Source organism: Paenarthrobacter sp. JL.01a (assembly GCF_025452095.1).
Classification (GTDB): domain Bacteria; phylum Actinomycetota; class Actinomycetes; order Actinomycetales; family Micrococcaceae; genus Arthrobacter.
The window spans coordinates 282,782-338,047 of record NZ_CP104877.1 but is presented as its reverse complement, the minus strand read 5'-3'; the positions used below and the strand labels follow the sequence as shown (position 1 = coordinate 338,047).

General features: G+C 63.1%; 58 protein-coding genes (2 of these 58 only partly in view). 25 read left to right on the top strand and 33 right to left on the bottom strand.

Annotation, left to right across the window (positions count from 1 at the left end; translation table 11 throughout):
• The 4 genes from N5P29_RS01670 to N5P29_RS01655 form a co-directional block, all read right to left on the bottom strand.
• Positions 1–237 carry the beginning of a glycoside hydrolase family 65 protein gene (locus N5P29_RS01670; RefSeq protein WP_262276961.1) on the bottom strand. Its footprint begins 2,118 nt before the window's first position, so 237 of the gene's 2,355 nt are visible here — the first part of the coding sequence; its start codon is at positions 235–237; the stop codon falls past the left edge of the window.
• Positions 238–267: 30 nt separating this feature from the next.
• Positions 268–999, bottom strand: a complete 732-nt coding sequence (locus N5P29_RS01665) for an HAD family hydrolase (RefSeq protein WP_262276960.1) — start codon at positions 997–999, stop codon at positions 268–270.
• Positions 1,000–1,007: 8 nt separating this feature from the next.
• Positions 1,008–2,006 (bottom strand): LacI family DNA-binding transcriptional regulator, encoded by a 999-nt coding sequence (locus N5P29_RS01660; protein ID WP_262276959.1) that lies wholly within the window; start codon positions 2,004–2,006, stop codon positions 1,008–1,010.
• Positions 2,007–2,208: 202 nt separating this feature from the next.
• Positions 2,209–2,826: an alpha/beta hydrolase gene (locus N5P29_RS01655; RefSeq protein ID WP_262276958.1), complete on the bottom strand. Its 618-nt coding sequence runs from the start codon at positions 2,824–2,826 to the stop codon at positions 2,209–2,211.
• Positions 2,827–2,852: 26 nt separating this feature from the next.
• On the opposite strand from N5P29_RS01655, the gene N5P29_RS01650 reads away from it, so the two are divergent.
• The gene (locus N5P29_RS01650; RefSeq protein ID WP_262276957.1) at positions 2,853–3,302 is read left to right on the top strand and encodes a helix-turn-helix transcriptional regulator; all 450 of its coding nucleotides are present in this window, start codon (positions 2,853–2,855) and stop codon (positions 3,300–3,302) included.
• A 10-nt stretch (positions 3,303–3,312) separates the two neighbouring features.
• Entirely contained in the window at positions 3,313–3,714 is a 402-nt protein-coding gene (locus N5P29_RS01645; RefSeq protein ID WP_026267320.1) for a VOC family protein, read from the top strand.
• Between the two features lie 70 nt (positions 3,715–3,784).
• On the opposite strand, the gene N5P29_RS01640 is transcribed toward N5P29_RS01645, so the two are convergent.
• The 3 genes from N5P29_RS01640 to N5P29_RS01630 all read right to left on the bottom strand — a co-directional run bounded on the left by N5P29_RS01640 (position 3,785) and on the right by N5P29_RS01630 (position 6,401).
• A complete protein-coding gene (locus N5P29_RS01640; RefSeq protein WP_262276956.1) occupies positions 3,785–4,918 on the bottom strand; it encodes a glutamate--cysteine ligase 2 in 1,134 nt (377 codons plus the stop codon).
• A 38-nt stretch (positions 4,919–4,956) separates the two neighbouring features.
• A complete protein-coding gene (locus N5P29_RS01635) occupies positions 4,957–5,412 on the bottom strand; it encodes a hypothetical protein (RefSeq protein WP_262276955.1) in 456 nt (151 codons plus the stop codon).
• A gap of 215 nt (positions 5,413–5,627) precedes the next feature.
• Positions 5,628–6,401, bottom strand: a complete 774-nt coding sequence (locus N5P29_RS01630) for a GAF and ANTAR domain-containing protein (protein ID WP_262276954.1) — start codon at positions 6,399–6,401, stop codon at positions 5,628–5,630.
• 668 nt (positions 6,402–7,069) lie between these two features.
• Between N5P29_RS01630 and N5P29_RS01625 the strand changes: the two genes are divergently transcribed.
• From N5P29_RS01625 to N5P29_RS01605, 5 genes are all read left to right on the top strand, one after another.
• Complete coding sequence (locus N5P29_RS01625) at positions 7,070–7,282, top strand: hypothetical protein (protein ID WP_262276953.1); 213 nt, start codon at positions 7,070–7,072, stop codon at positions 7,280–7,282.
• A gap of 447 nt (positions 7,283–7,729) precedes the next feature.
• The gene (locus tag N5P29_RS01620; RefSeq protein ID WP_262276952.1) at positions 7,730–8,521 is read left to right on the top strand and encodes a DeoR/GlpR family DNA-binding transcription regulator; all 792 of its coding nucleotides are present in this window, start codon (positions 7,730–7,732) and stop codon (positions 8,519–8,521) included.
• On the top strand, positions 8,518–9,504 hold the full coding sequence (locus N5P29_RS01615) for a 1-phosphofructokinase family hexose kinase (protein WP_262276951.1): 987 nt from the start codon (positions 8,518–8,520) through the stop codon (positions 9,502–9,504). The genes N5P29_RS01620 and N5P29_RS01615 overlap by 4 nt, the downstream gene beginning before the upstream one ends.
• Before the next feature lie 2 nt (positions 9,505–9,506).
• On the top strand, positions 9,507–11,543 hold the full coding sequence (locus N5P29_RS01610) for a PTS fructose transporter subunit IIABC (RefSeq protein WP_262276950.1): 2,037 nt from the start codon (positions 9,507–9,509) through the stop codon (positions 11,541–11,543).
• Between the two features lie 40 nt (positions 11,544–11,583).
• Entirely contained in the window at positions 11,584–11,862 is a 279-nt protein-coding gene (locus N5P29_RS01605) for an HPr family phosphocarrier protein (protein WP_144661719.1), read from the top strand.
• Positions 11,863–11,941: 79 nt separating this feature from the next.
• Here N5P29_RS01605 and N5P29_RS01600 read toward each other — a convergent pair whose 3' ends face one another.
• The 4 genes from N5P29_RS01600 to N5P29_RS01585 form a co-directional block, all read right to left on the bottom strand.
• Positions 11,942–12,529, bottom strand: coding sequence for a TetR/AcrR family transcriptional regulator (locus N5P29_RS01600; protein WP_262276949.1), 588 nt, complete (start codon positions 12,527–12,529; stop codon positions 11,942–11,944).
• Positions 12,530–12,532: 3 nt separating this feature from the next.
• Positions 12,533–13,090 carry a hypothetical protein gene (locus N5P29_RS01595; protein ID WP_262276948.1) on the bottom strand — a complete coding sequence of 186 codons (558 nt, stop codon included), beginning with the start codon at positions 13,088–13,090 and terminating at the stop codon, positions 12,533–12,535.
• 87 nt (positions 13,091–13,177) lie between these two features.
• Entirely contained in the window at positions 13,178–14,131 is a 954-nt protein-coding gene (locus tag N5P29_RS01590) for a DNA topoisomerase IB (protein ID WP_262276947.1), read from the bottom strand.
• 40 nt (positions 14,132–14,171) lie between these two features.
• Positions 14,172–14,651: a Dps family protein gene (locus N5P29_RS01585; protein ID WP_262276946.1), complete on the bottom strand. Its 480-nt coding sequence runs from the start codon at positions 14,649–14,651 to the stop codon at positions 14,172–14,174.
• A gap of 311 nt (positions 14,652–14,962) precedes the next feature.
• On the opposite strand from N5P29_RS01585, the gene N5P29_RS01580 reads away from it, so the two are divergent.
• Entirely contained in the window at positions 14,963–15,133 is a 171-nt protein-coding gene (locus N5P29_RS01580; RefSeq protein ID WP_186313616.1) for a hypothetical protein, read from the top strand.
• Positions 15,134–15,218: 85 nt separating this feature from the next.
• Here N5P29_RS01580 and N5P29_RS01575 read toward each other — a convergent pair whose 3' ends face one another.
• A complete protein-coding gene (locus N5P29_RS01575; RefSeq protein ID WP_262276945.1) occupies positions 15,219–15,440 on the bottom strand; it encodes a hypothetical protein in 222 nt (73 codons plus the stop codon).
• Between the two features lie 111 nt (positions 15,441–15,551).
• On the opposite strand from N5P29_RS01575, the gene N5P29_RS01570 reads away from it, so the two are divergent.
• Together N5P29_RS01570 and N5P29_RS01565 are read left to right on the top strand one after the other, a co-directional pair.
• Positions 15,552–16,064 (top strand): DUF6328 family protein, encoded by a 513-nt coding sequence (locus N5P29_RS01570; protein WP_262276944.1) that lies wholly within the window; start codon positions 15,552–15,554, stop codon positions 16,062–16,064.
• Positions 16,065–16,106: 42 nt separating this feature from the next.
• Positions 16,107–16,262 carry a DUF6766 family protein gene (locus N5P29_RS01565; protein WP_262278635.1) on the top strand — a complete coding sequence of 52 codons (156 nt, stop codon included), beginning with the start codon at positions 16,107–16,109 and terminating at the stop codon, positions 16,260–16,262.
• A 15-nt stretch (positions 16,263–16,277) separates the two neighbouring features.
• On the opposite strand, the gene N5P29_RS01560 is transcribed toward N5P29_RS01565, so the two are convergent.
• Positions 16,278–16,964, bottom strand: a complete 687-nt coding sequence (locus N5P29_RS01560; protein ID WP_144661712.1) for a FadR/GntR family transcriptional regulator — start codon at positions 16,962–16,964, stop codon at positions 16,278–16,280.
• Between the two features lie 280 nt (positions 16,965–17,244).
• Between N5P29_RS01560 and N5P29_RS01555 the strand changes: the two genes are divergently transcribed.
• From N5P29_RS01555 to N5P29_RS01540, 4 genes are read left to right on the top strand one after another with little or no spacing between them, the layout of a single operon-like run.
• Positions 17,245–18,426: an aminotransferase class V-fold PLP-dependent enzyme gene (locus tag N5P29_RS01555; protein ID WP_262276943.1), complete on the top strand. Its 1,182-nt coding sequence runs from the start codon at positions 17,245–17,247 to the stop codon at positions 18,424–18,426.
• 60 nt (positions 18,427–18,486) lie between these two features.
• Positions 18,487–19,785: an ABC transporter substrate-binding protein gene (locus tag N5P29_RS01550; protein WP_262276942.1), complete on the top strand. Its 1,299-nt coding sequence runs from the start codon at positions 18,487–18,489 to the stop codon at positions 19,783–19,785.
• 6 nt (positions 19,786–19,791) lie between these two features.
• Positions 19,792–20,763: a carbohydrate ABC transporter permease gene (locus N5P29_RS01545; protein WP_262276941.1), complete on the top strand. Its 972-nt coding sequence runs from the start codon at positions 19,792–19,794 to the stop codon at positions 20,761–20,763.
• Positions 20,760–21,596, top strand: coding sequence for a carbohydrate ABC transporter permease (locus tag N5P29_RS01540; protein ID WP_262276940.1), 837 nt, complete (start codon positions 20,760–20,762; stop codon positions 21,594–21,596). The genes N5P29_RS01545 and N5P29_RS01540 overlap by 4 nt, the downstream gene beginning before the upstream one ends.
• Before the next feature lie 46 nt (positions 21,597–21,642).
• Here the strand turns inward: N5P29_RS01540 and N5P29_RS01535 are convergent, their stop codons facing one another.
• On the bottom strand, positions 21,643–22,458 hold the full coding sequence (locus N5P29_RS01535; protein ID WP_262276939.1) for a non-homologous end joining protein Ku: 816 nt from the start codon (positions 22,456–22,458) through the stop codon (positions 21,643–21,645).
• 89 nt (positions 22,459–22,547) lie between these two features.
• Here N5P29_RS01535 and N5P29_RS01530 point away from each other — a divergent pair, with 89 nt between their 5' ends.
• A complete protein-coding gene (locus tag N5P29_RS01530) occupies positions 22,548–25,085 on the top strand; it encodes an ATP-dependent DNA ligase (RefSeq protein ID WP_262276938.1) in 2,538 nt (845 codons plus the stop codon).
• Positions 25,086–25,174: 89 nt separating this feature from the next.
• On the opposite strand, the gene N5P29_RS01525 is transcribed toward N5P29_RS01530, so the two are convergent.
• Together N5P29_RS01525 and N5P29_RS01520 are read right to left on the bottom strand one after the other, a co-directional pair.
• Entirely contained in the window at positions 25,175–25,435 is a 261-nt protein-coding gene (locus N5P29_RS01525; RefSeq protein WP_262276937.1) for a hypothetical protein, read from the bottom strand.
• A 50-nt stretch (positions 25,436–25,485) separates the two neighbouring features.
• Positions 25,486–25,686 (bottom strand): hypothetical protein, encoded by a 201-nt coding sequence (locus N5P29_RS01520; RefSeq protein ID WP_262276936.1) that lies wholly within the window; start codon positions 25,684–25,686, stop codon positions 25,486–25,488.
• Positions 25,687–25,924: 238 nt separating this feature from the next.
• Between N5P29_RS01520 and N5P29_RS01515 the strand changes: the two genes are divergently transcribed.
• Together N5P29_RS01515 and N5P29_RS01510 are read left to right on the top strand one after the other, a co-directional pair.
• Positions 25,925–26,701 (top strand): putative protein N(5)-glutamine methyltransferase, encoded by a 777-nt coding sequence (locus tag N5P29_RS01515; RefSeq protein WP_262276935.1) that lies wholly within the window; start codon positions 25,925–25,927, stop codon positions 26,699–26,701.
• 291 nt (positions 26,702–26,992) lie between these two features.
• A complete protein-coding gene (locus N5P29_RS01510; protein ID WP_262276934.1) occupies positions 26,993–28,618 on the top strand; it encodes an MFS transporter in 1,626 nt (541 codons plus the stop codon).
• 127 nt (positions 28,619–28,745) lie between these two features.
• Here N5P29_RS01510 and N5P29_RS01505 read toward each other — a convergent pair whose 3' ends face one another.
• Positions 28,746–30,161 carry an aminotransferase-like domain-containing protein gene (locus N5P29_RS01505; protein ID WP_262276933.1) on the bottom strand — a complete coding sequence of 472 codons (1,416 nt, stop codon included), beginning with the start codon at positions 30,159–30,161 and terminating at the stop codon, positions 28,746–28,748.
• Here N5P29_RS01505 and N5P29_RS01500 point away from each other — a divergent pair.
• Genes N5P29_RS01500 through N5P29_RS01490 form a run of 3 tightly spaced genes read left to right on the top strand, consistent with a single transcriptional unit; the run spans position 30,160 to position 32,170 of the window.
• The gene (locus N5P29_RS01500; RefSeq protein WP_262276932.1) at positions 30,160–31,092 is read left to right on the top strand and encodes a DMT family transporter; all 933 of its coding nucleotides are present in this window, start codon (positions 30,160–30,162) and stop codon (positions 31,090–31,092) included. The genes N5P29_RS01505 and N5P29_RS01500 overlap by 2 nt on opposite strands.
• A gap of 25 nt (positions 31,093–31,117) precedes the next feature.
• Positions 31,118–31,741 carry an FMN-binding negative transcriptional regulator gene (locus tag N5P29_RS01495; RefSeq protein ID WP_262276931.1) on the top strand — a complete coding sequence of 208 codons (624 nt, stop codon included), beginning with the start codon at positions 31,118–31,120 and terminating at the stop codon, positions 31,739–31,741.
• Positions 31,742–31,750: 9 nt separating this feature from the next.
• Positions 31,751–32,170, top strand: a complete 420-nt coding sequence (locus N5P29_RS01490) for a VOC family protein (RefSeq protein ID WP_262276930.1) — start codon at positions 31,751–31,753, stop codon at positions 32,168–32,170.
• Positions 32,171–32,187: 17 nt separating this feature from the next.
• Here the strand turns inward: N5P29_RS01490 and N5P29_RS01485 are convergent, their stop codons facing one another.
• Complete coding sequence (locus tag N5P29_RS01485) at positions 32,188–32,703, bottom strand: GNAT family N-acetyltransferase (protein WP_262276929.1); 516 nt, start codon at positions 32,701–32,703, stop codon at positions 32,188–32,190.
• Positions 32,700–33,170, bottom strand: coding sequence for an SRPBCC family protein (locus N5P29_RS01480; protein ID WP_262276928.1), 471 nt, complete (start codon positions 33,168–33,170; stop codon positions 32,700–32,702). The genes N5P29_RS01485 and N5P29_RS01480 overlap by 4 nt, the downstream gene beginning before the upstream one ends.
• Before the next feature lie 135 nt (positions 33,171–33,305).
• Between N5P29_RS01480 and N5P29_RS01475 the strand changes: the two genes are divergently transcribed.
• Both N5P29_RS01475 and N5P29_RS01470 read left to right on the top strand, forming a co-directional pair.
• Positions 33,306–34,349 carry an FUSC family protein gene (locus N5P29_RS01475; RefSeq protein WP_262276927.1) on the top strand — a complete coding sequence of 348 codons (1,044 nt, stop codon included), beginning with the start codon at positions 33,306–33,308 and terminating at the stop codon, positions 34,347–34,349.
• Positions 34,350–34,386: 37 nt separating this feature from the next.
• Positions 34,387–34,941 carry a TOPRIM nucleotidyl transferase/hydrolase domain-containing protein gene (locus tag N5P29_RS01470; RefSeq protein WP_262276926.1) on the top strand — a complete coding sequence of 185 codons (555 nt, stop codon included), beginning with the start codon at positions 34,387–34,389 and terminating at the stop codon, positions 34,939–34,941.
• Here the strand turns inward: N5P29_RS01470 and N5P29_RS01465 are convergent.
• The 5 genes from N5P29_RS01465 to N5P29_RS01445 all read right to left on the bottom strand — a co-directional run bounded on the left by N5P29_RS01465 (position 34,938) and on the right by N5P29_RS01445 (position 41,097).
• The gene (locus N5P29_RS01465; protein ID WP_262276925.1) at positions 34,938–35,717 is read right to left on the bottom strand and encodes an SDR family NAD(P)-dependent oxidoreductase; all 780 of its coding nucleotides are present in this window, start codon (positions 35,715–35,717) and stop codon (positions 34,938–34,940) included. The genes N5P29_RS01470 and N5P29_RS01465 overlap by 4 nt on opposite strands.
• Before the next feature lie 64 nt (positions 35,718–35,781).
• Positions 35,782–37,620, bottom strand: a complete 1,839-nt coding sequence (locus N5P29_RS01460; protein WP_262276924.1) for an IucA/IucC family protein — start codon at positions 37,618–37,620, stop codon at positions 35,782–35,784.
• Positions 37,617–38,207, bottom strand: coding sequence for a GNAT family N-acetyltransferase (locus N5P29_RS01455; RefSeq protein WP_262276923.1), 591 nt, complete (start codon positions 38,205–38,207; stop codon positions 37,617–37,619). Before N5P29_RS01455 ends, N5P29_RS01460 begins: the two co-directional genes overlap by 4 nt.
• Positions 38,204–39,538, bottom strand: a complete 1,335-nt coding sequence (locus N5P29_RS01450; RefSeq protein ID WP_262276922.1) for a lysine N(6)-hydroxylase/L-ornithine N(5)-oxygenase family protein — start codon at positions 39,536–39,538, stop codon at positions 38,204–38,206. The genes N5P29_RS01455 and N5P29_RS01450 overlap by 4 nt, the downstream gene beginning before the upstream one ends.
• The gene (locus N5P29_RS01445) at positions 39,535–41,097 is read right to left on the bottom strand and encodes a pyridoxal phosphate-dependent decarboxylase family protein (protein ID WP_315973371.1); all 1,563 of its coding nucleotides are present in this window, start codon (positions 41,095–41,097) and stop codon (positions 39,535–39,537) included. The genes N5P29_RS01450 and N5P29_RS01445 overlap by 4 nt, the downstream gene beginning before the upstream one ends.
• A 276-nt stretch (positions 41,098–41,373) precedes the next feature.
• On the opposite strand from N5P29_RS01445, the gene N5P29_RS01440 reads away from it, so the two are divergent.
• Entirely contained in the window at positions 41,374–41,739 is a 366-nt protein-coding gene (locus N5P29_RS01440) for a hypothetical protein (protein ID WP_262276921.1), read from the top strand.
• Positions 41,740–41,794: 55 nt separating this feature from the next.
• Here the strand turns inward: N5P29_RS01440 and N5P29_RS01435 are convergent, their stop codons facing one another.
• From N5P29_RS01435 to N5P29_RS01420, 4 genes are all read right to left on the bottom strand, one after another.
• Positions 41,795–42,223: a hypothetical protein gene (locus N5P29_RS01435; RefSeq protein ID WP_262276920.1), complete on the bottom strand. Its 429-nt coding sequence runs from the start codon at positions 42,221–42,223 to the stop codon at positions 41,795–41,797.
• A 93-nt stretch (positions 42,224–42,316) separates the two neighbouring features.
• Positions 42,317–48,427 (bottom strand): beta strand repeat-containing protein, encoded by a 6,111-nt coding sequence (locus N5P29_RS01430; RefSeq protein WP_262276919.1) that lies wholly within the window; start codon positions 48,425–48,427, stop codon positions 42,317–42,319.
• Between the two features lie 280 nt (positions 48,428–48,707).
• Positions 48,708–50,297 (bottom strand): sigma-70 family RNA polymerase sigma factor, encoded by a 1,590-nt coding sequence (locus N5P29_RS01425; protein ID WP_262276918.1) that lies wholly within the window; start codon positions 50,295–50,297, stop codon positions 48,708–48,710.
• A 264-nt stretch (positions 50,298–50,561) separates the two neighbouring features.
• Positions 50,562–50,684, bottom strand: coding sequence for a hypothetical protein (locus tag N5P29_RS01420; protein ID WP_262276917.1), 123 nt, complete (start codon positions 50,682–50,684; stop codon positions 50,562–50,564).
• A gap of 52 nt (positions 50,685–50,736) precedes the next feature.
• Here N5P29_RS01420 and N5P29_RS01415 point away from each other — a divergent pair, with 52 nt between their 5' ends.
• Complete coding sequence (locus N5P29_RS01415) at positions 50,737–51,072, top strand: hypothetical protein (protein ID WP_262276916.1); 336 nt, start codon at positions 50,737–50,739, stop codon at positions 51,070–51,072.
• A 10-nt stretch (positions 51,073–51,082) separates the two neighbouring features.
• On the opposite strand, the gene N5P29_RS01410 is transcribed toward N5P29_RS01415, so the two are convergent.
• Positions 51,083–51,445: a GNAT family N-acetyltransferase gene (locus tag N5P29_RS01410; RefSeq protein ID WP_144661680.1), complete on the bottom strand. Its 363-nt coding sequence runs from the start codon at positions 51,443–51,445 to the stop codon at positions 51,083–51,085.
• Entirely contained in the window at positions 51,442–52,785 is a 1,344-nt protein-coding gene (locus N5P29_RS01405; protein WP_262276915.1) for an acyltransferase family protein, read from the bottom strand. The genes N5P29_RS01410 and N5P29_RS01405 overlap by 4 nt, the downstream gene beginning before the upstream one ends.
• Positions 52,786–52,965: 180 nt before the next feature.
• Here N5P29_RS01405 and N5P29_RS01400 point away from each other — a divergent pair, with 180 nt between their 5' ends.
• On the top strand, positions 52,966–53,385 hold the full coding sequence (locus tag N5P29_RS01400) for a VOC family protein (RefSeq protein ID WP_262276914.1): 420 nt from the start codon (positions 52,966–52,968) through the stop codon (positions 53,383–53,385).
• Between the two features lie 11 nt (positions 53,386–53,396).
• On the opposite strand, the gene N5P29_RS01395 is transcribed toward N5P29_RS01400, so the two are convergent.
• The 3 genes in view from N5P29_RS01395 to N5P29_RS01385 are tightly spaced (at most 38 nt apart) and all read right to left on the bottom strand, a layout consistent with a single transcriptional unit that may run on beyond the window.
• On the bottom strand, positions 53,397–53,783 hold the full coding sequence (locus N5P29_RS01395) for a DUF1304 domain-containing protein (protein ID WP_262276913.1): 387 nt from the start codon (positions 53,781–53,783) through the stop codon (positions 53,397–53,399).
• A gap of 38 nt (positions 53,784–53,821) precedes the next feature.
• Positions 53,822–54,697: a class II fructose-bisphosphate aldolase gene (locus tag N5P29_RS01390; protein WP_262276912.1), complete on the bottom strand. Its 876-nt coding sequence runs from the start codon at positions 54,695–54,697 to the stop codon at positions 53,822–53,824.
• Positions 54,697–55,266 carry the 3' end of a GntP family transporter gene (locus tag N5P29_RS01385; RefSeq protein WP_144661675.1) on the bottom strand. 897 nt of this gene lie beyond the right edge of the window, so the window shows 570 of its 1,467 coding nt (coding positions 898–1,467); its start codon lies off the right edge, out of view — the gene reads right to left on this strand; the stop codon is at positions 54,697–54,699. Before N5P29_RS01385 ends, N5P29_RS01390 begins: the two co-directional genes overlap by 1 nt.

Sequence of the window (55,266 nt, the reverse complement as noted above, 5' to 3'; positions counted from 1 at the left end):
AAAGCCGTAGGCGTTCTCGGCGTGCTTGATGTCCCAGATCTCATGGAAGCCATTGATGAACGTACCGGGAAGTTCCCCGTCACCGGCCGTGGAATGCGAACCACGGATGCCAAGATGGCCGTTGCCAAGCGCAAACAGCGTTTCCAGAGTCCCCTCGTCACCGGGAACGTGGATGTTTTCCACAAGCTTCCAGGGCTCGCAGGGGAAACGCAGCCGATCGGAGCTGATGAGTGCCATGGGCGGTTGAAATCCTTCGAAAAAGTAGGGTCAGAGAAGTTCGTAGAGGTCATCGACCACGAGCGTGGCGCCTGCGTCCAGCAGTGTTTGCCGACCTGCCCCGCGGTCAACGCCGATCACGGCATGAAACGGAGCCCCCGCGCCGGCCTGCACGCCGGACACGGCGTCTTCCACCACGATGCATTCCTCCACGGGCAGCTCCAGGAGACCTGCTGCGTACACATACGTTGCCGGGTCCGGTTTGCCGGGAAGTCCGACGGCGGCGGCCACCTGGCCGTCGACTACCACCTCGAAGTGGTGGTCAAGTCCCGCGGCTTTCAGCACAGCCGGGGCATTCCGGGAGGAGGAAACGACGGCCACTTTGAGTCCCCGTTCCAGGGCCGCGTTGATGAATTTGACTGATCCTTCATACGGCTCGACGCCGCGGGTGTCCACGATCTCGTTGAAGATGGCGTTCTTGCGGTTGCCGAGGCCTTGGACGGTCTGGTTGGTGGGGGCGTCGTCGGTTGGACCTTCGGGCAGCGTGATGCCACGGGAGGCCAGGAAGTCCCGGACCCCATCGAAGCGTGGCTTGCCATCGATGTGGTCGAAGTAGTCGCTTTCCTGATAGCCATCCTGGTTTCCGATTCCGGCCAGGTATCCGTCGAACAGTTCCTGCCACGCTCGCTCGTGCACCACTGCAGTGGGCGTCAGCACGCCGTCAAGGTCGAACAAAAGAGCCGAGGCGCCTGTCCAGGCATTACGAAGATCAGTCATGTGCATGGTTCCGTTCAGCGCTTGTGGCGCGTGGTTTTGCGTTCGATGAGCTTGGTATCGAGCAAGTGGTTTGAGGGTTGATGGGATGGTTCGCTATTCAGGAGTCGTTCACACAGCAGGTTCGCTGCGAAGGCGCCTTGATCAGCCACCGGTTGCGCCACGGTGCTGAGGCCGAGGAACCCGCTCATGGGGTGGTCGTCTATTCCGATCACGGACACATTTTTCGGCACGGACAGACCGTACTCGCGCAGCGCGGTCATGGCGCCGAATGCAGCCTCGTCGCAATGGGCGAACACCGCCGTTGGCCGGGCGCCACGCGTGATGAGCTCAGCCATGGCGCGTCGCCCGTCGTCGATGCTGGGATCACAGGAGACCACAAGGTCCGGGTGGACGGTGAGGTGGTGTTCATCCAGCGCACGGCAGAAGCCACGGTATCTGGGGATGTCACTCAGAACGGGTTCAGCACTCGAGAGAACCGCCAGATCCCAATGGCCCAGGTCCAGCAGGTGTTGGGTTGCCTGCCAGGCCGCGTGTTCGTCATCGATACCTACATTGTCCCACGGAACATTTTGCATGCCTACGCTGGCCACTGCCAGTCCGCAGGCTTCCAACGCTTCCAGCTCTTCGGGGTCGGGGTCAATATTGAGCAGCAACAGCCCGTCGACCCGGTGGGCGAGGCTTTCGAGGTTCTCAAAAAATTGCCTGCGAACAGTGGCTTTGTTCCGGAGGCTGATCAGGACTGTGTCGTAGCCGCTGTCACCGAGGACTTCCTCCGCCGCTTCGACAGCCTGCGCGAAGAACCACGACGTAGCGGTGGGGGCGACGATGGCAACGGACCCTGTATTTCCGCCGGCCAACCTGGAGGCAGCCGCCGAGGCCTTGTAACCGAGCTTGCTTGCGGCCTCAGCCACTCTCAACTGGGCCTTTTCGGAAACGTTGGGGAGTTTCCTGAGTGCCCGGGACACGGTGCAAATCGATAATCCGGACAGGACGGCCACGTCCTGGATCGTCACCCCGTCAGACCTAACCATGCAACACGGCCTCAACCCTTTCCATTCCCGCCTGACGCCTTGGCGCATGTCCCGGAGGGGACAACAGCCAAAAGTGTAAGCGCTTACAATTTTGTCATTCAATAGAGTGCGGTTGAATGCGAAAATGTGACGCGAATCTCACCACGGGTTTGATTGCGCGGCGGGAATGCCGTCTAATCCACGGCTAACCGAGCACGTAGAACTTGAGGAATGCACTGACATCGACCAGTTCGGCCGGCTCGATCCTGTGTCCCATCCCCGGGTAGGTCCGCGCCGTCAGGGCCGTATTCGCGTTCAACCACTCTTCCGTGTGGGCGATTGCGTCCTCATTGATGACAGGGTCCGCTTTGTCCCTCCCCCAGAAGAACGGGGGCGGACTGTCGAACGACTCACTCAGGGCCAGGAGATCGTTGTCCAGGACGAAACCGGACAGTCCCACGGTTGCCTTGAAGGCCTCGGGCCGTAACCGCAGCAACGTACTGGCCATGGCCATGCCCTGCGAATAGCCCAGCAAGCTGACGCTGCTGTGGTTGCCCTTAACGGAATTGATCCAGTCGAACACCGCGTTGGTGGACGTGATCACGTCCGCAAAGTCGTTGGTGAGGAAGTAGTCCAGCAGGAACCAGCCATAGTGGTCGCCAATGACTTTTGGTCCGCGCAACGCGGCGCATGTGAAGGCCGGAGGCAGATGGTCAAAGAGGTCAACCATGCGCTGCTCACTGGTGCCGTATCCGTGAAGCATCACCAGCAGCGGGGTGCCTTTCCGCTGGTTTTCGGGCTTTGACCAGACCACTGAATCCATGGGCACGAGCCTAGTAGACTGACGGCATGACTCCGCAGGAACTGGCCAACCTGGCCCATCTGCGGCGCGCCCGCGATTTCATAGACCGCGAGTACGCGCGTCCTTTGGATGTGCCCACCATGGCCGCCGGCGCCCTCATGTCCCCGGCGCACTTCTCCCGCCAGTTCAAGGCCGCCTATGGGGAATCACCCTACAACTATCTGATGACGCGGCGGATCGAGCGGGCCATGGCCCTCCTGCGCGCAGGAACCAGCGTTACCGACGCCTGCATGGAGGTCGGCTGTACGTCCCTGGGTTCCTTCAGCAGCCGCTTCACCGAAATCGTGGGAATCACGCCCAGCGAGTACCGATCCCGGGAGCACCAAGCGGTCAAGGCCATGCCGAACTGCATCGCCAAACAGCACACGCGCCCGGACAGAAAAGGCAGCAACAACCTGAGCAGGATCGAAGAAGCGGCCACGTCACAGCTGCAATAGCGTGTGATTCATGAACATTTCATTGAAGTACGCACACGTTACCGTCAACGACGTCGATGAGTCGCTTGCCTTCTATCGCGACGCCCTTGGCCTGGAGGTCCGCAACGACGTCGGCTCCGACGGCCAGCGCTGGGTGACCCTGGGCAGCGACGCCCAGCCGGACCTTGAGCTCGTTCTCTCCCCACCGCATGCCGGCCGCTCCCAGGCCGACGGCGACGCCATCCAGGAACTCCTCACCAAGGGCGTCATGCCCATGCTCGTGTTCAGCACGGACGACCTCGACGCCACTTTCGAGAAGCTCCGCGCATCGGGCGCCGAGGTCCTCCAAGAGCCCATCGACCAGCCGTGGGGACCGCGCGACTGCGCGTTCCGCGACCCCTCCGGCAACATGATCCGCATCAACCAGGGCTGACCGCCCCGGTCCCGCACATAAGGTTCGACGACGGCGGCGCACCGGTCCGCCGCCGTCAAACCTTTCGATGTCAGAAGGTCAGCAAACCGGCGTCGGAAAGTTCGCCATCCTGGTGCGTGGACGCGATCGCGGCGGACACGACGTCGGACAACCGCTTGCGGCGCGCATAGGCCTGGCGCTGCAGCCGCTCGCCTGAACCACGGCGGAGGATGGCGGCCACGCCAGCCCGGGCGGCAGCCAGGTCCCCGGCTTTGGCCAGTGCCGGCCTGATGTGGCGCAGCAACGCGCCGGCAACCTCTGGGGCGGCAACGGGGGTCTGCTCCAGCGGGTGCAGGAGTTCGCGGTTGATGCCGAAGCGGCTGGCTTTCCAGTTGGCCATGCGGATCACCTGGGTCATGGCGCTCGACGGCGGTTCGCCGCGGCGCCATTCAGCCGCCGAAGTCTCCACCAGCGCTCGCGCGATCACGGCCAGGGTGAGCGCATCCTCGGCGTAAAGGCACACGTCCGCGATCCTGAGTTCAACGGTGGGATGGCCCCGGGACAAGCGGGCATCGAAATAGATCATGCCCTCATCCATGGGCACACCGGTGCCTAGCAGCGCCTCCAACACGTTCCGGTACCCGTCGGCCGAGCCGAAGACGTCCATCGGACCTGCCGTGGGCCAGCGGTTCCAGATCTGCGTGCGGTAGCTCGCAAAGCCGGTGTCTGTGCCCATCCAAAAGGGCGAATTGGCGCTCAATGCCAGTAGGACGGGCAGCCAGTGACGCATTCTGTCCAGGACCGCGACACCCTCTTCAGGTGACTCGATGGATACATGCACGTGGAAGCCGCAGGTGAGTTGTTCGCGTGAAATCAGGCCGAATTCCGCGCCCATGGCCGTGTAGCGCTGATTTCCGGCAGTGGGTGTCGCGTGAAAAACCGGCGGGGTGGCCAAGGCCGCCACCCTGGCACCCAGCGTCCTTGCTGCCTTGTCGGACAAGGATCGGCCAGCACGGATCTCAGCCCTGAGTTCGGCCGCCGTACGGCACGGGCTGGAGTTGACTTCGATTTGCTCCTGCTTGAATTCGGACTTCAGCGAGGCAGCATCGTCCGTGGCATCCACGCCCTGCGCAGCCACGTCCAGGATGTCGGCCGCGAGGGCCAACGGCGTGCCGTCCGAAGGATCGGCGATCAGCAGTTCCTCTTCCACTCCAAACGTACGCATAGCCACCCCTCCCACCATGGACTATTGAGAAGCGGCTGCTATCCAACGTGGCGTGGAACCTCCATTTGGAAACCGCAGCGACAGTGCAGCACCTGGGTCTGCAGGTACACCTCAAGGAGGTTCGAGCTTTCCGGGTCTTCGGTGCTCCGGGGAGCCTCGATCACCCGTTCCGCGGGCCGGCCAAGTGTCATCGGATCGCCGCAATGGGTGCAGCTGAACCACAGGCCTGCCGCGGCGGTGGAAAGGAATTCCTGTTGGATTTCCGGAACCAGCGTCGCCAGGCGGACGGGGTGGGCGTAGAACGTATCGCATTCACCGCAGGTGTAGCTGACGTCGACCACTTCCGATTGGTGTGGTTCTGCTTCAACCACCGTCTCCACGAAAATGTGGGAATCTGTTGCACATACCGTGCACCATGGCCGCGCTTCCGGAACAGCGGGCGCAGTCATGGACTCTTGGGAAGGTTTAGGGACAGGAAGGGATCCAAGCGTCATTGCTGTTCTCCTTTGCTACAACCAGGAGCGGACATGCGTTGATGCTGCGGGCCGGTCGATAGTGACCGCGGCCAGAGTGCAGTTTTTGGGCCATCCGGGATGGCACCACGTCATGAGGCTCCAAAGGCTATCTGCTTAACCCACCTAAAATGTAGTTCACCAGTGGCGTGGGTCACAAGTCACAGGATGGCCACGGGCCCGCGGCCACCGCCCGGTCAGGGCTCAAAATGCGAGACGGGCGATTCCTTCGCCACGTTCTTGACCAGCCCCTCCGCAACGTCACGCAGCTTCTGGTTCCGGGTACTGGAAGCCTTCTTGAGGATCTGGAACGCTTCGTCCTGGGTGCAGCGGTTTTGCCCCATGATGATGCCGCAGGCAAGGTCGATAACGGTCCGCGACTGCATCGCGTCCTTGAGATCGTCCGCGTGCTGCTGCTTCACGCCGATCCGGACTGCCAGGCGAAGCGAGCGTTCCGCCTGGCTGGCGTAGAGCTCGCAGTCCTTGATGGTGGAATCGCTGAAGGCTCCGGCCTGCGGAGCAAAGAAGTTCAGGGCGGCCGTGGCACCTTCGTCCAGCTCCAGGGGAACGCAGAGGGCTGAAAGATGTCCGCGGTCCGCAATGACTTTGCAGTATTCCGGCCAACGCTCCTCTGCGGCGGTATCGGGCACATGCACGGTGTTATGTGTCCGCATTGCCTCCAAGCAGGGACCATCCCCGTAGGCCTGCTGGACTTCATCGATCAGCCTGGCTTCATGGGTACTGCCAGCCACCGTGGCAGTACGCCTCCGCCGGCTCAGGGTGATGCCGCAATGCACGTTCATGCCGACAGCCGCAGACACCGCCTCAGCCGAAAATACAGCGAGATCTCCGAGGAATCCACCGACGTCTTCGCTGTCAATTACAAGGTCCTGAAGCCGTTCAGGCACCGAAACATCGTCGGGCGCCGAGGCGGCATCAGGCAGCGCCAATTCAACGTTCATTTCGTCCATGCCTTAGTTTACGATCGGGGGGAAGCTCCCTGTCACCCCTTCAGGGAATGACACCAGAATCCTTGCATATGCCGTGCACCTATGTGCACAATCTAGCTACAGTCCCGCATTCCCAGGACAGGCTTTACAGCTCATGCAGACGGGCGACCCGCATTTTTGATGCCGAGGTACAGACCCATGCCGGCCCAGCCAGCGTCCAGAGTTCCGGACGAAGCCCACCAACCGCCTGACGAGCCCCTGTGGTGCACCCGGTGCAATACGGACAAGCATCTCCTGGTGAATTCGATCCAATCCCACTATCCACCGGCGCCCAACATGGTGGATGTGGCGTATGAATGCCACGCCTGCAGGTACTCCTACCAGCAGACCGCCTCGGTCCAACGAGTGGCTGCAGTACTCAACCGGCCCGGCACCTCCCAAGGCGTACTTCAGTTCGGCGGTCAGTATCTTCACTGCGGCGAACCCATGAAGACTAGCAGTTGCGAGCTTCGGAGGATACAGACGCCTTTGGTGTTGACGCCAGGGGGCCAGCTGCGGATGTACGAGGTTCTCATCAACACACGCATCCTTGGATGCCATTGCGGCTTCCGGATGGAAATTCCTGACTGACCGCAACGGAGCGGCCGCGGAGAAGCAGCAGTAATTCTGGAGCTACCGAAAGGGATAGCATGCACGCCGAATCACACAAGAGGGAGTCATCGAGCAAGGCGCGGAGCCTTGGCCAGCATGGACAGTCCGGCCGGCACAAGCTGCCCGATCCTCCGGATCCGGACAACCTGCCCATCGACTACAGGAGCTCCGGATGGGACTCCGGCCGGTACCCCTCCAGCGCCCCGGAAAGCCTCCGGCCCGCGCGCTTGCCCCGGAGGAAGAGCGCTTGATGGAGAGCGGCTTTCCAGACCCGGCTCAACCGGCCCCGCCCCGGGAGCCCGGACCGACGCCCGAGCCCGTTCCTTTGCCCGAACCCGGCCCACCCCCGGTCCCGGACCCCACCCCTGACCCGGAGGTCCCACCGCCCGCCGGGCCAGGAAACCCAGGGACCAGGTAACAGCCCGTCCACCTGGGACGGTTCGCACCCACAGACCGGATCCCGGCAGAAATCCCCCAGTCTGGATCCGATACGGGGGCATGTCGCGCTACAGGGAGCGCGACATGCCCTTTTTTCGTGCCCGCAAGCAACCCCTCAACGAAGCCCAATCTGTGTTTATGTTGGTTTCTATTGACTTACCAACACAAACAAAGATAGAGTCAATCAATTCCACATCGTTGTGACAGCAATCACGCAAGTGGCTGCATCGAAAATCCGGCTTTACCGCAATGGAGGGTAAGTGTTCGCCGAAGAACGCCAACAACTGATCTCCGCACTCGTCGCAGAGCGCGGACGGGTGAGCGTCACCGACCTCGCCGACCGCTTCAGCATCACCACTGAGACCATCCGCCGCGATCTCGCAGCCCTTGAAGTTTCCGGAAACCTCCGCAGGGTCCATGGCGGGGCCGTCCCCTCGGACCGCCTCAGCACCCGCGAGGAAAGCATCGTCGAGCGTGCAGTGCAGCGCCAGGACGAAAAACTCCGCATCGCGAAAGCCGCCCTCGCCCTGATTCCCGAGCCCACCACCGGCAGCATCCTTCTGGATGCGGGCTCCACCACCGAGACCCTCGCCGACCTTCTCGCCCAGCGGACCCTTCCCACCAACAGCAATGAAGAACTGGTGGTCATCACCCACGCCATCCCCATTGCCGGCAAGCTCTCCTCAACGCAGGGCGTCGCGCTCCAGATTCTCGGCGGTCGCGTCCGAGGACTGACGCAGGCCGCCGTCGGGCAGTCCACAGTCGAAGCCGCTTACCGGCTCCGGCCGGACATCGCGTTCGTGGGCACCAACGGGATTCACGCCGTCTTCGGGCTGAGCACCCCCGACCCCGAAGAAGCCGCCGTGAAAGCGGCCTTCGTAAAGTCAGCCCGCCGCGTTGTGGCCCTGGCCGACTCGTCCAAGCTGGATGCCGAAACCTTGGTCCAGTTCGCCACCTTGAAGGATGTTGACACCTTGATTACTGACCAGCAGCCCTCGGCTGAACTCGCGGCAGCTTTGGCCGACGCCGGCGTAGACGTGGTGGTCGCATGATCGTCACCCTCACGGCCAACCCCAGCCTGGACCGCACCGTCGAACTCCCCGGCGCCCTGGCCCGCGGCGAGGTTCAGCGCGCCGTCGCCGTCCACCAGGAATCCGGCGGAAAGGGCGTCAACGTTTCCCGTGCCCTGGTGGCCTCCGGCCTCGAAACGCTGGCGGTCCTTCCGGGCGCGGATGCCGATCCCGTCCTTTCCGGACTGCACGACGGCGGCGTTCCGTTTGCGGCCCTGCCCATCGGTCAGGCGCTGCGCAGCAATGTCACGCTCACCGAACCGGACGGCGTCACCACCAAGATCAACGAACCCGGCCCGGAGCTGAGCGGTGAACAGCAGGAGGCCCTGATCGGGCTGCTGCTGGATCGCTCCCGTGGCGCGAGCTGGGTTGTTCTCGCAGGCTCACTCCCACCAGGAGTACCTGCGGACTTCTACGCCACAATCGCACGCCGGCTCCGGTCGGCCGCGGATGGAACGGCCGCTCCCGGCATCGCCATCGACTCCTCCGGAGCCCCGCTGGCGGCGGCCCTGGAGGGCGATGCCCTGGGAAAGCCGGACCTCCTCAAGCCGAACGCGGAAGAGCTCGCAGAGCTTGCCGCCGCTGCCGGTTTCACGAACGTCTCCACAGCTGAGCAACTGGAAGCAGACCCGGCCAAAGCCGCCGAAGCTGCTGCCGCCGTCGTCGCCAGCGGTGTGGGTGCCGTTCTCGCAACACTGGGGTCCAAGGGCGCAGTCCTGGTGACCGCAGACGGAGCGTGGCTTGCCACGCATCCGCCAATCAAGGCAGTCAGCACGGTAGGCGCCGGGGATTCATCCTTGGCCGGCTACCTGCTGGCCGCAACCCAGGGCGGCTCCGCACAGGACTGCCTCCGTCAAGCCGTGGCACATGGTGCCGCTGCCGCTTCGCTGCCGGGCTCCACTGTCCCGGCAGTCCACCAGACAACCCCCGCCGCCGTAACCATCACGGCCCTCCAGAAGGACTAACAGTGACCCAGCTGATCACACCCCAATTGGTCACCCTCGACCAGAACCTGGGCGACTCCCCTGCCGACGTCATCCGCGTCCTGGCCGGCAAAGTTGCCGCCGCTGGCCGTGCCACCGAGGTCGAAGGCCTGTTCGCCGACGCCTTCGCCCGCGAGCAGAAGACCGCCACCGGCGTCCCCGGCGGCATCGCCATCCCGCACTGCCGCTCCGCCGCAGTCTCTGAACCCGCACTGGCCATGGCACGCTTGTCCCACAAGGTGGATTTCGGCGCCAAGGACGGCCCGGCGGACCTGATCTTCTTCATCGCAGCCCCGGACGGCGCGGACCAGGAACACCTGAAGCTGCTCTCCAAGCTGGCCCGATCCCTCATTAAAAAGGACTTCACGGCAGCGCTGCGCGCAGCATCCTCCGAGCAGGAAATCGTGGAGTTGGTTGACGGTGCACTGGCAGACAAGCCCGCTGCGCACGCGGCACCTGCCCCTGAAGCGGCTCCCGCAGCGAGCACGACGGCGGCTGCCGCACCCAAGCGCATCGTGGCAGTGACCGCTTGCCCCACCGGCATCGCGCACACCTACATGGCAGCAGACTCACTGGTTGCCGCAGCCCAGGAGTTGGGTGTTGACCTTCAGGTCGAGACGCAGGGCTCCTCCGGGGCCAAGCCGCTGGACCCGGCCGTGATTGCTGCTGCGGACGCGGTGATTTTCGCCGTCGACGTGGACGTTCGCGGCAAGGAGCGGTTTGCCGGCAAGCCGGTGATTAACGCGCCGGTCAAGCGTGGCATCGACGAGCCCACCAAGATGGTCCAGGAAGCCCTCGCGGCCGCCGAGGACCCGCACGCACGCCGCGTCCCGCACTTCGGTGCCGAGGAGCAGGCAGAACGCGCCGAAGAGGAAAAGGGCGAGCACATCGGCCAGAAGCTCAAGCGCGCCCTCCTCACCGGTGTCAGCTACATGATTCCGTTCGTGGCCGGTGGCGGTCTGTTGATTGCCCTTGGCTTCCTGATGGGCGGCTACCTGATCACCAGCTTTGCGGACAAGATCGTTGTCGAGAACAGCATCTTCAACCTGCCCACCGAGTTCCCGGACAACGCCTGGGGTCCCTTGGGTGCGTACATCGGCGCCGTGCTGTTCAAGATCGGTGCCCTCTCCCTCGGATTCCTCGTGCCGGCACTGGCTGGTTACATCGCCTACGCCATTGCGGACCGTCCGGGCATCGCCCCCGGCTTCGTGGCCGGTGCCGTGTCGGGCTTCATGGGTGCAGGCTTCCTCGGCGGTATCGTCGGCGGTCTTCTGGCCGGCTACGTGGCCTACCAGATTGGCAAGCTCGACGTTCCTCGTTGGCTTCGCGGCCTGATGCCCGTGGTCATCATTCCATTGGTCGCGTCCTTGGTGGCTTCGGGCTTGATGTTCCTGATCCTGGGCGCCCCGATCGTGGCACTCACCAACGCCCTCAACGCGGGGCTCTCCAGCCTCACCGGCGCCGGCGCAATAGTCCTCGGCATCATCCTGGGCCTCATGATGTGCTTCGACCTCGGCGGCCCGGTCAACAAGGTCGCCTACGCATTCGCTGTTGCCGGTCTTGGCGCCGCGAGCGTCTCCAACCAAGCTCCGTGGCAGATCATGGCAGCCGTCATGGCGGCAGGCATGGTTCCGCCGCTGGCCATGGCACTCGCCACCGTCCTGGACAAGAAGCTGTTCTCCCTCGCCGAGCGTGAAAACGGCAAGGCGGCTTGGCTCCTGGGTGCTTCGTTCATCTCCGAAGGCGCCATTCCCTTCGCTGCCGCCGACCCGCTGCGCGTCATCCCTGCCAGCATGGTGGGCGGCGCCGTAACCGGTGCACTGTCCATGGCTTTCGGCGTCACGTCCAAGGCACCCCACGGCGGCCTGTTCGTCTTCTTCGCGATCGACAACTTCCTGCTGTTCTTCCTCTCGATCGCCGTCGGCGTGGTCATCACCGCACTGCTGGTCATCGCCCTCAAGCGTTGGGCAGTGAAGAAGCCTGTCGAAGCAGAAGCCACCCCGGCAACCGTCAGCGTCTAGACTTCCCACAAAGCCACCCACCACCACCAAAGGAGCACCAATGCCCGAACGTACAGCCACCATCGCAAGCCGTGTAGGCCTCCACGCCCGCCCGGCAGCCATCTTCGCCGAGGCCGCCGGAGACCTGGATATCGACGTCACCATCGCCCGTCAGGGAGAGCCGGCCGACGACGCCATGGACGCGGCCAGCATCCTGTCCCTCATGAGCCTGGGCGCTTCCCACGGTGACGTGGTGGTTCTTCGTGCAGAAGGCGACGGTGCGGACGAAGCACTGGACAGCCTGGTGAAGATCCTCGAAACGGACCACGACGCCGAGTAGGGACGCAAACCCTCCAGCGACACGAAAAGTGCCTGGCGACACCCGGATATGGGTGTCGCCAGGCTCTTTTTGCGTATTGCTAAGGGCCGCTGAGTTCGTCGAGATGGCGCCCGAGCATCCTGAGCATGGACCCTTGCTCCGTCAGTTCACCGCCCCACAATCCGTGCATCGCGATTCCGTCCAGGAGTGCCCGAAGTCGCTGGGCTTCGTACGCGGCGTCGCGCCCACGGTGGAACTGGTCCGCTTCAATCAGGATTTGGATGGCGGCGTTGCATGCGCGGTCGACTCCATCGCTGAGCCTGGCGGCGGCGGGACGAAGCTCACTGTCAGTGAGTGAAAGGACGCCGAGCTGGACTTGGGCAACCAGCTCCAAGCGTCGTTCTTTGTCCAGCGGGAGCAACTGTGCAAGCAGCGCATCAACAAGTGCCCTGCCCGAAAGGTCGATCGCAGCAACACGTGCGGTCACCCGGTCCTCAATGAGTTGCAGGCAGAACTCCCGCAGGGCATGTTGCGTGGCAAACGCACGCCGTAGCGAAGCCGCTGCGATGCCGGCTTCCGCTGCCACCCCCCGCACGGAAAGCCCCGAAAGACCCTCACGTTGCAACACCCGCAAGGAAGCTTCCGCTATTGCTGCGGTGCGCGCCTCTGCGTCGATTCTCCTGGGCATGGATCAGCGCCGTCCGGTAGCAGCGGGTAAGGCGCGAGGGGCCTTTTTCGGCCAGATCGTATAGCTCACGGCCCACAGGAAGTCGATGGCGAAGATGATTGACAGAATTCGAAAGAAGTCCGAAAGGGCAGCGGTTCGTTCTGCATCGTTGACCAGCAGGATGATCGCCCCCAGGGTCCCGGCGGCGATCCCCACCGCAAGTGCTGTAAGAAGTACATCCCGCCAGCATTTGATGGTGTAGCGGCTTCCTGTGAGCCGCTCCGGCGCGGGTCCGCCGGCAAACCGGTGCTGGAAGTGCGCATCGGCCCAGGCCACCATGCGCTTGCCGTACGCGATGGAGACGCCGATATAGATCGCGGCAAGTCCGTGATGCCAGGACGCCGTACCGCCGCCGAGAAGATCGACGGCGACCAACGCAAGCAGGACGGCATCGATGACCGGAGCAAGAATAAGGAGAGTCCCGCCAAGCCGGGGGCTGCGCAGTAGATATCGCGCAGTGAGCCCGGCGACGATGGCCACCCAGAACGCAACCTCACACAGCACAATTGCCAGCAGAATCATTTACGGCCCCCACACCATTCCATCGATTTTATTAGTACGAGTGTACTCATAAAACGATGGCGGCGTTTGAAGGCCCCCGGCCAGGTGTCAGGTTTCACCGTTCAGATAGGCAGCAATTGAGGCTTCCGTAGGCTTGACGTCCTTCAGCTCTTCCGAGAGGTACGCCTCGATGATCCTTGGATCCACATAGGAAGACCGGGCCACTGACGGAGTGTTTCCAAGGAGTTCCGAGGCTTCCCTGATGGCCCGCACGATTGCCTGCCTGGGGGTTCCCTTGTGCCCGGACTTGATAAGGCAGAGGGCGGCGGCAGCAGTGCCTTTCCAGGTCCGGAAATCCTTGGAGGTATAGGCCTCCCCGGCGATGCCGCGGAGATACTCATTGATCATGGACGCATCCACCGACACCCAGGTCCCGTTCGCTTGGTAGGCCAGTAGCCGCTCCTTGCCGGGACGGTTCGCCAGCGGCTCCAAGAAGGCGGCCAAGGCGGGGTCATGGATGGAGGTGTCCCAGAGCTGGCCGCTCTTGCCGGGGAATTTAAGGAACACATCCGGCCCCTCAACCCGCGCATGGCGGCAGCGGAGGGTGGTGAGTCCATACGATCCGTTTTGCTTCATGTAGACCTCGGAACCCACGCGCAGCGCGCCAAGATCCATGAACCGCACTGCTGCTGCGAGTGTCTGCTGTCTAGGGTCCGCGTCATCCTGGAGATGGACTGTTACGTTGCGGCGGACCGATGGCAGAACAAGGCCAAGTTTGGCCGCGCGGATGAACTTTTCGGTGTCTTTACGTTCCCGCCACCCGGGATGGTAGATGTATTGGCTCCGCCCGGCGGCATCTACCCCCGTGGCAAGGATGTGCCCGTGCTCGTAGGGGCTGATCCACACGTCGGTCCATGCAGGCGGGATCGCCAGCGCATTGATGCGCTGGCGATCCTCCTTGCTGACCAAACTCCCGTCGGGATGGCGGTAGCTGAACCCCGTTCCAACCTTCCGGCGGACAATGCCGGGCTTGGAAAGGTCACTTCTCTTCAGCCGTGGCACAGTCTGGGCCTTGTCTTTGGTGAGCCGATGCGGTTCTTGCTCAGGCGTCGTCCGGGTCCGTCACAGCAGCGCCGGCATTCATGATTTCGGCGTTGATCATCCACACCAGCTGCTCAAGGCGGGCGATGAACGCGTGCAGCAGGTCCGCCGTCGTCGGATCTTCCTCATCAACCTCGTCGTGAACGTCGCGCATCGTCTGGACCGCACGCTCCACGCGGTCGGTGACCAGCTTGACGGCGTTCTTGGTGCTCACCAGGCCGGCCGGGAATTCCTCAAGACGGGTTCCCTTGGCGATGGTTGCGCTGCGTCCGTCCGGCAGGGCGTGGAGGGCACGCATGCGCTCGGCGGTGTCATCAGCGAACTGCCGCGTTGCCAGGACGAGCTCGTCCAGCTGGAGGTGGAGATCGCGGAAGTTCGGTCCCACGATGTTCCAGTGCGCCTGCTTCCCCTGGAGCTGCAGCTCGATGAGGTCGGTCAGGACGATTTGAAGGTTGTCTGCAAGCTGCTGTGACGCTTTCATGTGTTCCTCTCATGGACGTTCATGTGAGCCAAAAACGTGCCGCAAAACGTCTGCGGCAACTGCCCAATCATCAGGTGACGACTGCGATAAGCCTTTCATAAGGGTGCTTAGTAGTACAATGAGGAGTGTTGCTGTTCACAGCTGGCGAACTTCATATCCTGACGAAGCCCACCGGCTGGTAACGATACAAAGGCACTTCGAGGCTGCGGAAACGCCTCTTGGTACCGGCATAACCACATCGAAGTAAACCGGAATGCATAATCGGGAATCCCGGATTCACCAAAGATTCCCCGGAAAGGAATGTGCTGACCATGAATACACTTCTGATCATTGCTGGTGTAGTAGCAATTGTTCTCCTTCTTGTGGGCGGTTTCTCGCAGGCCCTGAGCTGGTTGCTGTGGGTAGGCGTTGTCCTCCTCGTCATCGCGGCCATTGGTTGGCTGCTGAGCTTCATGTCCAACCGCCGGGGTCATACGGTATAGAGCGCGGCCGCGGACTGTCCAACAGGTCTTCGAGGGCTGTTCCCTGCGTTCATGAGCTGGACGCGGGGACGGCCCTCCGGCACACCTACCCTTCGCCGGACTCTTGTCCTGTCGCCGCGGCAGGCGGAGCCGCGTCCGGATCCTGCGGTGTTGGAAAGTCGTCGCCCGGCACTTCGGGAACGCCTTCGGCGGGACGCTCAGGAGTTTCACTTCCCCTGCCGCTACCAGGCAGTTCCTGTTCGGGAGTCGGCGTACCGTACCCGCCGGGTTCGCTGTCCGGGTCGACCCGGTGCTCGTCGTGACTCATTTTTCCTCCTTGGAATCCGCTGAGGCCCCGAAAAAAGTTCGAGGGATGCTGACAGTCCGACCGTAGCCCGGCACACCCACGGCGTCCACCAATTGCTGCGGAGGCATACGAATGGCAGAACAGGAACAAGTTCCAAGGATCGGCAGGAACGAGTCCACGGAAGAACGCATGGACCGCAACTGGATGGAACTCATCCAGGAACTGAGGGTTCTCCAAACCGGCGTCCAAATTCTGGGCGGATTCCTGCTGACGCTTCCCTTCCAATCGCGCTTCAGGGAATTGGACGATTGGCAGCGCGGCCTGTACCTGTTCAACGTCATGGTGGCAGCCCTCACTACGGCGCTCATCGTCATCCCCGTCAGCGTGCACCGGCGGCTCTTCCGCCGCGGACTAAAGGCCACCTTGGTTTCCAGTGCCGACGTCGTCACCAAATGGGCGCTGGGTGGTGTCGCGTTGTTGATCGTGGGCTCCGCGACCCTGGTCTTCGACTTTACGGCCGGACGGACCGCAGGCATCCTGGCCGGCGGGTTCATAGTCCTGATGCTGCTGCTGTTGGTGGTTGGAATGCCTCTGTGGCTCTTCCACCGCGGCATGAACGGCAACGGAAACACGAAGGAGGAGTGAACATGCCAGGACCTGTCCAAAACCGTGAAACGACGGGAGTACATGGCTTCCAGCCAGTTCTGGTTTGAGCCCTTCCAGAACTGGCAGAGCGAATTCCTGGCCGCTGGAGTGCTGGTGGGAGCATCCGTCTATCTGCGGGAGCGCGGTTCACCGGAAACCAAGCCCGTAGCCGAACCACATTATGAGACGGGCTCGTAAGGGCAGTGCATGGCTTTAGAGCCGGGGCTCCGGCCTGAGCTTTTTGAGCCAGATCTCGGTCTGGGCAATGTGGGCGGCCGTCGCCGTAGCCGCCATGGTTGGATCCCGCCGCGCGATCGCGGCCACGATTGCGCTGTGGCCGGCAGTGCTGTCCTCGCGCACGGCCGCACCGTCCTCGCCGTCGAAAATATGGAAGTGTCCACCGCGCGAGCGGAAAAGCCTGACCAGTGCGTTGAGCGTCGAATTCCCGCTCGCCCGGCAGATCTCCTCGTGGAACTGCGAGTCGAGCTCCGAGTACTCACTCGGGCTGTCAGTGGCCTCCATGCCCTCCACGAGCGCCGTCAATTTCGCGAGGACTTCCGGCGTGGCATTGGCTGCCGCAGCAGCAGCTGCATGGGATTCCATAAGCCTGCGGATTTCGAAGAGTTCCAGCAACCCGTCCAGTGGCAGCAGATCGACCAGCAGGGCGAAATTCTGGAGGATCACCGTCGGCTCCAGGGACGAGATGTAGGTTCCCGAACCATGCCTGGACTCCATGACGCCCAGCGCGGACATGGCCCGCACAGCTTCCCGCAAGGAGCTCCTTGAGACACCCAGCTGCGCTGACAGCTCAGCCTCGGGAGGACACTTCTGGCCAGCCGCGAGTTCACCCGAGGCAATCTTGTTCCTCAGGCCCTGCATTGCCGTCTCAACAGCACCCATATGTCCCCTCCTTCACATCCCGGTATCACGCTACCGCACCGGACCGGACAGCTCCCGGAGCGGAAACATTGTCATGCCTTCGCATCAAGACATCGTATCTCTTGCCCCACGGAAGCGCCTGTTAGGTGCAAGAGCAGGCATAAAGCGCAAAAGTCATCTTATGACTATTTTGGATTGTCCGTTGTCTCGGCAGTACCTGTGATGTAACTTACAGAGCGTTGCCCCATTTCTCTTGACGAAGGACGCCGTGATCCCAGCACCCCTCACAGTCCCCCGCCCGATGTTGACCCCCGAGGGCCAACCCGCCATGGCTGACTGGAGCCTCACCCCGTCCAAGGTCCACCTCAACCACGGCTCCTATGGCTCCGTCCCCCGGGCCGCCCAGGCGCAACAGTTAAGACTCAAGGAACAGATGGACCTGAACCCCTGCCCGTGGTTCATGAGCCAGTTTGAGCTGGTGGCCACGGCGCGAAAGGAGGTCGCAGGCTTCCTCGCTGTTGATCCCCAACAACTTGCCCTGGTCCACAACGCGAGCGCCGGGGTGAGCACTGTCTACAACTCGATGGATTTTGCTCCCGGTGCGGAGATCGTGACCACCAACCATGCGTACGGAGCGGTACTCCAGGGGGCAGAACGGGTAGCCCGCAGATCCGGCGGCCGCGTTCGGATCGCGGAAATCCCCCTCGAGGCCGACGCGGAGACTGTTCGTGCCTTGGTGATGGCCGAGGTGACTCCCCGGACGGCCCTGATCGTGGTGGACCAGATCACTTCGGCAACTGCCCGGGCATTCCCTGTCGAAGACATCGCCCGCGAAGCTTCCCTCCTGGGCGTGCCTGTGCTGGTGGACGCAGCCCATGCCCCAGGCGTGCTGGAGTTTCCGGTTCCCGATTTTGAGGGTTTCTGGGTGGGCAATCTCCACAAGTTTGCCTGCGCCCCGAGGGGAACCGCTGCGTTGGTTGCACGGGGACCACAGGCAGAGTCGTTGGAACCACTGATCGATTCCTGGGGCTTCCCCTACAGGTTTCCGGAAAACTTCGACCACGTCGGAACCCAGGATGTGACCTCCTGGATGGCAGCCGGAACAGCCTTCGACACCATCGAAGAGCGATACGGTTGGGACACCTTCCGAACCTACGCCAAGGAACTCTGCGACTACGGCCAATCACTGATCGGCGAGGCCTTCACCAGCGCCACAGGCCAGAACCCGGCGGTCGACGTCGGCATGCCTGTAGGGCCGTTGCGCCTCATCCGCCTGCCGGACGGGCTGGCCACCACCCACGAGGATTCCCACGCAGTCCGCGGCTACATATCGGAGCACCTGGACATCGAGACAGCCATCACCACTTTCAACGGGCAGGGCTACCTGCGGCTTTCCGCGCACCTTTACAACTCCCCCAAGGACTACGAAATATTCGCGGAGAAGGCGGTTCCGGAACTGGTCCGGCTCGCCCGATCCCTCTAGACCCCACCCGCACCTGCTCAGCCGGTGCAAACACACTCAACCGATCAACGGAGGACCCACGTGAAATCCAGAATTATGGCGTCTGCGGCAGCAGGCCTGGCGGCAGTTCTTGCACTTGCCGGGTGTGGAGGCGGCCAGCAGCAGGCGGCAGATGGCAAAGTCACCTTGAAGATGGTGGAAAGCCTCACCAACCCCACCCGCACGGAGACTCTGAAGAAACTCATTTCAGGCTTTGAGCAGGCCAACCCGGACATCAAGGTGGAGCTGATTTCACCGCCCACCGACCAGGCGGACCAGAAAATCCAGCAGATGCTCCAGTCCGGCAAGGGCGTGGATGTGGTGGAGGCACGCGACATCACAGTTGGCTCCTTCGGTGCGAACAACTGGCTCTACGACATGACCAAGGACCTTGATGGCTGGGACGGATGGAACAACCTGACCGAAAACGCGGTCAAGTATTCCAAGCAGAACGGCAAGACCTACTACATCCCCTACGGTTTCTACGGCCTTTCCCTCTTCTATCGTTCGGACCTGGTCAAGCAGGCCGGCTTCGACGGTCCTCCCAGCAGCTGGGAGGAGATGGCAAAGCAAGCCGAAGCCCTCAACAAGCCGTCCGAAAACAAGTTCGGCTACGCGTTCCGTGGAGGTACCAATGCCAACTCCAATGCCGTAGCGATCATCGAGGCCTACGTTGCGGACGAGATCGACCGCGAGAACGCCTTCAAGCTGACCAACGGCAAGACGATCTTCTCCTCCCCCAAGGCCCAGCAGGCCATGGATCTCTACATTGACCTCTTCAAGAAGGGATCCCCGCCATCGTCCGTGGCGTGGGGCTACCCCGAGATGGTGCAAGGCTTCAGCAACGGCTCCACGGCCTTCCTGCTGCAGGACCCCGAGGTCATCGCCACCGTCAAGGAGTCACAGTCCATCAAGCAGGACCAGTGGAACGTCGCGCCCCTGCTGGTGGGTCCGGGCGGCAAGGCCATCCAGCCTGTCGCTTCGGCTGGCTGGGGCATCGCGGAATCCTCAAAGGCCAAGCCCCAGGCCGTCAAGCTCATCAAGTACTTGGCGCAGGGCGACGCTGCCACCACGTTCAGCAAGGACAACAGCCTGGTCCCCACACTCAAGTCCGCAGCCCAGGATCCCTTCTACAGCACCGGCCCCTGGGCTGCCTACGTAAAGATGACGGAGAACCCGGACAAATACGTTTCCGCGATCCAGCCGCGCAGCGTTTCCTGGTGGACGGAGTGGATCAAGAAGTCCGACGGCGAACTTCAGCGGGTCCTGACAGGGCAGATGTCCACCACCGAGCTGCTGTCCAGCTGGGACAGCTACTGGACAGAAAAGATGAAGGGATAACCTCCGGTGACTCTCGACGTCAAGAAGGCCGCACCGCCCCCATCGGGGCGGAAAGCCGCGCGGCCGGAGCCGGGCAGGGGCAGCTCGTCCAAGAGACGCTTCAACGGCCGGACAGCAATGACCTTGCTGGCCTTCCTGGCTCCGGCCGCGGTGTTCGTGGGGATCTTCACGTACTACCCCATGATCGCCGGCAGCCAGATGGCGTTCCGGAACTGGAACCTGAATGATCTTTCCGATACCTCGTGGATTGGCTTCGGGAACTTCCAGAGCCTGTTCGATGCTCCGGAGTTCGGAACGATCGTCCGCAATACCGTGGTGTGGGTTATCGGCTCGCTGGTCCCGCAGGTAGTCATCGGGTTCGCCGTGGCACTGTTCCTGAAGCGGCGGTTCCGGATGCGCGGGGCGTACCAGGCCATGATCTTCTTCCCCTGGGCGGTCTCCGGCTTTCTCATCGGCATGCTGTTTCGGTGGATGTTCAACGCGGAATTCGGCGTTGTCAATGACCTCCTGATGAAGGCCGGGCTGATCAGTTCGCCCATTCCGTGGTTGTCGGATCCCGGCTTCGCCATGACCGCGATCATCATCGCCAACATCTGGTACGGCGTGACGTTCTTCGCCATCATGATCCTTGCCGCCCTGCAGTCGGTGTCGGACGAGATGTACGAGGCCGCCGCTTTGGATGGTGCAGGCAAGGTTCGGACGTTCTTCAGCATCACGCTGCCGAGCATCTCCACCACGCTGGCGTTGACCATCCTGTTGCGGGTGATTTGGATCTTCAACTTCCCGGACATCATTTTCGCGATGACCGGCGGAGGTCCGGCCGACCAAACGCACATCATCACCACGTACATGATCAAAATTACCCAGGAAGGCGACTACGGCAAGGCGTCCGCCCTGGGATTGATCGTCATGGTCACCCTCATGCTTTTCGCAGCCTTCTACCTCATGGCCGTCCGTTTTCGAAAGGCAGACCGATGATCAACACTCCGACGCTCACGGGCCGCATTTCAAAAGTGGTTTTCCTCAGCCTTTGCCTGATCGTCACTGTCTTTCCGCTGTACTGGATCGTGGTGACGTCCCTCAAGGAACCGGGCGCCATCTACTCGCTGCCCCTGGATTACTGGCCACGGCAGTTGTCCCTGGACAACTATGTCGGGCTTTTCACGAAGTCCGACTTCGGCCAATACATGCTCAACAGCCTGGTGGTGGCGCTGGTTGCGGCGTCGGTGGCGACGCTCATCTCACTGCTCTCCGCGTATGTCCTGGCCCGGTTCCAGTTCTCCGGGCGAGGCGCAGTTCTGGGCGCGTTCCTCATTACACAAATGATCCCGGGGTTCATCGCCCTGGGTCCGCTGTACCTGATGATGACCGATTTCGGCTTGGTGGATTCGAAGACAGGCCTGATCCTGATCTACATCGCCATCTGCATCCCGTTCTGCACCATCATGCTGCGCGGCTTCTTCGAGAACGTCCCCGACGCGTTGGAAGAGGCCGCCATGATCGATGGCTGTTCCAGGCTGGGCGCGCTTTTCAGGGTGATCGTTCCGGTGATGATGCCCGGTATCGCGGCGAGTTTTGTGTTCAACTTCGTCAACTGCTGGAACGAGCTGTTCTTGTCGGTGACCTTGATGAACAGCGACAGCAACAAAACCATCCCGACGGCGTTGGCCGGCTTTATCTCCAGCTTCAACATCGATTGGGGTTCCATGTCCGCTGCCGCGGTGTTGACGGTGGTACCGACGCTGGTGATCTTCGCTTTTGCCAGCAAGTTCATTGTCCAGGGACTGACCGCGGGTTCAGTAAAGGGCTGACGCGAGCGCCGACCGTCGGGCGCCCCTCAAGGCGCCCGACGGCGGTTCACGCCTTTTTCTTGGCCCGCGCCTTTGGCTTGCTGTCGGCTTTGCTGGCGGCAGCGTCGTCGTCGGACGCTTTTTCCTTGCCGCGCTTCTTGTCCAGGCTTCGCTTGAGTGCCTCCATGAGGTCGATGACGTCGCCGCCCTCGCCTTCGCCTTCGACGTTGCCGAAGGTGGCCTCGGTATCGAGCGCCTCGCCCTTTTCCAGCTTGGCTTCGATGAGCGTCTTCAGCTGGGCCTGGTAGTCGTCCGTGTATTCATCGGGATCGAAATCATGGGCCATGGATTCCACCAGGGCGGACGACATTTCCAGTTCCTTGTCGGAGATCTTGATGTCCGTTTCCAGGGACGGGAACTTGGCTTCGCGCACCTCATCACCCCACAGGAGGGCCTGCAGCAGCAGCACGTCACCGCGCACGCGCAGGGCACCCAGTCTGGTTTTCTGGCGGAGCGCGTACTGGACGATCGCGATCCTGTCCGTGTCCTCCAGCGTTTGCCGCAGCAGCATGTAGGCCTTGGGAGACTTGGAATCCGGTTCCAGGAAGTAGCTGCGCTCGTACATGATCGGGTCCAGCTGCTCGGCGGGAATGAACTCCACCACCTCGATTTCGCGGCTGTTTTCCTCAGGCAGGGACTTCAACTCGGCGGCGGTGAGGACCACCGTGCGGCCTTCTTCCTCGTAGGCCTTGTCAATATCCTCGTAAGCAACAACTTCACTGCAAATTTCGCATTTGCGCTGGTACCGAATGCGCCCGCCGTCCTTATTGTGGACTTGGTGCAGGCCAATATCGTGATCCTCCGTGGCACTGTATAGCTTCACTGGTACGTTGACCAGACCGAACGCGATAGATCCCTTCCATATAGCCCTCATGCACCCAGTCAACAGCACAACACAGCGGAGGAGAAGAGGTGGCAGGCAAGCAGCAGGAGCGGGTGAACGTGGAAGGCCACGAACTCACCCTCACCAACCTGGGCAAAATCATCTACCCGGAAACCGGGACCACCAAGGCTGAGGTCCTTGAGTACTACGCCACCGTGGCCCCTTTCCTCATCCCCGCTGCGGCCAACAGGCCGGTGACGCGCAAACGCTGGGTCAACGGCGTGGGCACGGCCGAACATCCCGGTGAGGTGTTCTTCCAGAAGAACCTGGAGGACTCCGCACCACGCTGGATTCCCCGGGCCGCCATCCAGCATTCGGACCACATCAACGTCTATCCCATGGTGAACAACCTGGCGACCCTCACGTGGATGGCGCAGATTGCGTCCCTGGAGATCCACGTCCCGCAGTGGCAGGTGGATGCTTCCGGGAAGCCACTGCGGCCCGACCGCTTTGTGTTGGACCTCGATCCAGGCCCCGGCGCGGGCCTGCCGGAGTGCGTGGAAGTTGCCATGCTGGCACGCTCCATCCTGCAGGACATGGGGATGGAGCCCGTCCCTGTTACCAGCGGGAGCAAAGGCATCCATCTGTATACGGGGCTGGACGGCACCCTGAAGTCCGAGCAAGTCTCCGCTTTCGCCCACGAGCTCGCGCGGGCGCTGGAAACGGACCACCCCGATCTCGTGGTCAGCGACATGAAGAAGTCCCTGCGCAAGGGCAAGGTCCTGGTGGACTGGAGCCAGAACAGCGGGAACAAGACCACCATCGTCCCGTACTCGCTGCGCGGCCGCGCCTTTCCAACCGTTGCCGCGCCGCGCACGTGGCAGGAACTTGGGGACCCTGACCTGGACCACCTTGACTACACGGAAGTGATGGAGCGGGTCAGCACGGGCGAGGACCACTTCGCCCCCATTTCGGAACGGCACCTGCCGCCCCACACCGAGGACGGGAACGACGACGGCGGTACTCCCGGCAGGTCGGCCGGCGCCCGCGAGCGCGCGGTGACGGTCGAGAACCGTCTCGCCAAGTACGTCGGGATGCGCGATCCGGAGAAAACCCCGGAGCCGTTCCCGTCGTCGTCGGCTGCTTCGACACCGGTGTCCAACGGAACGTCAGCCGGGCAGCCCAAACCCGGCGACCCGGCACCGCCCGGTGGCATCTTCGTGATCCAGGAGCATCATGCACGCCGGTACCACCTGGACCTGCGGCTGGAACACAACGGCGTACTGGCTTCTTGGGCTCTCCCGCGCGGAGTCCCGGAAACGCCGGACCGGAACAACCTGGCCGTCCATACGGAGGACCACCCGATGGAGTACGCAACCTTCGCTGGAGTGATTCCGAAGGGTGAGTACGGGGCCGGGACCATGACCATTTGGGACCGCGGCGAGTTCACGTGCGAGAAGTGGCGCGATGACAAGGAGGTCATCGCGACGCTCACGGGCGAGCCCGGCGGTGGTCTCGGCGGGACTAAGCGGTTGGCCCTGATCAATACGGGTGACCGATGGCTGATCCACCTGATGAAGGAGCAGCCGGGCGGCAAGCGGAGCGTCAAAGCAACGCCTGCTGCCAAGCCTGCTGCCACGCCGCGTGAACCGGAGCCGCAACCCATGCGCGATTACGCCCCCATGCTGGCTACCTCCGGAACAACCGCCGATCTCCGCGGCGGCAACTGGCTCTATGAACTCAAATGGGATGGCATCCGGGCCATCATCACCGGAACCGAGGGGAGGATCCGGCTGATGAGCCGCAACGGGAACGACCTCACGGCCACCTACCCCGAGCTCACCGACCGCGTCTGCTGGCCCGATGGCGATTTTGTGGCCGACGGCGAAATCGTCGCCTTGGGCAAGGGCTCCCGGCCGGACTTTGGCCGGCTGCAATTGCGCATGAACCTGGTCAAGGCCGCCGACATCGAGCGGGCACGGGCCTCGGTTCCGGTACAGCTGATGCTCTTTGATCTGCTGTACGACGCCGGCACGGATTTGAGCGGGCTGCCTCTGCTTGAGCGGCGCAAGAAGCTGGATGCGTTCGTGGAGCGCTTGCCCGGTGGATGCCCGCTCCATGTGTCAGCGGTGCTGGACCACGACGTCGAGGACCTCATGACCAGCGCGGCCGATCTGGGCTTGGAGGGGGTCATGGCCAAGAAGGCCGACAGCCGTTACACCGTTGGTCGTCGCAGCGGGTCGTGGATCAAGCTCAAGCTGGAGCAAAGCCAGGAAGTGGTGGTGGGCGGTTGGCGCCCGGGAGCCGGGGCCCGGAGCGGGACTTTCGGGGCTTTGCTCCTGGGCATTCCCGACGGCGATGCCTTGCACTATGTAGGCAGGGTGGGCACGGGGTTTAAGGACTGGCAGCTGCGGGAGATCATGGACCGGCTGGAACCGCTGGCGGTGGACGCTTCGCCTTTTAAGGACATTCCGAGGGAGGACGCCGCCGGTGCGCGCTGGGTCAGACCTGAGCTGGTGGCCGAGGTGACTTTCGGTAACTGGACTGGTCCTGGCAGACTGCGTCATCCCGTGTGGCGGGGTTGGCGCCCGGACAAGTCCCCTTCCGACGTCACCCAGCCCAACTAGGGGACAGCTAACGCTCCTACGAGGCCTCAGTAGTGCGTTTGCTGTCCCCCAGTTGGGCTGGCGGGGTGTCGGTTGGGTGCGGTGACGGGTTAGGACGAGTGCGGCATCTGCGGACGGCTGGTCCGGTGGATTGCCGTTACCGCCGCACCCTGGCCCATGCGGCCGTGGGCTTGGTCGCGGTCCTTCGGGTGCCGGCGTTTGCCGTTGCCGTCCGGCCATTGATTGCCTTGGTCCGCTCCCAAAGCCAGGGGCATGCCTGTTGTCTCGGGCATCGGTGCCATGTCCATGGACTCCACCAAGTGGCTTGCAACCTCAGGATCGATGCCCTCAGCGTTGTGATTCGCAGTCATGGTTCTTCCTTTCCAGTGCGCCTGTTTTCCTATGGGCCTGTCCGCCGGAGTTACCAACGGACCTTCTTCTCGGTCTTGGCCATCTTGCCGCTGGCAGCGGTGGGCTTGTGCCCCTTGCCGGTGCTTTGCCAGCCGGCCGGAGCGCCGCCGCCCGACTTCCTGGCGAGCATTGCCCGTTGGGCGTCAGTGAGCTTGGACTTGATGCCGCCGGAGGCGGACAGCTTGTTGTCATCTGAAGGGTTGGCAGTCATATGGACTCCTAAAAATGTGTGAGTCCTGATGAGACACGTATCCCGTGACACTTGTTTCAAAAAAAGGCGTCGACAACGGGAACGGCGTGGAGGCAAGCCTCAACAGGCGTGGATTTTTGTCATCTGAAACGCAGCTGCATGCTCAAGGTACGAGCACGGCTGGTCTACTCAAAAATCAGTGTTCCCATGCGTCATACCCTAACCATCATCCTGCACATTTGTGAACCCCTCGATTAGCATGGCTCTCGTGAGCCCGAGCAGGTTGATCGTCGCCGCCCTTCGCGATGCCGGCTGTGTTTTCGCCGAGGACGAGGCCCGGCTCCTGATCGACGCTGCCGCCCATCCGGACGAACTGGACCGCATGGTAGCCCTGAGGGTGGGCGGTCTGCCGCTGGAACACATCCTCGGCTGGGTGGACTTCTGCGGGACACGCATGGCTGTTGCCCCGGGCGTCTTCGTGCCGCGGCGTCGCACGGAGTTCTTGGTGCGACAGGCGGCGTTAACCGCCAAAACGGGTGCCGTCGTCGTCGACCTCTGCTGCGGCTCCGGCGCCATAGGTGCCGCACTTTACGATCTTCTGGGCGGTTGCGAACTCCACGCGGCCGACATCGACCCCGCCGCGGTTGCGTGCGCGCAACGGAACCTGGGGCCTCGTGGGGGCACTGCGTACCTGGGCGATCTCTTCACGCCGCTCCCCCGCCGGCTGCTGGGACGGGTCGACGTGCTCCTGGTCAATGCACCGTACGTCCCCACGGATTCCATCAGCCTGATGCCGCCGGAAGCGCGGGTCTACGAGCCGGTGGCAGCGCTCGACGGCGGCACTGACGGTTTGGGTGTCCAGCGTCGCGTTGCGCTGGGGGCACCTCCGTGGTTGTCGCCGGGTGGGCTGCTTCTGATGGAAACCTCCCGGCAACAGGCCACCGCGACGGCGGGGCTCCTGGCACGGGCCGGGCTGACTGCGGACGTGGTGACGGACCCGGATCTGGATGCCACACTGGTGGTAGGCGGTCACTGAGGGCCGTACTGGATTCGTCACTTTCAGGGCCGGGGTTGGGCCCGTTACGTGGGCATAGCTAAACAATTTGGTAACAACGTGCTTCGCGGGGCAAAAACTGCAGGACATCCGCGTACTTGCAGGGCAAAAGCCGGTAATGAGATGCAACACACCTAGGCAATTTGCACCCCTGGGAGGGCCAAAAATCGGATCTCAACTCGGGTTTCAGGCCCAAACCGCGTAAAATTGAAACCCTGCCCAGAGCGGGGCAGCAGAAGTCGCAAGCAAATGACCTCCCTAGGAGAAGCCCAAATGCCCACAGACCAAAGCAACACCGTCTCTCCGGATGGCGCAAGGAACGCCTCCGGAAACACAGTATCGGCAGGCCACACCCCGGCCGCCACCAACGCATCAAAGAACGCAGCGAAGAAAGCGAAGCTCCGCCCGAAGCGCCGGTTGAAAGAATCGGACGTCAACGTGGTGGACAAGCCGATGCTGCGCAAAGCACTCGGCGGAACCATCGTCGGCAACACCATGGAATGGTACGACGTCGGTGTCTTCGGCTACCTCATCACCACCATGGGTCCTGTCTTCCTGCCCGAGGCGGACAAGTCGGTCCAGACACTCTTCCTCCTGGGCACTTTCGCCGCGACCTTCATCGCACGCCCCCTCGGCGGCGTCGTGTTCGGTTGGCTCGGCGATAAGGTGGGCCGCCAGAAGGTGCTCGCCGCAACACTGATGCTGATGGCGGCAAGTACGTTCGCCGTCGGCCTTCTTCCCGGCTATGCGCAGATCGGCATCTGGGCCGCCGCATTGCTGGTGATCCTGAAGCTCGTCCAGGGCTTCTCCACCGGAGGTGAGTACGCCGGTGCCACAACGTTCGTGAGCGAGTACGCGCCGGACAAGCGCCGTGGCTACTTCGCGAGCTTCCTTGATATGGGCAGCTACATTGGCTTCGCCCTGGGTGCTGCCCTGGTATCGATCCTGCAGCTCACCCTTGGACAGGCTGCCATGGAGGAGTGGGGCTGGAGGCTTCCGTTCCTGATCGCCGGTCCCCTGGGCCTGATCGCTGTGTACTTCCGTAGCAAGATCGAGGAATCCCCCCAATTCCAGGCCGCCCTGGACGCGCAGGAAGCAAGCGCCAAGGACGCAGCGTCCCACGATGCCGCTGTCGCCAAGGGTCCTGTCGGCATCATCAAGGCTTACTGGCGCCAGATTGTGCTGGCCATGATCCTGGCTGCTGCTGCCAACACTGTCGGCTACGCACTGACCTCCTACATGCCGACGTATCTCACGGATTCCAAGGGTTACGACCCCGTACACGGCACCCTGCTGACCATCCCGGTCCTGGTGATCATGGCCGTGTGCATCCCGCTGACAGGCAAGCTCTCGGACCGTATCGGCCGTCGTCCGGTCCTGTGGATCGGCGCAGGCAGCACTGTCCTGTTCGCAGTCCCGGCCTTCATGCTCATCGGCATCGGCGAGATTTGGTCCACGCTGGCAGGCCTGGCCCTGGTGGCGTTCCCGGTGACGTTCTACGTTGCGAACCTCGCGTCGGCCCTGCCCGCGCTGTTCCCGACGTCCAGCCGCTACGGCGGAATGGGCATCGCCTACAACTTCTCCGTGGCGATCTTCGGTGGAACCACGCCGTTCATCGTCCAGGGCCTGATCGAGGCTACAGGCAACGACATGATGCCCGCGTACTACCTGATGGCAACGTCAATCGTGGGCGCCATCGCCATCTATTTCCTGCGCGAATCGGCCCAGCGCCCACTGCCGGGCTCCATGCCCAGCGTGGATACACCGGCCGAAGCCCGCGAACTCGTGGAAACGCAGGACACCAACCCGCTCATCAATCTGGAAGAGATGCCGTTCGACGGCCAGCCCATCGATGACGCCGTGTTCGGCTCAGGCAAGAAGGACATGACTCCCGCGTAGGAACCGTTTGCCTGCAACTTCTGCGCAGCGACGCTTACCCAAGCGACACGGATAGTTCGCGGCAGTCCGCCGCCCACTGTAGCCACCAGCCCCAAGGCGCTCTCCTTGGTGTTGGTGGCTACGGGCGTTAAGACCGCAGCTGGGCCGCGACAGCCTCACCGATGATCCGCGCGCCATCGGGGAAGCGGCCCGGGTTCGGCCCGGCGTAGTTGAGCCTGATGTAGGGCCCTTCCGGTTCCGCGGGAAACCACTCGGATCCGGCGGCGATCAGCACGCCGGCAGCCTCGCAATCCTTGGTGAGCCGGTCGACGTCGAACCCGTCCGGCATCCGCAACCACAGGTTCAAGCCGCCCTTGGGCAGGTGGCTGAGGTGCGCCTGCGGGACGAACTCCTGGAGGCTGGTGACGAGCAGGTCGCGTCGCGACTGCAACTGGTGGCTGAGTCCGCGGAGGTGCGTTTGCCACCCGGGCTGCGTGACGACGTCGAGCGCCGCCGCCTGCAGCAGGCCGCTGACGTACATCGACTCCGCCGCCTGGGCACCCATGATCCGTTCACGCGCAGGACCGCGCGCGATGATCGCGGCGATGCGGATGGAGGGCGAGACACTCTTGGTCAAGGAGCGGATGTAGACCACGTGCCCCGAGTCGTCCTTGGCGGCAAGCGGAACCGACGGCGAGGTGATGCCGAAATCGTGCGCCCAGTCGTCCTCCACAAGAAAGGCGCCGTGCCGCTGGACGATCCGCAGCACCTCCTCACCGCGCTCCGCTGACCATTGGGCTCCGGTGGGATTCGCGAAGTTGGGCTGGGCGTAGAACAGCCGGGCGCCCGATTCCTCGAATGCCCTGTCCAGTTCGTCCGGATCGGGGCCCTCCGGTCCGCTGGGAACCGGGATCACGTTCACGCCCGCCTGCCCAGCTGCCAGCAGCGCACCCCAATAGCTTGGCGACTCCACGAGCAACGGCTGGCCGTGCCCCACCAAGCCGCGGAAGATGGAGCTGAGTCCGCTTTGGCTCCCGGGAAGTACGACGACGTCGCTCGGCTGGGGCGGCGTGACGCCCACCGGCGTCGAGGTACTGAGCTCGTGCGCGAACCAGGATTGCAGTTCCGGAATGCCCCGCGCCGGCGGCCGAGATAAGGCGGCGTCACCCCGTGCTGCCCGGGTCAGTGCTGCGCGGACCAACCTTTCCGGGAGGAGCTCGCGGTCCGGATAACCGGAATGAAAGGCGATGACGTCATTGGATGCACTGCGCATGGCGGCGGAGTTCAGGGGCCTGGCAGCCTGGGCCGAACGAAGGGCCGCAGTCTGCCAGCCGTAGTCGGAGGGCCGTGCGGTGCGGTAGGCGCGGACAAAGGTCCCCACGCCTGGACGGCTCTCGATCAGGCCTTGAGCCGTCAGGGTCCGCAGCGCCTTTTGGACCGTGACAGGACTTGCCTGGTATTCGGCCACGAGTTGCCGGGTGGATGGCAGCTTCGCTCCCGGAGCAGCGCCCGCGATCCATTCTTTTACTCGCAGGACGATCCGGGAACTGCTATCGTTGTTCATGAGTCACAATAGTAGCGCTACTCTAATTTCACAGCCAGTGGTATCTGCTCGTACCTCCAGCGGCGTTTGGTGGGGCCTCCTCGGTGTCGTTGCCTTCTCCTTCACTGTCCCGCTCACGCGCGTGGCTGTGGAGGGTATGTCGCCCCTGTTCATTGGCGCGGGTCGGGCAGTGGCTGCTGCCGTGCTCGCGGCCCTGGCCTTGGGGTTGACGCGTCAGCGCTTTCCCCGCGGCGTCCAGTGGTTCAGGCTGGCCGTCGTGGCGGGCGGTATCGTTGCTGGATTCCCCTTGCTGACCACCTTCGCCCTGACCAGCACGTCCGCCAGCCATGGCGCCGTCGTGATCGCGCTACTGCCTGCGGCCACCGCGACGATAGCGGTGATCCGTGGAAGGGAACGCCCACGGCCCTTGTTCTGGATTCTCACCGCCGTGGGAGTTGCGGCCGCATTGATCTTCGCCTTGGTCCAATCAGGCGGTTTCGGTTCGCTCCACTGGGCTGATCTGCTGCTGCTCGGAGCCGTACTCGCAGCTGCCATCGGCTACGCGGAGGGCGGCTTGCTGGCCCGTGAGCTGGGCGCCTGGCAGACCATCTCCTGGGCGTTGATCGTCGCCTCACCCCTGATGATTGTCCTGACGCTGGCAGCGCTTGCTTCCGGGCTGCCCCAGGCATCCCCCGTCCAATGGTTGTCCTTCGCTTACCTCGGAGCGGTGAGCATGTTCCTGGGATTCTTTGCCTGGTATCACGGACTTGCGATCGGACCCATGGCGCAGGTCAGCCAAATCCAACTGGTCCAGCCCGTCATGACCATCGCCTGGGCCGGCCTCCTGCTGGGCGAGCCGATGACCTGGACCACTGTCGTGGGCGGGCTGGCCGTGATCCTCTGCGCAGGCGCCGCAGTCCGCGTCCGGCTCAACCCGCCGTCGAAGTCCTGAAGCGAAACCTGAAAGGAAGAGAGCAATGTACACCCCAGCGCATTTCGCCGCCTCTGACGAAGCCCTCACAGGCCTTCTTACCCACAGCGGCGCCGCCAACCTGGTCACCATGTCTCCAGACGGCTTGCTCGCCACCCTTCTGCCGTTCGTCTACGAACCGTCAGTGGGTGGGCACGGCGCCCTGCAAGCACACATGGCCCGCAACAATACCCAGTGGTCCTCCCCCGTTTCAGGTGAGGCACTGATGATCGTCCAGGGGGAGGACGCCTACATTTCGCCGTCGTGGTACGCCTCCAAGGCAGAACACGGCCGGGTGGTGCCAACCTGGAACTACTCCACGGCGCACGTCTACGGCGAGCTTGTTGTCCACGACGACGCCGACTGGCTGGGCAGGCACGTCCGTCGCCTCTCGGATCAGCACGAGTCCGGCATGGACCAGCCGTGGTCCGTCGATGAAGCACCCGGGCGGTTCATCGCCGGCCAGCTGAGGGCGATTGTCGGCGTCGAACTTGTGATTACCCGGGTGGAGGCCAAGACGAAACTCAGCCAGAACCGCACCTCGGCCGACGTCGATGGCGTCATCGCCGGACTCCGCGCTGCAGGTAAGCCTGCGAGCGCAGCGGATGTGGAAGGCGCCCGGACCTCGTAGACTCGGCGCATGCGTGACGAAGCTGCCGAAACCCGTGGCCCCACGGGATCCATCCACCACTTGGAGATCTGGGTGCCCATCCTTGAGCGCGCCAAGGAGGAGTGGGGTTGGCTCCTGGGGCAGCTCGGCTACGAACCGTTCCAGGAGTGGCCCACGGGGTGCAGCTGGAAGCTCGATGGAATGTACGTGGTGGTGGAGCAAACCGATGCCATCACAGGCACGGCCCATCGGCGGACCGATCCCGGCGTCAACCACGTGGCGTTCCATGCAGGCACCCGCGAGGACGTGGACAGGATCCGGGCGCTCGGCGCGGATGCGGGCTGGTACGAGATGTTCGAGTCGAAGTACCCGCACGCAGGCGGACCGGACCACTACGCCGCGTACCTGCTGAACACTGACAGCTACGAGGTTGAACTGGTAGCTGACTAGCGGGCGCGGCCAAACTGCTAGGTCGGGGGAACAGCCGGACGCCACATGGCCACCCTCGGCCAACGGGTCAGCCCGAGCTCAGCCTCGTGTTCCATCAGGCGGGCCAGCTCCGGACCCCAGCTGCCGGCGTCGAGTACTTCGAACCCAAGGCGGCGGTAGTACGGGGCATTCCACGGCACGTCCCGGAAGGTACTGAGGGTCTGGCGATGCATCCCGTGCCCCCGGGCCCAAACCCGCGCGGCGTGCAGCATCTCACGGCCCAGCCCTTGATGCGCATGGTCCGGGTGGACGCTGACCTGCTCCACGTGGCCTTGCCCATCGACGACGTCGGCCAACAAGTACGCCACCGGATAATCCAGCCCGTCCACGGACACCCAGGCCCGGCCGGCGGCGGCGTAGCTGTTCAGCTCCTCGACGGACAGCGGCTCGTCGTCGGCGACCGAATCCATCCCCAACGTCCGGAATGCCTCGCCAGCGGCGCGTTCGATCTCCTGCAGGATCACCAGATCGTCAGCGTACGCGAGCCTGATCATGGCCGTGCGTCCAACGTCGGTGGCGCTTGGGCCACCAGGAATTCATTGCGCTTTTCGATCAGGTTCTGAAGGTAGCGGCCCAGGACCAGCTTCTCCACGAGGCGGCCCAGCGGACCAAAGGGAGCGGCAAATTCCACAGTGTCCACCATGAGCGTCCCGGTGCCATCGGGCCGGAACTCATGGGTATGGCGGAGGTACTTGAAAGGGCCCTTCACCTGCTCATCTGTGAACGACGCCGGAGCCTCCATCCGCACGATCCTGCTGGTCATGCGGAATCGGACGCCCAGGTGCCAGGCCTGCCAGGTGACAGTTTCACCTTCCGAGATGAGGCCCGTGGTGGTCCCGGCGATGGCCTTTTCACGGCTCTTGGTCATCGAACCGACGTGGGCATCGATGTTCCTCGACAGGTCGAACAGCTCCTGCGGCGGCATGCTGGAACGGGTACGGCAGACAAAAACAACGGGCATACCTCGATTTTCCCAGACCTGCCCCATTTCAGGGTTTCCGGACTCACTACGGGTTGTGACCGGGCTTATGGCGGCGCGGCTGGCTGCCCTGATAACTTCGAAAAACAAACCCTGAACGATTGGTGGTGTCCGCCCGTGCCCGCACTCCTGAGGCATGCCCGCGAACTCCACAGGCTTGGTCCGGCAAACAACGACCGCCTGTCAGCCGTCCGCGTCGCGCTGAGCGTTGCGCTGCCGGGGCTTTTCCTGATTCTTCTCGGCCGCCCCGAGCTCATGCTGTATGCCGTCTTTGGCGCCCTGACGGGGATGTACGGCCGCAACGAAAGCCACCAACTCCGGCTCAAGCACCAGGCCCAGGCCGCGCTGATACTGGTTGGCGGCCTGACCATTGGCGTGTTCCTTTCGGTCAACCACATCCACTCGTGGTGGTTGGTGCTGGTTGCCACCCTGTTCGCCGGTGCGGGGTCCTTGTATTCGGACCGGGTGCGCCTGAAACCGATCGGGCCATTCTTCGGCATCCTGGCCTTGGGCGCCTGCGCTTCGGTCCCCACCAGCGTCCCGTTCACGACGGCGGTACTCGTCGGAGCGGCGTCGGCCGCCTTTTCGATGCTGGTTGGTTTTGTCGGCTGGTTCCGGCGCCGCATCTGGGTACCCGGAGCTGGCAGGGATCTTCCTGCCCTCCGGGGTCCGCTTCGAACAGCCGCCCTTGTCCATGCAGCCCGTTACTCCCTTGCGGTGGGTTTGGCTGGCGCCATTGGCGTGCTCAGCGGAAGCGGACACCCGCACTGGGCCATGGCTGCAGCAGCCGTCCCGCTCGCCGGGGCAGACCTCCCAAGCCGGGTCCACCGCGGTATCCACCGCATCGTGGGGACGTTCCTCGGGTTGGTGGTGGTCGCCGTCGTGCTTTTCCCCTCTCCGTTGTCTCCGCTGCAGTACTTTCCGGGCAACGGCGCCGTGGTCCTTGCGGTGGTGGTGATGCTGTGCCAGTTCCCCACGGAGTTGTTCATGGCCCGGCACTACGGGTGGGCGATGGTGTTCTTCACTCCGGTGGTCCTGCTGATCGCCCAGCTTGCCGCCCCGATGGATCCGGGTGTGCTGGTGATGGAGCGTGCCATCGAGACCTTTGTGGGTGCCGTGGTGGGGATTGCGGTGGCCATGGTGGTTCAGCGGCGCCGTTGAGCGCCTGAAACCCGGACACCTGGGCCATACTGGTTCAATGCAGGCGACGACTGTCCTTGTCGAAGGCGAAAGCGACCGCCTGGCGGTCGAGGTGCTCGCCCGTCAATGCGGCCATGACCTGCACGCCGAGCGGGTAACGGTGGTGCCCATGGGAGGTGCTACCAGCATCGTCCGTTTTCTGGCGCACTATGGCCCGGCCGGCGCGAATCACAGGCTCCTTGGGCTTTGCGACGAGGGCGAGTCCCGCGGTATTGCCCGTGCGCTGGCCCGCGCCGGAGTAGGTTCGGGACCCTTGGACGAACTCGGCTTCTACGTTTGCCGGGCCGATCTGGAGGACGAACTGATCCGCAGCCTGGGCATCGAGGCCGTGCTGGGTGTAATCGAAGCCCAGGGCGAGCTCGCGTCGTTCCGGCTCCTCCAACGCCAGCCCTCCCAGCGTGGGCATCCGGTTCCTGCACAGCTGCGCCGCTTCTTCGGTGGCCGCAGCGGCAACAAGATCCGCTACGCACCCCTGCTGGTGTCCGCTGTGCCCGCGGGGCAGGCGCCGGAGCCACTCGCGCGGCTTGTTGAAGCCTTCGCGTGTGGGAGTTAGGGCTCCAGGGGTCGGCGCGGAGGTCCCGACGTCAGCTTGGCCGGTAAGACCCGTGCGAATAAGCTAACCACTTTGTAGCGTTTGGTGGGGATGGACACGCCCTTGCCCTTGGCGTTGTCCTCCAGGCCCTCGCGGACCACCCGTTCGGCAGTCAACCACAGGAAACGCGGGGCCACGGTCTTGTCCATGCCCATGCGGTCGTGGAACTCGGTGTGGGTGAAGCCCGGGCAAACGGCGGTGACCTGGACCCCCGACTTCGCGAACGTGATGTTGGCCCAACGGCTGAAGGTTACCTGCCACGCTTTCGCCGCCGAATAGGTCCCCCGGTTCGCAAACGCGGCCACGCTGGCCACGCTGATGATCCGGCCTTTTCCGCGGGCCAGCATCACTTCCAGCGCAGCGTGGGACAACTCCATGGGCGTCTGGACGTGGAGGCGCAAGTGGCGGCGTTCCTCGTCCAGATCGTTGTTCTCGAAGGACTTCAAGAGTCCGATGCCCGCGTTGTTGACCAGCACGTCGACGGGTCGGCCTGCGTCCCTGAGACGGTCGGCGACCGCTGAGACCCCGACGTCGGTGGTCAGGTCCGCGGACAGCACCTCCGCCGAGATACTGAAGTCGCGTTCAAGTTCCTCGGCTTTGTCCTTAAGTCGCTGCCCGTCGCGGGCCACCAGGACCAGGTGGTGCCCGGATTCGGCCAGTTGACGGGCGAACTCGGCACCAAGCCCGGCAGTTGCTCCCGTTACCAGGGCAGTCAGTTCATTGGCTCGAGTGGTCATGCGCCTAGACTAACCCCCTCCCCCTCTCGCCACGCACCCCCCGCACCCCCTCGCCAGGTGGATGCTAGGCGAACTTGGCCAAGGGGTTGGCGAGGCGGCCGGCCATTTGGAGACCTCCCGAAGGATCCGAAATGTCCAGCATCTGTTGGTTGTTCCGGAGCTGCAGCCGGTTGAGGCAGGACAACTCAAAGTCCGCAGCGAAGAGATCGTGCATGGCGAACTGGTCCGCAAGCTCCGGGTGGCGCTTCTGGTACTCCCGCAGTACCGATGCAGCTGTTCCCCAGAACTCGTCTTCGTGCAGTGTTCCGTCCTCAACGAGGATCGCTGACAGGAATCGGAAGATGCAGTCGAACACGTCGGTGAAGATGGCCAGGACCATTTCTTCGGCCGGGATCTCGGCCTTGATCCGGGAGACGTCCTCCGGGAGCTCAAGCCTGTCCCCCATCACGACGATTTCCTCGGCGATGTCCTTCATGATGGCCCGGACAGGAACACCGTCCTCAAGGATCAGGATGACGTTCTCGCCATGTGGCATGAAGGCGAGCTCGTACTCGTAGAGGCAATGGACCAGGGGAACGAGGTAAGCCTCGAAGTAGCGGCGCAGCCACTCGGTGGGCTTGAGTCCGGAGCGGGCGATCAATGCGGAGACAACGGAGGCCCCGGACTGGTCGACGTGCAGCAGCGACGCCATGGTGGCCAACTGTTGCCCGTCCTTGAGCAAGGGCAGCGGACTTTCCCTCCACAAGGCAGAGAGCATCTTCCGGTACGGAGAGCCCTTCGCGGACGCTGCCTCGTAGTAGTGGTTGTGGTAGCCGATGGCCGCAGTTTCACGGATCATGACCAGGCCCCGGTTCTGGAGCTCCTGGTCATTTCCGATCAGTTCCTGCAGCCAATCGTTGATGGCCGGCGTTGCTTTCATGTACTGGGGCGAGAGTCCCCGCATGAAACCCATGTTCAGCACCGACATCGCCGTCTTCACGTAGGCCTTCTCGGGCGAGATGGTATTGAAGAACGTACGGATGGACTGCTGCGCCTGGTAATCGTCCTCTCCTGTACCCAAATGGACGATGTGGCGTTGGGCGATCTCTGCGGCGAACGTCACTGTGAGCTTGTTGTCCCACTGCCAGGGATGGACTGGCATCAGGAGGTAGTCCTCCGGGTCCAGCCCTGACGCGGAGAGCTCCGCGTGGAACCACGCCAAAGTTGCCGGGCCCAGTTCGGCCTCAAAGTGGGTGCGGTAATCCAGCCCTGCGCTGGAGGTAAAGACGGCTTTCGAGCGGTGCACCGCGACCCACTGCAACTTCACCGTTGCCCCCGTTTCCGGCGCGAACGCGTGGTAATCCGCGATGCCAAAGCCAAGCCGGCCATTGTTGGCTACAAAGCACGGGTGGCCTTCGGTCATGCTGTGCTCGATCGCTTGGAAGTCCGCCGCGCGGTCCTCCCCTTTGGTCACCCCTGCCACCAATTCGGCAGAGCTGAAGGGCTTGGCCTGCTTGTAGGCGTGGCTGGCCAGGGTGCTGCTGATTTCCTCGAGATAAACGGGCAGCATCTCCTGTTTGATGCCGAGGGCCTCCTGGAATTCCGCCATGAAATCCAAGGCATCAACCGGCATTTCCTCGCCGTCCCGCAGGCGCGCAATGGACTCTGCCGAGACCGACCAATGCTCAAGTTGCAGCACGCGGGCACGGAAACGGTACTCCACGGTGTCGTCGTCGCTGACGATCTTGTACAGGCCCACGCCATCCTCGTCCCGAACCAATTCGGGGACCAGAATGCGCTCGTGCGAGAACTCGGCGATCGCCTTTCGCACCAGGTGCCGGTTGGCATTAGCCCAACGTTCCGGGGTCAGGTGGGCTACGGGTGCCGCCGCTTCATGGACGGGTGTTTCAATGCTTGTGGTCACAGGAGTTCTCCTCTGGTCGCCGCGGCGGGCGCGGCGAGAATTGGGGTCAGGGTGGCCAGGAAATCTGCTCTGGTGCAGAAGCTCAGGAGGGCCTTCTTGTGGTCTTCGGCAGGATCGACGGCGGGAAGTGTCACCACGCCATGCGGCCGGAAACCCACCTTTTCGTTGAGCACATGGATCTTGTGGTTCCGGGCGTCAGGCTCGACGACGACCCGCCGGGTTGCGGGGTCGGCGAACAGTTCGGTCATGACTTCCTGCATGACGGCGGTGGTGTAGCCCGGTTGCGGGTCGCCGCCGGGTGGGGACACCAGGAGGTGCATGCCGACGTCGCCCGGCCGGACCTCGTAAACGTCCGCCAACGGCGACGATTCCGGAAGGTACCGCTCCATCAGGAAGGTGGGGACGCCGTCGTCGAGACCCAGGAAAGCCTGGTGGTGACCAGAGGCCGCGATGTTTGAGTATTCCTCAACAACGTCCTGCTCCGTGGAGGAAACCATGCCCCAAAAGCGCGCGTACTCCTGGCTTACCCAGCTGTGGAGGACTGGTGTGTCGGCCACTGGATCTACGGGTCGGAAGGTGAAGCTCATACTGCTGCTCCTGCGGTTTCGACTGCCACGGCGGCGGGCGCCCCGAACTGCTGGAAGGCGATGCTGCGCTCGATCGGGTAGACCTCGCGGCCGGTGATTTCGCGCAGGATCACGGAGTTCCGGTAGGCGGCCATGCCGAGGTCCGGGGTGACGAAACCGTGGGTGTGCAGTTCGGCGTTCTGGACGAAGATTTCCCCGCGTTCGACGCCGGTTCCATAGTTGCGTTCGACGTCGAAGCGGCCCTTGGCGTCGCGGCGGATGCGATCCTGGATGCCTCCCAGGAAGGCTGGCTCTTTGTAGCTGTAACCGGTCGCCAGCACCACGGCTTCGGACTGCAGGCTGTAATCGCGGCCGTGCTCTTCATGGTGCAGTTGCAGGGTGTGGGTGCCCGTGGCAGGGTCCCACTCGGCAGCCGTCAGCGATGAGTGGGTGTGCAGCTGCGTGTCCACCATGCCGGGGAGGCTCTTAGTGTAGAGGAGATCGTAGATGTCGTCGATCAGGTCCGAGTTGATGCCCTTGTACAGGTTCTTCTGGCTCTTGATCAAGGAATCGCGCTGCTCGCCCGGGAGCGAGTGGAAGTAGTCGACGTACTCCGGCGACGTCATCTCCAGCGTGAGCTTGGTGTACTCCAGGGGGAAGAAGCGCCCGGAACGCGTAACCCAGTTGAGCTGGTACCCGTAGACGTCGATCTCCTGGAGAAGCTCGTAGTAGAGCTCCGCGGCACTCTGTCCGCTGCCCACGATGGTGATGCTGCGCTTGGACTGCAGCTCGCTCTTCCTGGACAGGTAGTCGGCGTTGTGGAGGACCAGTCCCCCGGCTTCGACTATCCCTGCACAGGAGTCCGGAACATAGGGAGAGGTGCCGGTGCCCAGGACCAGGCGGCGGGCACGAAGCACCTCGGCGCCCTCCGGACCTTGCACCGAAAGGCTGTACACACCGTCGTCGTAGCTCACATCCAGCACATCCGTGCTAAAACGAACCGATTCCAGTTGCCCCGCCACCCACTGGCAGTACTGGTTGTACTCGGCGCGCAGCGGGTAGAAGTTCTCGCGGATATAGAAGCGGTACAAGCGGCCGGTCTGCTTCAGGAAGTTCAGGAACGAGAAGGGCGACGTCGGATCTGCCAGCGTCACGAGGTCCGCCATGAAAGGAACCTGCAAGTGCGCCGGCTCAAGCATCATGCCGGGGTGCCAATCGAAGGATTCGCGGCGGTCAAGGAACACGCAGTCCAGGTTTTCCACCGGCTCGCTCAAGGCTGCCAGCCCGAGGTTGAAAGGCCCGACGCCGATACCCGCGACGTCGTAGATCCGGGTGTTGTTGGGGGTGCTCATGCTGCCGCCTCCGTGGTGTTTGCGAGGAGGCTTTCGCCGGTCCTGCGGATGAGTTCGATGATTTCCTGAATGTCCCTTAGGGAGGCCTCGGCGTTGAGGAGGGTGAACTTGAGGTAGTGCCGTCCGGCCACCTTGGTACCGGCCACTACGGCTTCGCCGGAGGCGAAGATGGCGGAGCGGATGGCAGGGTTGAGGGCATCGGCTGTGTCTTCGTCGAGCTTTGTACCGTCCACCAAAGGCCGGTAGCGGAACACCAGGGTGCTCAATTGCGGCGCAGCCGCGAGCTCGAACTCTGCATCGTCGGCAAGCAGCGAGCCCACACGGACCGTCAGGTCAATGGCCTCGTCGAAGAGCGCACCAATGGCATCGGCACCCATGATGCGAAGGGTAAGCCAGAGCTTCAGCGCGTCGAAACGGCGGGTGGTCTGGATGCTCTTGTCCACTTGGTTGGGGATCTCCGCTTTGGCTGCGCTTTCCGGGTTCAGATAGTCGGCGTAATAAGTGACATGGTCGAGCATGGACCCGTTGCTGACCAACACTGCGCTCGAGCTGACGGGCTGGAAGAACGTCTTGTGGAAGTCCACGGTCACGGAATCCGCCAGCTGGATGCCGTCCAGGAGGTGGCTGTACCGGCCGGATACCAACAGGCCTCCGCCGTAGGCTGCGTCCACGTGAAGCCAGGAATCGTAGGCGCGGACCAGCGCTGCAAGCTCGGACAGCGGATCCACCGAGCCGAAGTCGGTGGTCCCGGCAGTTGCCACAACCGCCATGGGGACCAGCCCGGCGTCGTGCGCTTCAGCCAAAGCAGCCGCGAGCGCGGTGGGGTCCATGCGGTGGTCTTCGGCGGTGGGGACGGCGATCACGGCGTCGAAGCCAAGGCCCAGCATGGAGGCGGATTTTTGGATGCTGAAGTGGCTGTCCACGGAGGTGAAAATACGGAGCCGGTCCAGCAGCTGCGGCAGCCGGGCGTCGCCGCTCCCCTTACGCAGCTTGGCGACTGCGTGGTTGCGGGCGATCAGCAGCGCCTGGAAGTTGGACTGGCTGCCGCCCGAGGTGAAGACGCCGTCGGCTTCTGCTGTGAAGCCGATGCGCTCGGCGGTCCAGTCGATGAGCCGGCGTTCGATCATGGTGGCACCGGCGCTTTGGTCCCAGGTGTCCATGGAGGAGTTCACGGCGGAGAGCACGGCTTCGCCCACCAGCGCGGGGATGACCACCGGGCAGTTCAGGTGCGCGGCGTAACGGGAATCGTGGAAGTAGACGGCGTCCTTGAGGTACAGCTCATCAAGCTCTTCCAAGGCAGCGGCGGTGTCCGGAAGCGGGCGGTCGAGGTCCACTGCACCCACTTTCGCCTTGAGCTCTGCATGACCGACGCCGGTAAAGGGCTGGGCGGTCCGCTGGACCTTGGTGGAGACGGCATTGACTCCTTGAAGCACTTGAGCCACGTAGCTGGGCGAATTGCGGGCGTTGAACAGCTGGTTGGTGGCAGCGAGGGCCAGCTCAACTTTGGAACCGAAATCCGGCTCCTGAGCAATCCGTTCTTCGACACTGGGTGACGTCACGACAGCTTCCTTCCGTTTGCGTTGGGGCGCTTGTTAGCAAGGCAAGCCTTACTTAGGTAACCCTTTCCGTCAAACTTTTGTGACCTATTTCGCGTGGAAGGCGGATTCTTGGCTCTCTGGCGCCGGTTCGTGCGTCATTGACTTCCTCTCTGGCGGGTTTGGGTGCACAATTCCGCCCCATTTTGGCCACGGACTGTCCGGCGCTGGCTTCCTGCCATGACCGCGCAAGCGTGGGAGTAGAGTGCAAGGACTATCCCGTCAACGGTTGGGGGCCCCTTGAAAGACCACGTTCACGAGCGGATCGGCTTCCGCGAAATCGACCAGGATGGGAATGCCGTGCAGGCGGTCAGTCCCCATGTACCTGAGACGGATCCGCCACGGACACGCCTGGCCGTGAACCCTTTCATCATTGCCCTCTGGGTCTTGGACACCGGGCTGCTCTGGCTGGGATTCTGGGCCGTATCGACTGCGGCGGCCGGCATGATGGGCCCGCAGCCCTACCAGTCTGCCCAGTCGGCGCAATTTACCTACATGATGCTCTCGAACGCACCCTATGCCCTCCTGGCCGGCATCCTCATCACTGCGGGGCTCTTGTTCTGGCATGCGTACCAATGGCAAAAGAAGCGGTCAGCCAGGCCGTAAATACCTGGTTGGCCGCTTCTCCGTTGTGCGTGCGGGCGTGCCTTACGTTATGTAGCTAGAGCACAGCCGCCCCAAGAACGCATTTGATGTCCTTGGCCGGTTTGGTCACCTCAGCGTTGGCTACCCAGTCCAGCGCCTTGCCGGGCTGGGCGTCGTTGAAGGTTTGTTCCCCGCGGGCAAGAACGGCAGAAGTGCCGGGATCCACCCAACTGACGGTGATCTTCACTGCGCCCTTGGTGCCCGCTGGAGGAGTCACCGTACCCTTGGCGGTGACCTTTCCAGGTGCGGTGTCGCAGGAGGTCATGGTGGTGGCCTGGATGATGCCCGTGCCCGGGTTGGCCGGTTTTGCCTCGCCTGTGGTGGCTGGCTGGGTTGTGGTCGTCGACGGCGGGTTCCCCGCTTGGTTGCTCTCCGGCGATGAGCAAGCGGAGAGCGCTGAAGCTGCCACCAGCACGCCAACAATGCACACGACTGGTTTCTTCATGTGATGGCTCCCTGGATCTTTCGTGATGTGGACATGAACGGACAAATGCGCGGTAACCGGGCGGTTGAACCCGGTTACCGCGCATTCTGCTACCTAGACCTCAGAACGCTTGCGGCGTCCGACGAGGAACAGGAAGACACCCGCACCAACCACCAGTAAGCTGATGGGCAGGACGGTGAGGACAACACCAGTGCTGGCCAGCGACCCTCCGGTATTGCTCTGGGAACCTCCCTGGTTGTTGTCATGGGATCCTCCGGAGTTGCCCGGATCCGACGGCCCAGCCGGCGGGAGGGTCACCACAGCGGTGGCAGGCGGCGTATTCACCGACGGCCCCTTCGGCGGAGTACCTGTGGCAATGGCCGAGTTGGCGACCTTGCCGGCGTTGATGTCGGCCTGGGTGATGGCGTACGTTGCCGTAGCCGTCACCGTCTGGCCGGGCTGCAGGGTCCCTGGGGCTCCTGGCCAGTTGTAGACCAGAGCCGACAGGCCAGGCATACGATCGTTGACCTCAACGTCCTTCAGCGCCACATTCCCGGTGTTCTTTACCGTGAAGTTGTAGGTGATCAGGTCGCCCACATGGGCGGGATCACCGATTGCTGAAGCATCAGCCTTCTTGGTGAACTCCAGTCCAGCGGCAGGGGTCAACGGGGTATCCGTCGTTCCCGGAGGCGGTGTGACCGTAGGGCCAGTGGGAGGAGTTCCCGTGGTGGTCGCCGAGTTGGCCACGTGGCCGGCGTCGATGTCCGCCTGGGTGATGGCGTACGTTGCCGTAGCCGTCACCGTCTGGCCGGGCAACAGGGTTCCCGCGGCACCGGGCCAGGTGTAGCTCAGTGCGGACAGGCCAGCCAGTGGGTCGTCGATGGTGACGTTGCTCAGCGTGACGTTTCCGGTGTTCTTGGCCGTCAACGTGTAGGTGATCTGGTCGCCTACCTTGGACGGCGAGTGAACAGCGGAGGCGTCAGCTGTCTTGGTGAACTCCATGCCTGGAGCCGGAGTCAACGGAGTGTCCGTTTCACCCGGAGAAGGCGTCACCGCAGGACCAGTGGGCGGCGTACCCGTAGTCGTAGCCGAGTTGGCAACGTGACCGGCGTCGATATCCGCCTGGGTGATGGCGTAAGTTGCCGTAGCCGTTACGGTCTCACCGGGCAGCAGGGTTCCTGCAGCACCAGGCCAGACGTAGGTCAAAGCCGAGAGGCCCGCCAGGGGATCGTCAATGACGACGTTCTTCAACGTGACATTGCCGGTGTTCTTGGCCGTCAACGTGTAGGTGATCTTGTCGCCTGCCTTTGACGGATCCTGGAGTGCCGAGGCATCTGCCGACTTGGTGAACGTCATCGCCGGAGCCGGGGTCAACGGGGTGTCCGTCGTTCCCGGAGGAGGCGTCACAGCAGGACCAGTGGGCGGCGTGCCTGTGGTGGTCGCACTGTTGGCCACGTGGCCGGCGTCGATGTCCGCCTGGGTCACTGCATACGTTGCCGTAGCAGTAACGGTCTGGCCCGGAAGCAGCTCGCCGGGGGTGCCCGGCCAGGTGTACGTCAGGGCCGAGAGGCCAGCCAAGGGATCCGTGATGGTGACATTCTTCAGCGTGACGTTGCCGGTGTTCTTGGCCGTGAACGTGTACGTGATCTTGTCGCCGGACATGGTGGGGTTCTTGATGGCAGAAGCATCCGCCGTCTTGGTGAACGTCATGGCCGGAGCCGGGGTCAGCGGAGTGTCCGTCGTTCCCGGAGGAGGCGTCACGGCAGGACCCGCGGGCGGAGTTCCCGTGGTGGTCGCCGAGTTGGCAACATGGCCGGCGTCGATATCTGCCTGGGTCACTGCATACGTTGCCGTAGCAGTGACTGTTTGTCCGGGCAGCAGGGTTCCTGCAGCGCCGGGCCAGACGTAGCTCAATGCCGAGAGGCCAGCCAACGGATCGGTGATGGATACGTTCTTCAGCGACACGTTTCCGGTGTTCTTGGCCGTGAACGTGTACGTGATGATGTCGCCCACCTTGGTGGGGTTCTGAACCGCCGCAGCATCAGCCGTCTTGGTGAACTCCATCGCCGGAGCCGGGGTCAACGGAGTATCCGTTGTTCCCGGAGGCGGCGTTACCGCAGGACCAGTAGGCGGAGTGCCTGTGGTGGTTGCCGAGTTGGCGACATGGCCGGACTCGATATCCGCCTGGGTATCCGCATACGTGGCCGTGGCGGTCACGGTCTGGCCCGGAAGCAGCACTCCTGCTGTGCCCGGCCAGGTGTACGCCAGGGCAGACAGGCCAGCCAGCGGATCCGTGATGGAAACGTTGGTCAGCGTGAGGTTGCCCGTGTTCTTTGCGGAGAACGCGTACGTGATCACGTCGCCCACCTTGGTGGGGTTCTGAACAGCCGAGGCATCAGCTGTCTTGGTGAACTCCATGGCCGGCTTGGGGGTCAACGGAGTGTCCGTCGTTCCCGGAGGAGGCGTCACGGCAGGACCCGTGGGCGGAGTGCCCGTGGTGGTCGCGCTGTTGGCCACGTGACCGGCGTCGATATCCGCCTGCGTGATGGCGTATGTCGCCGTGGCGGTCACGGTCTGTCCCGGAAGCAGCGTGCCCGGGGTTCCCGGCCAGGTGTAGCTCAAGGCAGACAAACCGGCCAGCGGATCGGTGATGGACACGTTGGTCAGGTCCACGTTGCCGGTGTTCTTCGCCGTGAAGGTGTACGTGATGACGTCACCCACCGTCGAAGGATCCTTGATGGCAGACGCGTCGGCCGTCTTGGTGAACTGCATTGCCGGAGTCGGGGTCAACGGGGTGTCCGTCGTTCCCGGAGGAGGCGTCACGGCCGGACCAGTGGGCGGAATTCCCGTGGTGGTGGCCGAGTTGGCAACATGGCCGGCGTTGATGTCGGCCTGCGTGATGGCGTACGTTGCCGTGGCGGTCACGGTCTGTCCCGGAAGCAGCTCGCCCGCAGTGCCCGGCCAGGTGTATGCCAAGGCAGACAGTCCGGCCAGCGGGTCGGTGATGGAAACGTTCTTCAGCGTGACGTTGCCCGTGTTCTTGGCCGTGAAGGTGTAGGTGATGATGTCACCAACGACGGACGGGTCGTGGATTGCCGACGAGTCGGCGGACTTGCTGAATACCATCGCCGGGCCAGGAGTCAACGGAGTATCCGTCGTTCCCGGAGGAGGCGTCACGGCAGGACCAGTAGGAGGAGCTCCCGTGGTGGTCGCGCTGTTGGCAACATGGCCGGCGTCGATATCCGCCTGCGTAATGGCGTATGTCGCCGTAGCCGTGACAGTCTGGCCGGGAAGCAGCTCCCCTGCAGTACCGGGCCAGGCGTAAGCCAGGGCCGAGAGGCCGGCCAGCGGATCGGTGATGGAAACGTTCTTCAGCGTGACGTTACCGGTGTTCTTCGCCGTGAAGGTGTAGGTGATGCGGTCACCGACAACTGACGGGTTCTGGATACCGGAAGCATCTGCAGTCTTGGTGAACGTCATTGCCGGAGCCGGGGTCAACGGAGTATCCGTGGTTCCCGGAGGAGGCGTCACAGCTGGACCCGTAGGCGGAGTGCCCGTGGTGGTCGCCGAGTTGGCGACGTGACCGGCGTCGATATCCGCCTGGGTGACTGCGTAGGTGGCAGTGGCAGTAACTGTCTGTCCGGGCAGGAGGGTTCCTGCAGCGCCCGGCCAGTTGTAGGTCAAAGCCGAGAGGCCAGCCAGCGGATCCGTGATGGAAACGTTGCTCAGCGTGACGTTGCCCGTGTTCTTGGCCGTGAACGTGTACGTGATCACGTCACCAACCTTGGAGGGGTTCCCCACGGCCGAGGCATCGGCTGACTTGCTGAATTCCATGGCCGGGCCGGGAGTCAACGGAGTATCCGTGGTTCCCGGAGGCGGCGTCACGGCAGGACCAGTGGGAGGAGTTCCCGTGGTGGTCGCCGAGTTGGCAACATGACCGGCATTGATGTCAGCCTGCGTTACCGCATACGTTGCCGTAGCGGTCACAGTCTGGCCCGGAAGCAGTTCACCTGCGGCACCCGGCCAGACGTAGCTCAAGGCCGAGAGGCCTGCCAAAGGATCGTTGATGGAAACGTTGGTCAGCTTCACGTTGCCGGTGTTCTTGGCCGTGAACGTGTAGGTGATGACGTCGCCAACAGCAGACGGGCTCTTGATACCTGACGCATCCGCCGACTTGCTGAATTCCATGGCCGGGCCAGGGGTCAACGGAGTGTCAGTAGTACCGGGCGGAGGAGTGACCGGTGGGCCGGTCGGAGGATTACCCGAGGTGGTGGCCACGTTGGCTACGTGACCGGCGTCGATATCCGCCTGGGTGACAGCATACGTTGCCATCGCCGTGACAGTCTCGCCCGGAAGCAATGTGCCCGGGGTACCGGGCCAGGTGTACGCCAGCGGGGAAAGACCTGCCAGGGGGTCGTTGATGACGACACCCGTGAGGGTGACGTTTCCGGTGTTCTTTGCCGAGAACGTGTAGGTGATGATGTCACCCACCTGTGCCGGTGACTGGACTGCGGAGGCATCCGCGGACTTGGTGAAATCCATCCTCGAAACAGGCAAGGCCGTGTTGGTCAGCACGCAGCTGATGTCCGCACCCGCAACCGGTTTCAACGCGAAGGACTGGTCGAAAGCGGCTCCGGAGGGAAGCCCCTGCTGGAGGCCATTGGCGTCCGTGCAGGTGATCGATTTGTCGTAGTCATCCACATTGGCGGCAGACTCCGTCAGGTAGTACGTGGTGGCGGTGTCGGCAACATACTTGCCCGTAACACCGGTCCCCGCGGTAACCGTAGAGCCCGTTCCCGTAGTGGTTGAGTTGGCCGTGCTGTTGACCACCGGCCCGGTAGCCGAACCGGAGTGGATCGCCGTGGTGAACTGATCGGAATCAACCAGGCGGGGAGAGTTCAGGGCCTTGCTCAACTCAATGCGCGGAGCCTTTACCACCAGGGTGGCATCTGCCGGCGGGTTGAGGTTGGTTTCGATGTTCGCAGGACCGTTGACGTAGGTGCCCTCGGTATCGGCGGTGACGTCCACGGTGATGGTGCAGGATGCCATGCCCTTGGCCAGGTCTCCACCGGTAACGGCGATGACATTACTGCCCGCGGCCGCGGTGGTGACCAACGGGTTGCCGGCCGATTGGACACACGTGCCGCCAATGTTCGGCGCACCGGCTACTTTGAGTCCGGCGGGCAGGGTGTCAGTGATGGACCAGTCGTCCTTGGCATTGAGTTCGCTGGTGTTCGTTACGGTCAGCGTCAACCTGGATGCCTGGCCCGGGCCAACCAGCGACGGCGAGAACGACTTGTCCAACTGGGGCGTGACATCCACCAGTCGCACGTTGTCGAAAGCGCCATCGTTGCCGTTGGAGGTGCCGTTGTTGTTCCACATCTCAAGTCCCAAAGAGCCGCCAGTTGACTGGAAGGCCTGGTTGGTCAGCATGGAGTTGATGTTGATCGTCTTGGTGACGGTGCCGAAGGAACCGCCGGCGTCGCTGGTGACCTGCTGCTGGTAGGCCTGGACGTTGGGATCGGACGTACCCTGGCAGCCGTTAAGCGGATCACCAATGGGCGTGACTGTTCCGTCCGCATCAATGCGGGCGAATTGGTAGGACGGATTAGCCGCTACGCCGAAGCAGTTCATGTAGGCCGTGTCCACACCGAAGGTGTAGTAGTGGCCCGCCGTAGTTGCCAAGGGAGTGGCAGTCTTAAACATGACGCCGTTAGCAGGGCCGGCAGGAATAATGGCGCAGAAGCCACCCGCGGTGTTCGTGGACAGGCACTCCGTGTAGGAGCTGGTGACGTGGTTCGTGTCGGGCGAACTTGGAGTGAACTGCTGCCCCATGGCTTTGGCCAACATGCGAAGGAATTGGTAGCTGCGACGTGTGCCGACGTCCGCGCAGCGATTCTCTGCACCCGATCCAGCGGGGCCGGAGACGGCCCAGGGCGGCGTATCCGTGTTGTCGTAGCTAAGGATGACGCCGTTGCACCGGATTCCGTTGATCCAGTACGGCGACCCCGTGTAGGTCTGCCCAGTGGCCCCGACGTACGTCGTGGAACCCGGCGCCGAGTAGGACTGGGCGCCGAGGGCGGTGTTGTCGGTCCCGTTTTCGAAATCCTCATTGAAAACGACGGTTCCGGGCTGCGTCACCCCCGGTGTCCCAGGGACTGTGGCCAGGGACGGCGGCGCCAAGGCGCCACCCACCCCCAAGGTGATTATTGCTGTAGCGAGCACACCCGCTAACAGCTTTCGTGGACGTGAATATTTCATATGTTCTCTTGCCTGTGTGGATCACCCCGGGACCCGGTCGAAGCACGGAGTTCCTCGCGTGATGCTGTGGATGCAAACGGCTGCTGCAATAGACCTGTGCATCTCCACAGCAATTCATGACGAAATATTTCGAAATTCTTCGTGGATCAGACAAGGCACAAAGCGGCCCAACCATCTAGTACGGGAACTCGCCGGTTCGTGACGCGAAATTGAGAAAAACTTTTGTGCTTCAGGAAGAGAGTGCTTAGTGGAACGTGCTGATGAACGACTTGGGGACAATCCCCTGGCCGCCGAACTGGTAGTCCAAGGTTCCACTCCCAGCGTTGTCAGGCAGGGTCACTGTCAGGACAAAAGTCAGCTGGTTTGGGTCCAGCGCATCAGAGGCACAACGTAGCTGCTGCGCTGACGCACTGCAGTCCCAGCCCTCCGGCGCCACCGTTTGGCCACCAACGAACGTGACACCATCGGGCAACGTGAAAACGGCTTCGCCGGACGTCAGGGAACCGTCGCCATCAAGGGAAAACTGGATTTGCAGCTCCCGCTCAAGGGGTTCCGAACCCTTGCCGGCCGAGAACGTCGCCTCCACCGTGCGCGTCAGAGGTGCCGCCGCAGCGCCAGTCTGTGGCGCCGTCGTCGAAGAGACAACACCCGGATCCACCACGACAGCGCTCCTTCGCAGCGGTTCTTCGGGCGGAATCACGACGGCGGGAGGCTGGCTCTCGGGCGCGGGCGGCGGCACCGCGGCGACACTTGGTACTGGTTCGAGTGTGATGCTTGGAACCGGCAGCGGCGCCGGCGTCTTGACCGGCGGGACACTGGCCGGAGCTTCGGCGACGGCGACACTGGAACCGTTGTTCGGCTGCGGGAGCAACGTGAGCACCCCGGCAAGAGTGCCGGAGCCAACCACCAAGGCTGCCGTGATCTTCCAGGCTTGGCTGATTCCGTGGAAACCGACGGCTGCGGCTTTGCCTGAAGCCGCTGTGGCTCCGGCTGCGGCTCCAGCCCCGGACCACCCCGCAGACGCGGCTGCCGCCGGGGTAAAGACGACGCCCGCAACCAAGGGGAAGAGGACGGCGCGCATACCGCCCTGGACATCGTTCAGTTCCATCAACAAGGCCGTGCACTTGGCACAGCCCGCCAGATGTGCGTCCACTTTTTCCCGCGACGTGCGTTTGAGGGCATCGCGCACGTATTTGCCGAGCTGGCTGGCGAACTCGTCACAGGCTTCATCAACGCTTCGGCTGATGTGGTGCTGCAGGTACGCCTGGCGGAGGCCCTCCCTGGCACGGATGGCCAGGGATGACACGCCGTTAGGGGTAAGGCCAACCAACGGCGCGACCGCGGCAGGCTTCAATCCTTCGATATCCAAATGGAACAAGACGGCCTGCCATCGTTCGGGCAGGGACTTGAAGGCTTGAGCCATGATGCTCGACTCAAGGTCACCCACCACGTGGTCGTCATCATGGACCACGGCGTCCAGTACGGCGTCGTCCGCGGCCGTCTGCGTGAGCCTGGCTTTCCTGTTGCGCTCGTGCGCGGTGCGGCGCACAACAGTCAGAAGGTACGAACGGAAAAACTCCCGCGGGCCCTTGCCGTCCTTCAACGACTGGAAAATGGAAGCGAAGGCCTCGGCGACGACGTCATCGGCGTCGCTGGGGTTGTCCGACTGCGCGCGGGCAACGTACTGGGCGATCTGCGCATGCCTCAGGTAAAGAGTGTCGAAAGCTTCCGTGACGCCTTGGCGGACCAGGTTGAGGAGGTGGGGATCGCTCTCGCTGCCGGCCGCCGATTTTGGGCTCGCCCCACCGGCCCCAGCCACTAATAGTTGATCCATAAACAGTAGTGTGACATCGGATTGCGACTTGACTTGAATCACAGGTTACTTAGGACTATAAGGGGCGAAAAGTTTCGTCCAATTCGCGACATAAAACTGTCCGTGAGCGCACTAAAGAAGCATGAAGTTTTACACCCCGGGCAGGGCCCGGGCAGTCACGCGTTTTAGGGGAAGGTCTTCTGTGGCCAGAGGAGTCCGTTCGATGCGGACAGGGGCGGCAACCCGTTCACGAAGTGCGGCAACGGCTGTTCCAGGCGCCCGTCTTTACGGGTGCAGATCCATCGGCGGCCAGTCGAAATGCATCACATTGGTCCACGGTGCGGACAAGCCCACAGCCGTACCCGGAGAGACGGTGATCTTCACGGCCTGGATCATGAATGAGTCCACCTGTCATCTTCGTAACATTCGACTTGTTCCGCGGTCCTTCACCAATGAGGCCATGGAAACCCTCGCCTACACCTCCAGCCCGGACCGCCGCCACCTGTCTGTCGGCTCGTTGGCTCCCGGCGAAGGCGTGATGCGCAGTTTCTCGTATCGAGTCACAGAGGCCGACCACGTCCACGGGGGAAGCCTCGTGAGTGCGATGCAGGTCAGGGCATGGTGCCTGGGCCAGGAAGTTCTCGACGAACACGACGCCATGGTGGCGCTTTCCGGCGCACGTCCCACCTTGCCAATACCTCCGACACGCCCAGGGCTGGGCTTCTGGAGCTCCACGATCGTCACGTCGGTTTCGCCGCGCCGGAAACCATCTTCCCCGGGCGTTCGCGGGGATTGATTCAAGGCGGCTAGTTGTTGCCCGATTCTGATTCGACCGGGGGCTTCTCCTTGGGCCAATCAACATCCTGCTCGTAGCCCTCATGCCTTTTCAGGTAGCCGGCGATGAAGGGGCAGTGCGGAATGATGCGTTTTCCGGATGCCACGACGTCATCCAGGGCAAAGTGGGCCAGAACGTTGGCCAAGCCCTGTCCTTTGAACTGGGGCTTTGTCTCAGTGTGGATGAAATCGATGTGCCCGGGCTTGTCCATGAACTGAGAAATCACCGCCAATTCCCCGTCCACATGAAGCTCGTAGCGGTGAAATTTGTCGTTCCGGAGGGTGGTAACACCAGGGCGGAACGACTCGGCCAGTGAATCGGTATTCTCGGTCATGACTCGAGGTTTGCACGTAAATCGTGCGCTGGCAACGTACGGCCCCGCACCTCGGCCGGTGCCGCTTCCGCCGGCGACAGCACCGGCGTCGGGACCCGGCCCAGCAGCAGAACGGACAGCGCGAAGCAGGCCGCTCCCCCACCCAGCAAGGCAAGCGTCAGCCCGTTCAGGGCTGCGTCCGTCACCGGCACAAAGACCACGACGGCGGCCGTCACCACTGCCGCCCGGGCCGGGCCGCGCGCGTGGCTGGCTGCCATGGGACGGTCCTCAAGCCGGCCGAAGAGCAGCACCACAGGCACGAGCAGCGCAACGACGGCGAAGAAAACGGGTATGCGCGCCCACCACCAGTCAGCTGATTCGGCCGGAGGCTTCGGCACATCGGTGAGCAGCAGCAGCCCGGACATACCAACCAGCACGGGAAGGTGCCACAAATAGACAGTCATTGAGCGACGCCCTGCCACGGCGATCACCGCGCGGATCCACCGGACTTCGCCGAGCCACCGCACGCCCGGGGCCAGGAGTTGCAGCGTGGCGGTCTGGGAGATGCCCAGCAGGACCAGGCACAGATTGGGCGGATTGATGTTCACCACCATGTTCCCCGCATACACGCCAACGCCTGTGACAAGCCCCAACACGAGATTGCTGGAAAGGATGGTACCCACCAGCCATGTCAGGCTGCGGTCCTCGAAAAAGCCGTCGGCTTTCATGAATCCCAGCTCCTGGACGGCGCACCACACAAAGATCAGGTTGATGAACGCCAGCACCGGGACGGTGCCACGGAGGGAATCGATGGTGATGACCGCAACCAGCAGTGACAGGAACGTCAGCAGCGGCGAACGTTCATGGAACCTGGCCATGAGCGGGATGCTGAGCTGGGCCGTGAGGTACGCGGCCAGGAACCACAAGGGCATCGCGGCGCCGGTAGTCATCAGCTGGATAACTTGCGGGTGGACACCAAGCAGCAACGCGATCCACAAGCCTCCCCACATGACGGCCAGCAAGGCCATGGCGGGGCGTACCAGCCGGAGAAGCCGCAGCTGCGCGAAATCGAACCCGGTCCCACCGGCAGACTTCAAGCGCCGCCACGACTGCAGGCCGGTGACCCCGCCCAGGACAAAGAACAGGGGAACGATCATCAACACCCACAGCACCGGGGTGAACCACGCCTGCTCCATCAGCACGTTGCGCGTCTCCACCGTGCCGTCCTTGTGGAGGACAGGACTCACCATCATGCAATGGGCAACCACCACCAGGAGCAGGCAGGTGAAGCGGACAAGGTCGATCGCCGGATCCCTCTGCGCAGCCGTTGGGCCGGCTACAGGAAACGCCTCCTGCTTCATGGCTCTCCCTACCAGGCAGGCACCCGCGGGCAGGCTCCCCCGGGTGTTGACTCCCACATGCTGACTCCATTGTCCGCCCAGGCGGACGGATCGGACCAGAAGGCCGGCCGTGTCCTGCTTCATCCACAGACGCGCGCGGAACTCTGGACGGAACGCACAAACACCGGCAGGATCAGACGCATGACTACGTCCATTTTCGTGAATCTGCCCGTGAGCGACCTCGAGGCGTCGAAGGCTTTCTATACAGCGCTCGGTTACGCCATCAACCCGAACTTCACCGACGAAACCGCGGCTTGCGTGGTCTTCAGCGACACGATCTACGCCATGCTGCTGACCCACGACAAATTCAGCCAGTTCACCAAGCAGCCGATCGCGGACACCAAAAACTCGACGGCGGCCATCGTCGCCATCTCAGCCGACAGCCGGGAAGCGGTAGACGAGCTGGCCAACAAGGCCCTCGAAGCGGGAGGCTCGGAAACCTACGAAGCCCAGGATCTTGGCTTCATGTACAGCCGTGCGTTCAGGGATCTCGACGGCCACCATTGGGAAGTGCTGTGGATGGACGAGGCCGCAGCCCAGGCAGGCCCGCCGGAGCACTGAGGACTACGCTTCTAAAGGACGGCGAGGATTCCAAGCACGACGGCGAGCAGCGGCGTTGTGCCCTGGATGGCCGCTGCGCGGAGGTACTTTTTGCCACTGGCCGCCAGGACCAGTGCGGCAAGGAGCATGGACCCGCATGAACTGAAGACGAGGGTCCAGCCCACCTGCGGGGAGCCTGCCCACACCGCGATGATGCCAACCAGGGCTCCTATGGCGAGGAACAGGTTGTAGAAGCCTTGGTTATAGGCAAGCGGCTTGGTAGTTTCGGCGTCAGCCTGGGAGGTGATGCTGAACGTCTTCCATGTCTTTGGCTGGGTCCAGGTGATGGACTCCATTGTGAAAATGTAAACGTGCAGCAGGGCCGCAATCAGGGCAAAAATCAGGGAGGCCAGGATCATGTTTTGATCCTAGCCTCCCCGTATTCCCGGTATGCGCGTCAGGCCCTGAGCAGCTCCAGCGTGGCGCCTGCGAAGCCCGCAGCGGAACCGTTCCAGCGGGCCAGCAATCCTTGCAGATTCTCGCCGTCCGCACGGAAGGTTGCCGTTTCGGATTCCAGCGTGGACAGGATCCCGGTCCTCAGCTCAGTGTTGAAGTTCACTTTGCCAACGTTCAGGGAAGGCGACTTGGCCAACTCCGCGGCAGGGATGCCTGAGGCACCGTGGAGCACCAGCGGAACCTCCGTCCGTGCGGCGATCTCCTGCAGCACGTCCCAGCGGATGTTGGGCTCGCCCTTGTACTTCCCGTGCACGTTCCCCACGGCGACGGCGAGCAACTGCGCGCCGGTGCGTTCAACGAAATCAGCCACCTGTGCAGGGTCCGTCAGCCCCGCAACGGCGGGACCGGCGTCGGGCTCTTCCGCGGAGGTGCCGAACGCTTTGTCCTCATCGCCCGCAAGGCCACCAAGTTCCGCTTCAATTACGACGTCGGCATGGCCGGCCGCGTCCAGCGCGGCTCGGACTTCACGGACCAGGGCGATGTTGTCCGCGTAGGCAAGCGAGGAACCATCCGCCAGCACGGCATCGGCGCCGGCATCCACGGAAGAAAGAATCACGGACACGTCCGAAGCGTGGTCCAACTGGACTGATACCGGAACGGCGGCGGAGTCAGCCAAACCACGGAGGGCAGAAATGAGTCGCAGCCCGTTGGAAGTGGAAGCAGTCTTCGGAGCCACAAGCACGATCACGCCATGCCCGGCTTCCTCCGCTGCGGACACGACGGCCAGAGCTGTCGTGAAGTCGTAACAAGTGAACGCCGGTACGGCCGATCCGGAAGCAAGGGCGGAGGTGACCAGCTGGTCCAAGGAAGCTCGCATCAGTGGGCCAGGCCTCCCACCAGGATCCAGGCGACATAGGTGAGGACGAAGCCTGCCAGGCCCAGGATGGTGGTGAGGACGGTCCAGGTCTTGAGGCCGTCGGACACGGTGAGGCCGTAGTAGCGGATCACGGTCCAGAACCCGGCGTCGGTGACGTGGGACAGGCCCAGTGCGCCAAAGCCGATGGCGATCACGATGACGGCGATCTGGGCGGGCGAGTAGCCGCCTTCCATGACGGCAGAGGTGAGCAGGCCCGTCGTCGTGACGATGGCGACAGTGGCGGAACCCTGGGCAGCGCGCAGGGCGAGAGAAATGATGAAGCCGAGCACGATCACCGGAAGGCCAAGGCTGTCCAAGGTGTGCGACAGCGCCGCACCGATCCCGGACGTGCGGAGGACCTCACCAAACACACCACCGGCCGCGACCACCATCAGGATGGAAGCGATGGGCGGGAGGGCGCCTTCGAAGATCTCGCCGGTTTCCTTCAGCGACCAGTGCCGGCGGACAGCCAACAGGAAGAAGGACAGGGCTACAGCAACGAGCAGCGCGAAGAACGGGTTTCCAATGAA

What these genes read in the sequence shown, in the direction of transcription:
- N5P29_RS01580 (WP_186313616.1), top strand. Translation starts at nt 14,963, where the DNA reads ATGAATACACTTCTGATCATTGCTGGTGTAGTAGCAATTGTTCTCCTT.
- N5P29_RS01605 (WP_144661719.1), top strand. Translation starts at nt 11,584, where the DNA reads ATGCCCGAACGTACAGCCACCATCGCAAGCCGTGTAGGCCTCCACGCC.
- N5P29_RS01395 (WP_262276913.1), bottom strand. Translation starts at nt 53,783, where the DNA reads ATGATCCTGGCCTCCCTGATTTTTGCCCTGATTGCGGCCCTGCTGCAC.
- N5P29_RS01585 (WP_262276946.1), bottom strand. Translation starts at nt 14,651, where the DNA reads ATGAAAGCGTCACAGCAGCTTGCAGACAACCTTCAAATCGTCCTGACC.
- N5P29_RS01410 (WP_144661680.1), bottom strand. Translation starts at nt 51,445, where the DNA reads ATGACCGAGAATACCGATTCACTGGCCGAGTCGTTCCGCCCTGGTGTT.
- N5P29_RS01565 (WP_262278635.1), top strand. Translation starts at nt 16,107, where the DNA reads ATGGCTTCCAGCCAGTTCTGGTTTGAGCCCTTCCAGAACTGGCAGAGC.
- N5P29_RS01540 (WP_262276940.1), top strand. Translation starts at nt 20,760, where the DNA reads ATGATCAACACTCCGACGCTCACGGGCCGCATTTCAAAAGTGGTTTTC.
- N5P29_RS01595 (WP_262276948.1), bottom strand. Translation starts at nt 13,090, where the DNA reads ATGATTCTGCTGGCAATTGTGCTGTGTGAGGTTGCGTTCTGGGTGGCC.
- N5P29_RS01650 (WP_262276957.1), top strand. Translation starts at nt 2,853, where the DNA reads ATGACTCCGCAGGAACTGGCCAACCTGGCCCATCTGCGGCGCGCCCGC.
- N5P29_RS01450 (WP_262276922.1), bottom strand. Translation starts at nt 39,538, where the DNA reads ATGAGCACCCCCAACAACACCCGGATCTACGACGTCGCGGGTATCGGC.
- N5P29_RS01560 (WP_144661712.1), bottom strand. Translation starts at nt 16,964, where the DNA reads ATGGGTGCTGTTGAGACGGCAATGCAGGGCCTGAGGAACAAGATTGCC.
- N5P29_RS01495 (WP_262276931.1), top strand. Translation starts at nt 31,118, where the DNA reads ATGTACACCCCAGCGCATTTCGCCGCCTCTGACGAAGCCCTCACAGGC.
- N5P29_RS01570 (WP_262276944.1), top strand. Translation starts at nt 15,552, where the DNA reads ATGGCAGAACAGGAACAAGTTCCAAGGATCGGCAGGAACGAGTCCACG.
- N5P29_RS01480 (WP_262276928.1), bottom strand. Translation starts at nt 33,170, where the DNA reads ATGCCCGTTGTTTTTGTCTGCCGTACCCGTTCCAGCATGCCGCCGCAG.
- N5P29_RS01630 (WP_262276954.1), bottom strand. Translation starts at nt 6,401, where the DNA reads ATGGACGAAATGAACGTTGAATTGGCGCTGCCTGATGCCGCCTCGGCG.
- N5P29_RS01555 (WP_262276943.1), top strand. Translation starts at nt 17,245, where the DNA reads ATGTTGACCCCCGAGGGCCAACCCGCCATGGCTGACTGGAGCCTCACC.
- N5P29_RS01390 (WP_262276912.1), bottom strand. Translation starts at nt 54,697, where the DNA reads ATGCGAGCTTCCTTGGACCAGCTGGTCACCTCCGCCCTTGCTTCCGGA.
- N5P29_RS01625 (WP_262276953.1), top strand. Translation starts at nt 7,070, where the DNA reads ATGCACGCCGAATCACACAAGAGGGAGTCATCGAGCAAGGCGCGGAGC.
- N5P29_RS01435 (WP_262276920.1), bottom strand. Translation starts at nt 42,223, where the DNA reads ATGAAGAAACCAGTCGTGTGCATTGTTGGCGTGCTGGTGGCAGCTTCA.
- N5P29_RS01400 (WP_262276914.1), top strand. Translation starts at nt 52,966, where the DNA reads ATGACTACGTCCATTTTCGTGAATCTGCCCGTGAGCGACCTCGAGGCG.
- N5P29_RS01465 (WP_262276925.1), bottom strand. Translation starts at nt 35,717, where the DNA reads ATGACCACTCGAGCCAATGAACTGACTGCCCTGGTAACGGGAGCAACT.
- N5P29_RS01635 (WP_262276955.1), bottom strand. Translation starts at nt 5,412, where the DNA reads ATGACGCTTGGATCCCTTCCTGTCCCTAAACCTTCCCAAGAGTCCATG.
- N5P29_RS01505 (WP_262276933.1), bottom strand. Translation starts at nt 30,161, where the DNA reads ATGAACAACGATAGCAGTTCCCGGATCGTCCTGCGAGTAAAAGAATGG.
- N5P29_RS01415 (WP_262276916.1), top strand. Translation starts at nt 50,737, where the DNA reads ATGGAAACCCTCGCCTACACCTCCAGCCCGGACCGCCGCCACCTGTCT.
- N5P29_RS01655 (WP_262276958.1), bottom strand. Translation starts at nt 2,826, where the DNA reads ATGGATTCAGTGGTCTGGTCAAAGCCCGAAAACCAGCGGAAAGGCACC.
- N5P29_RS01515 (WP_262276935.1), top strand. Translation starts at nt 25,925, where the DNA reads ATGGCTCTCGTGAGCCCGAGCAGGTTGATCGTCGCCGCCCTTCGCGAT.
- N5P29_RS01455 (WP_262276923.1), bottom strand. Translation starts at nt 38,207, where the DNA reads ATGAGCTTCACCTTCCGACCCGTAGATCCAGTGGCCGACACACCAGTC.
- N5P29_RS01615 (WP_262276951.1), top strand. Translation starts at nt 8,518, where the DNA reads ATGATCGTCACCCTCACGGCCAACCCCAGCCTGGACCGCACCGTCGAA.
- N5P29_RS01520 (WP_262276936.1), bottom strand. Translation starts at nt 25,686, where the DNA reads ATGACTGCCAACCCTTCAGATGACAACAAGCTGTCCGCCTCCGGCGGC.
- N5P29_RS01510 (WP_262276934.1), top strand. Translation starts at nt 26,993, where the DNA reads ATGCCCACAGACCAAAGCAACACCGTCTCTCCGGATGGCGCAAGGAAC.
- N5P29_RS01485 (WP_262276929.1), bottom strand. Translation starts at nt 32,703, where the DNA reads ATGATCAGGCTCGCGTACGCTGACGATCTGGTGATCCTGCAGGAGATC.
- N5P29_RS01525 (WP_262276937.1), bottom strand. Translation starts at nt 25,435, where the DNA reads ATGACTGCGAATCACAACGCTGAGGGCATCGATCCTGAGGTTGCAAGC.
- N5P29_RS01640 (WP_262276956.1), bottom strand. Translation starts at nt 4,918, where the DNA reads ATGCGTACGTTTGGAGTGGAAGAGGAACTGCTGATCGCCGATCCTTCG.
- N5P29_RS01500 (WP_262276932.1), top strand. Translation starts at nt 30,160, where the DNA reads ATGAGTCACAATAGTAGCGCTACTCTAATTTCACAGCCAGTGGTATCT.
- N5P29_RS01490 (WP_262276930.1), top strand. Translation starts at nt 31,751, where the DNA reads ATGCGTGACGAAGCTGCCGAAACCCGTGGCCCCACGGGATCCATCCAC.
- N5P29_RS01425 (WP_262276918.1), bottom strand. Translation starts at nt 50,297, where the DNA reads ATGGATCAACTATTAGTGGCTGGGGCCGGTGGGGCGAGCCCAAAATCG.
- N5P29_RS01645 (WP_026267320.1), top strand. Translation starts at nt 3,313, where the DNA reads ATGAACATTTCATTGAAGTACGCACACGTTACCGTCAACGACGTCGAT.
- N5P29_RS01575 (WP_262276945.1), bottom strand. Translation starts at nt 15,440, where the DNA reads ATGAGTCACGACGAGCACCGGGTCGACCCGGACAGCGAACCCGGCGGG.
- N5P29_RS01600 (WP_262276949.1), bottom strand. Translation starts at nt 12,529, where the DNA reads ATGCCCAGGAGAATCGACGCAGAGGCGCGCACCGCAGCAATAGCGGAA.
- N5P29_RS01665 (WP_262276960.1), bottom strand. Translation starts at nt 999, where the DNA reads ATGCACATGACTGATCTTCGTAATGCCTGGACAGGCGCCTCGGCTCTT.
- N5P29_RS01470 (WP_262276926.1), top strand. Translation starts at nt 34,387, where the DNA reads ATGCAGGCGACGACTGTCCTTGTCGAAGGCGAAAGCGACCGCCTGGCG.
- N5P29_RS01405 (WP_262276915.1), bottom strand. Translation starts at nt 52,785, where the DNA reads ATGAAGCAGGAGGCGTTTCCTGTAGCCGGCCCAACGGCTGCGCAGAGG.